63 protein-coding genes and 4 pseudogenes are annotated in these 55,700 nt (G+C 54.2%); 63 read left to right on the top strand and 4 right to left on the bottom strand.

Features of this window, described 5'->3' with window-relative positions; translation table 11 throughout:
* Positions 1-118 precede the first annotated feature (118 nt).
* Together KOSB73_RS24020 and KOSB73_RS24015 are read left to right on the top strand one after the other, a co-directional pair.
* Entirely contained in the window at positions 119-364 is a 246-nt protein-coding gene (locus tag KOSB73_RS24020) for a DNA polymerase III subunit theta (protein ID WP_032693976.1), read from the top strand.
* A gap of 28 nt (positions 365-392) precedes the next feature.
* Complete coding sequence (locus KOSB73_RS24015; RefSeq protein WP_032693977.1) at positions 393-710, top strand: hypothetical protein; 318 nt, start codon at positions 393-395, stop codon at positions 708-710.
* A gap of 87 nt (positions 711-797) precedes the next feature.
* On the opposite strand, the pseudogene KOSB73_RS31535 reads toward KOSB73_RS24015, so the two are convergent.
* Positions 798-995: pseudogene (locus KOSB73_RS31535) on the bottom strand (hypothetical protein); the annotation flags it as partial.
* Between the two features lie 444 nt (positions 996-1,439).
* Here KOSB73_RS31535 and KOSB73_RS24005 point away from each other — a divergent pair.
* Genes KOSB73_RS24005 through KOSB73_RS23995 form a run of 3 tightly spaced genes read left to right on the top strand, consistent with a single transcriptional unit; the run spans position 1,440 to position 3,715 of the window.
* Entirely contained in the window at positions 1,440-1,670 is a 231-nt protein-coding gene (locus tag KOSB73_RS24005; protein ID WP_032693979.1) for a CCDC81 family HU domain 1-containing protein, read from the top strand.
* A gap of 50 nt (positions 1,671-1,720) precedes the next feature.
* Positions 1,721-3,103, top strand: a complete 1,383-nt coding sequence (locus tag KOSB73_RS24000) for a DUF3560 domain-containing protein (protein WP_075809043.1) — start codon at positions 1,721-1,723, stop codon at positions 3,101-3,103.
* Between the two features lie 48 nt (positions 3,104-3,151).
* A complete protein-coding gene (locus tag KOSB73_RS23995; protein ID WP_032700843.1) occupies positions 3,152-3,715 on the top strand; it encodes a class I SAM-dependent methyltransferase in 564 nt (187 codons plus the stop codon).
* Positions 3,716-3,988: 273 nt separating this feature from the next.
* Here KOSB73_RS23995 and KOSB73_RS23990 read toward each other — a convergent pair.
* A pseudogene (locus tag KOSB73_RS23990) lies at positions 3,989-4,232 on the bottom strand (hypothetical protein); the annotation flags it as partial.
* Positions 4,233-4,548: 316 nt separating this feature from the next.
* Between KOSB73_RS23990 and ssb the strand changes: the two are divergent.
* From ssb to KOSB73_RS23915, 13 genes and pseudogenes are all read left to right on the top strand, one after another.
* Complete coding sequence (gene ssb / locus KOSB73_RS23980) at positions 4,549-5,097, top strand: single-stranded DNA-binding protein (RefSeq protein WP_032732060.1); 549 nt, start codon at positions 4,549-4,551, stop codon at positions 5,095-5,097.
* Between the two features lie 48 nt (positions 5,098-5,145).
* Positions 5,146-5,379, top strand: coding sequence for a DUF905 domain-containing protein (locus KOSB73_RS23975; protein WP_009654057.1), 234 nt, complete (start codon positions 5,146-5,148; stop codon positions 5,377-5,379).
* Positions 5,380-5,446: 67 nt separating this feature from the next.
* Positions 5,447-7,504 (top strand): ParB/RepB/Spo0J family partition protein, encoded by a 2,058-nt coding sequence (locus KOSB73_RS23970; RefSeq protein ID WP_032744120.1) that lies wholly within the window; start codon positions 5,447-5,449, stop codon positions 7,502-7,504.
* Between the two features lie 43 nt (positions 7,505-7,547).
* Positions 7,548-7,979, top strand: coding sequence for a conjugation system SOS inhibitor PsiB (gene psiB / locus KOSB73_RS23965; RefSeq protein ID WP_004118968.1), 432 nt, complete (start codon positions 7,548-7,550; stop codon positions 7,977-7,979).
* A complete protein-coding gene (locus KOSB73_RS23960) occupies positions 7,976-8,704 on the top strand; it encodes a plasmid SOS inhibition protein A (protein ID WP_004118966.1) in 729 nt (242 codons plus the stop codon). The genes psiB and KOSB73_RS23960 overlap by 4 nt, the downstream gene beginning before the upstream one ends.
* Positions 8,701-8,899 (top strand): annotated as a pseudogene (locus KOSB73_RS31530) (theronine dehydrogenase); the annotation flags it as partial. The gene KOSB73_RS23960 and the pseudogene KOSB73_RS31530, both read left to right, overlap by 4 nt.
* Before the next feature lie 208 nt (positions 8,900-9,107).
* Positions 9,108-9,437, top strand: a complete 330-nt coding sequence (locus KOSB73_RS23955; protein WP_004118963.1) for a type II toxin-antitoxin system RelE/ParE family toxin — start codon at positions 9,108-9,110, stop codon at positions 9,435-9,437.
* Positions 9,418-9,699: a helix-turn-helix domain-containing protein gene (locus tag KOSB73_RS23950; RefSeq protein ID WP_004118961.1), complete on the top strand. Its 282-nt coding sequence runs from the start codon at positions 9,418-9,420 to the stop codon at positions 9,697-9,699. Before KOSB73_RS23955 ends, KOSB73_RS23950 begins: the two co-directional genes overlap by 20 nt.
* A gap of 818 nt (positions 9,700-10,517) precedes the next feature.
* Positions 10,518-10,793 (top strand): hypothetical protein, encoded by a 276-nt coding sequence (locus KOSB73_RS23935; RefSeq protein ID WP_032700867.1) that lies wholly within the window; start codon positions 10,518-10,520, stop codon positions 10,791-10,793.
* Between the two features lie 56 nt (positions 10,794-10,849).
* Positions 10,850-11,008 carry a hypothetical protein gene (locus KOSB73_RS23930; protein WP_162180130.1) on the top strand — a complete coding sequence of 53 codons (159 nt, stop codon included), beginning with the start codon at positions 10,850-10,852 and terminating at the stop codon, positions 11,006-11,008.
* Positions 11,009-11,033: 25 nt separating this feature from the next.
* Complete coding sequence (locus KOSB73_RS23925) at positions 11,034-11,381, top strand: hypothetical protein (protein WP_032700835.1); 348 nt, start codon at positions 11,034-11,036, stop codon at positions 11,379-11,381.
* A 93-nt stretch (positions 11,382-11,474) separates the two neighbouring features.
* Complete coding sequence (locus tag KOSB73_RS23920; RefSeq protein WP_032700834.1) at positions 11,475-11,621, top strand: hypothetical protein; 147 nt, start codon at positions 11,475-11,477, stop codon at positions 11,619-11,621.
* 684 nt (positions 11,622-12,305) lie between these two features.
* On the top strand, positions 12,306-12,836 hold the full coding sequence (locus tag KOSB73_RS23915) for an antirestriction protein (protein WP_032716647.1): 531 nt from the start codon (positions 12,306-12,308) through the stop codon (positions 12,834-12,836).
* 37 nt (positions 12,837-12,873) lie between these two features.
* Here the strand turns inward: KOSB73_RS23915 and KOSB73_RS23910 are convergent, their stop codons facing one another.
* Entirely contained in the window at positions 12,874-13,353 is a 480-nt protein-coding gene (locus KOSB73_RS23910; protein WP_032732069.1) for a transglycosylase SLT domain-containing protein, read from the bottom strand.
* Positions 13,354-13,777: 424 nt separating this feature from the next.
* Here KOSB73_RS23910 and traM point away from each other — a divergent pair, with 424 nt between their 5' ends.
* The 39 genes and pseudogenes from traM to arsH all read left to right on the top strand — a co-directional run bounded on the left by traM (position 13,778) and on the right by arsH (position 50,058).
* Positions 13,778-14,164, top strand: coding sequence for a conjugal transfer relaxosome DNA-binding protein TraM (traM, locus tag KOSB73_RS23905; RefSeq protein ID WP_032744117.1), 387 nt, complete (start codon positions 13,778-13,780; stop codon positions 14,162-14,164).
* A gap of 188 nt (positions 14,165-14,352) precedes the next feature.
* Complete coding sequence (locus KOSB73_RS23900) at positions 14,353-15,027, top strand: hypothetical protein (RefSeq protein ID WP_077254474.1); 675 nt, start codon at positions 14,353-14,355, stop codon at positions 15,025-15,027.
* Positions 15,028-15,223: 196 nt separating this feature from the next.
* Positions 15,224-15,379, top strand: a complete 156-nt coding sequence (locus KOSB73_RS23895) for a TraY domain-containing protein (RefSeq protein WP_071995759.1) — start codon at positions 15,224-15,226, stop codon at positions 15,377-15,379.
* Between the two features lie 73 nt (positions 15,380-15,452).
* Positions 15,453-15,821 (top strand): type IV conjugative transfer system pilin TraA, encoded by a 369-nt coding sequence (gene traA, locus KOSB73_RS23890; protein ID WP_032744115.1) that lies wholly within the window; start codon positions 15,453-15,455, stop codon positions 15,819-15,821.
* A gap of 13 nt (positions 15,822-15,834) precedes the next feature.
* Positions 15,835-16,140 carry a type IV conjugative transfer system protein TraL gene (gene traL, locus KOSB73_RS23885; RefSeq protein WP_032744112.1) on the top strand — a complete coding sequence of 102 codons (306 nt, stop codon included), beginning with the start codon at positions 15,835-15,837 and terminating at the stop codon, positions 16,138-16,140.
* Positions 16,141-16,158: 18 nt separating this feature from the next.
* Positions 16,159-16,725 (top strand): type IV conjugative transfer system protein TraE, encoded by a 567-nt coding sequence (gene traE / locus KOSB73_RS23880; RefSeq protein WP_032744110.1) that lies wholly within the window; start codon positions 16,159-16,161, stop codon positions 16,723-16,725.
* Positions 16,712-17,446 carry a type-F conjugative transfer system secretin TraK gene (traK, locus tag KOSB73_RS23875; protein WP_032744107.1) on the top strand — a complete coding sequence of 245 codons (735 nt, stop codon included), beginning with the start codon at positions 16,712-16,714 and terminating at the stop codon, positions 17,444-17,446. The genes traE and traK overlap by 14 nt, the downstream gene beginning before the upstream one ends.
* Positions 17,446-18,870 carry an F-type conjugal transfer pilus assembly protein TraB gene (gene traB / locus KOSB73_RS23870; RefSeq protein WP_032744104.1) on the top strand — a complete coding sequence of 475 codons (1,425 nt, stop codon included), beginning with the start codon at positions 17,446-17,448 and terminating at the stop codon, positions 18,868-18,870. The genes traK and traB overlap by 1 nt, the downstream gene beginning before the upstream one ends.
* Positions 18,871-18,932: 62 nt before the next feature.
* Complete coding sequence (gene traV, locus KOSB73_RS23865; RefSeq protein ID WP_071995755.1) at positions 18,933-19,502, top strand: type IV conjugative transfer system lipoprotein TraV; 570 nt, start codon at positions 18,933-18,935, stop codon at positions 19,500-19,502.
* Positions 19,503-20,112: 610 nt separating this feature from the next.
* The gene (locus tag KOSB73_RS23850) at positions 20,113-20,364 is read left to right on the top strand and encodes a hypothetical protein (RefSeq protein WP_048252518.1); all 252 of its coding nucleotides are present in this window, start codon (positions 20,113-20,115) and stop codon (positions 20,362-20,364) included.
* Positions 20,364-20,768 (top strand): hypothetical protein, encoded by a 405-nt coding sequence (locus KOSB73_RS23845; RefSeq protein WP_032744097.1) that lies wholly within the window; start codon positions 20,364-20,366, stop codon positions 20,766-20,768. The genes KOSB73_RS23850 and KOSB73_RS23845 overlap by 1 nt, the downstream gene beginning before the upstream one ends.
* The gene (locus KOSB73_RS23840) at positions 20,765-21,109 is read left to right on the top strand and encodes a hypothetical protein (protein ID WP_032744094.1); all 345 of its coding nucleotides are present in this window, start codon (positions 20,765-20,767) and stop codon (positions 21,107-21,109) included. The genes KOSB73_RS23845 and KOSB73_RS23840 overlap by 4 nt, the downstream gene beginning before the upstream one ends.
* Positions 21,106-21,504 (top strand): hypothetical protein, encoded by a 399-nt coding sequence (locus tag KOSB73_RS23835; protein WP_227502459.1) that lies wholly within the window; start codon positions 21,106-21,108, stop codon positions 21,502-21,504. The genes KOSB73_RS23840 and KOSB73_RS23835 overlap by 4 nt, the downstream gene beginning before the upstream one ends.
* 84 nt (positions 21,505-21,588) lie before the next feature.
* Positions 21,589-24,228 carry a type IV secretion system protein TraC gene (traC, locus tag KOSB73_RS23830; protein ID WP_032744091.1) on the top strand — a complete coding sequence of 880 codons (2,640 nt, stop codon included), beginning with the start codon at positions 21,589-21,591 and terminating at the stop codon, positions 24,226-24,228.
* A complete protein-coding gene (trbI, locus tag KOSB73_RS23825; protein ID WP_032744089.1) occupies positions 24,228-24,617 on the top strand; it encodes a type-F conjugative transfer system protein TrbI in 390 nt (129 codons plus the stop codon). The genes traC and trbI overlap by 1 nt, the downstream gene beginning before the upstream one ends.
* Positions 24,614-25,249, top strand: a complete 636-nt coding sequence (gene traW, locus KOSB73_RS23820) for a type-F conjugative transfer system protein TraW (protein WP_032744087.1) — start codon at positions 24,614-24,616, stop codon at positions 25,247-25,249. The genes trbI and traW overlap by 4 nt, the downstream gene beginning before the upstream one ends.
* A gap of 205 nt (positions 25,250-25,454) precedes the next feature.
* Complete coding sequence (locus KOSB73_RS31185) at positions 25,455-25,685, top strand: hypothetical protein (RefSeq protein WP_227502458.1); 231 nt, start codon at positions 25,455-25,457, stop codon at positions 25,683-25,685.
* Entirely contained in the window at positions 25,682-26,671 is a 990-nt protein-coding gene (traU, locus tag KOSB73_RS23810; RefSeq protein ID WP_032744082.1) for a conjugal transfer pilus assembly protein TraU, read from the top strand. The genes KOSB73_RS31185 and traU overlap by 4 nt, the downstream gene beginning before the upstream one ends.
* A 12-nt stretch (positions 26,672-26,683) precedes the next feature.
* Entirely contained in the window at positions 26,684-27,313 is a 630-nt protein-coding gene (gene trbC / locus KOSB73_RS23805; RefSeq protein WP_032744080.1) for a type-F conjugative transfer system pilin assembly protein TrbC, read from the top strand.
* Positions 27,313-29,268, top strand: coding sequence for a type-F conjugative transfer system mating-pair stabilization protein TraN (traN, locus tag KOSB73_RS23800; RefSeq protein ID WP_032744076.1), 1,956 nt, complete (start codon positions 27,313-27,315; stop codon positions 29,266-29,268). Before trbC ends, traN begins: the two co-directional genes overlap by 1 nt.
* A gap of 114 nt (positions 29,269-29,382) precedes the next feature.
* Positions 29,383-29,994, top strand: coding sequence for a hypothetical protein (locus KOSB73_RS23795; RefSeq protein ID WP_032744074.1), 612 nt, complete (start codon positions 29,383-29,385; stop codon positions 29,992-29,994).
* Entirely contained in the window at positions 29,984-30,211 is a 228-nt protein-coding gene (trbE, locus tag KOSB73_RS23790; RefSeq protein ID WP_032744071.1) for a conjugal transfer protein TrbE, read from the top strand. Before KOSB73_RS23795 ends, trbE begins: the two co-directional genes overlap by 11 nt.
* Before the next feature lie 9 nt (positions 30,212-30,220).
* Positions 30,221-30,547, top strand: coding sequence for a hypothetical protein (locus KOSB73_RS23785; protein WP_032744069.1), 327 nt, complete (start codon positions 30,221-30,223; stop codon positions 30,545-30,547).
* 22 nt (positions 30,548-30,569) lie between these two features.
* Positions 30,570-31,322, top strand: coding sequence for a type-F conjugative transfer system pilin assembly protein TraF (gene traF / locus KOSB73_RS23780; protein WP_032744065.1), 753 nt, complete (start codon positions 30,570-30,572; stop codon positions 31,320-31,322).
* A gap of 10 nt (positions 31,323-31,332) precedes the next feature.
* Positions 31,333-31,569 (top strand): type-F conjugative transfer system pilin chaperone TraQ, encoded by a 237-nt coding sequence (traQ, locus tag KOSB73_RS23775; RefSeq protein WP_032744062.1) that lies wholly within the window; start codon positions 31,333-31,335, stop codon positions 31,567-31,569.
* Positions 31,544-32,110, top strand: a complete 567-nt coding sequence (trbB, locus tag KOSB73_RS23770) for a type-F conjugative transfer system pilin assembly thiol-disulfide isomerase TrbB (protein WP_032744059.1) — start codon at positions 31,544-31,546, stop codon at positions 32,108-32,110. The genes traQ and trbB overlap by 26 nt, the downstream gene beginning before the upstream one ends.
* Positions 32,103-32,531 carry a conjugal transfer protein TrbF gene (locus KOSB73_RS23765; RefSeq protein ID WP_032744057.1) on the top strand — a complete coding sequence of 143 codons (429 nt, stop codon included), beginning with the start codon at positions 32,103-32,105 and terminating at the stop codon, positions 32,529-32,531. The genes trbB and KOSB73_RS23765 overlap by 8 nt, the downstream gene beginning before the upstream one ends.
* On the top strand, positions 32,518-33,888 hold the full coding sequence (traH, locus tag KOSB73_RS23760) for a conjugal transfer pilus assembly protein TraH (protein WP_032744054.1): 1,371 nt from the start codon (positions 32,518-32,520) through the stop codon (positions 33,886-33,888). The genes KOSB73_RS23765 and traH overlap by 14 nt, the downstream gene beginning before the upstream one ends.
* Entirely contained in the window at positions 33,888-36,737 is a 2,850-nt protein-coding gene (gene traG, locus KOSB73_RS23755; RefSeq protein ID WP_032744052.1) for a conjugal transfer mating-pair stabilization protein TraG, read from the top strand. The genes traH and traG overlap by 1 nt, the downstream gene beginning before the upstream one ends.
* 5 nt (positions 36,738-36,742) lie before the next feature.
* Positions 36,743-37,270: a conjugal transfer protein TraS gene (locus KOSB73_RS23750; protein WP_032744049.1), complete on the top strand. Its 528-nt coding sequence runs from the start codon at positions 36,743-36,745 to the stop codon at positions 37,268-37,270.
* Between the two features lie 193 nt (positions 37,271-37,463).
* Positions 37,464-38,195, top strand: a complete 732-nt coding sequence (gene traT, locus KOSB73_RS23745; RefSeq protein ID WP_032744047.1) for a conjugal transfer complement resistance protein TraT — start codon at positions 37,464-37,466, stop codon at positions 38,193-38,195.
* A gap of 194 nt (positions 38,196-38,389) precedes the next feature.
* Positions 38,390-40,687 carry a type IV conjugative transfer system coupling protein TraD gene (traD, locus tag KOSB73_RS23740; protein WP_032744044.1) on the top strand — a complete coding sequence of 766 codons (2,298 nt, stop codon included), beginning with the start codon at positions 38,390-38,392 and terminating at the stop codon, positions 40,685-40,687.
* A complete protein-coding gene (gene traI / locus KOSB73_RS23735; RefSeq protein WP_032744041.1) occupies positions 40,687-45,948 on the top strand; it encodes a conjugative transfer relaxase/helicase TraI in 5,262 nt (1,753 codons plus the stop codon). Before traD ends, traI begins: the two co-directional genes overlap by 1 nt.
* Positions 45,949-46,040: 92 nt before the next feature.
* Positions 46,041-46,766, top strand: coding sequence for a type-F conjugative transfer system pilin acetylase TraX (gene traX, locus KOSB73_RS23730; protein ID WP_032700803.1), 726 nt, complete (start codon positions 46,041-46,043; stop codon positions 46,764-46,766).
* Between the two features lie 141 nt (positions 46,767-46,907).
* Positions 46,908-47,495 carry a fertility inhibition protein FinO gene (locus KOSB73_RS23725; protein ID WP_032716672.1) on the top strand — a complete coding sequence of 196 codons (588 nt, stop codon included), beginning with the start codon at positions 46,908-46,910 and terminating at the stop codon, positions 47,493-47,495.
* A gap of 111 nt (positions 47,496-47,606) precedes the next feature.
* The gene (locus tag KOSB73_RS23720) at positions 47,607-48,392 is read left to right on the top strand and encodes a DsbA family protein (RefSeq protein ID WP_032700801.1); all 786 of its coding nucleotides are present in this window, start codon (positions 47,607-47,609) and stop codon (positions 48,390-48,392) included.
* 39 nt (positions 48,393-48,431) lie between these two features.
* Positions 48,432-48,767: pseudogene (locus KOSB73_RS23715) on the top strand (hypothetical protein); the annotation flags it as partial.
* A gap of 239 nt (positions 48,768-49,006) precedes the next feature.
* Positions 49,007-49,339 carry an ArsR/SmtB family transcription factor gene (locus KOSB73_RS23710; protein WP_001549890.1) on the top strand — a complete coding sequence of 111 codons (333 nt, stop codon included), beginning with the start codon at positions 49,007-49,009 and terminating at the stop codon, positions 49,337-49,339.
* 5 nt (positions 49,340-49,344) lie between these two features.
* Positions 49,345-50,058, top strand: a complete 714-nt coding sequence (arsH, locus tag KOSB73_RS23705; protein ID WP_025801347.1) for an arsenical resistance protein ArsH — start codon at positions 49,345-49,347, stop codon at positions 50,056-50,058.
* Positions 50,059-50,181: 123 nt separating this feature from the next.
* Here the strand turns inward: arsH and KOSB73_RS23700 are convergent, their stop codons facing one another.
* Positions 50,182-53,148, bottom strand: a complete 2,967-nt coding sequence (locus KOSB73_RS23700) for a Tn3-like element ISPa38 family transposase (RefSeq protein WP_003100881.1) — start codon at positions 53,146-53,148, stop codon at positions 50,182-50,184.
* Positions 53,149-53,306: 158 nt separating this feature from the next.
* On the opposite strand from KOSB73_RS23700, the gene KOSB73_RS23695 reads away from it, so the two are divergent.
* The 6 genes from KOSB73_RS23695 to KOSB73_RS23670 all read left to right on the top strand — a co-directional run.
* Positions 53,307-53,597: a nucleotidyltransferase family protein gene (locus tag KOSB73_RS23695; protein WP_001247892.1), complete on the top strand. Its 291-nt coding sequence runs from the start codon at positions 53,307-53,309 to the stop codon at positions 53,595-53,597.
* Positions 53,594-53,995, top strand: coding sequence for a HepT-like ribonuclease domain-containing protein (locus KOSB73_RS23690; protein WP_001293886.1), 402 nt, complete (start codon positions 53,594-53,596; stop codon positions 53,993-53,995). The genes KOSB73_RS23695 and KOSB73_RS23690 overlap by 4 nt, the downstream gene beginning before the upstream one ends.
* The gene (locus KOSB73_RS23685) at positions 53,985-54,341 is read left to right on the top strand and encodes a cupin domain-containing protein (protein WP_000215515.1); all 357 of its coding nucleotides are present in this window, start codon (positions 53,985-53,987) and stop codon (positions 54,339-54,341) included. Before KOSB73_RS23690 ends, KOSB73_RS23685 begins: the two co-directional genes overlap by 11 nt.
* Before the next feature lie 254 nt (positions 54,342-54,595).
* Positions 54,596-54,922, top strand: coding sequence for a hypothetical protein (locus tag KOSB73_RS23680; RefSeq protein WP_003100858.1), 327 nt, complete (start codon positions 54,596-54,598; stop codon positions 54,920-54,922).
* A complete protein-coding gene (locus KOSB73_RS23675; RefSeq protein ID WP_003100856.1) occupies positions 54,919-55,419 on the top strand; it encodes a hypothetical protein in 501 nt (166 codons plus the stop codon). Before KOSB73_RS23680 ends, KOSB73_RS23675 begins: the two co-directional genes overlap by 4 nt.
* On the top strand, positions 55,416-55,700 hold a 285-nt coding region (locus tag KOSB73_RS23670; protein ID WP_098141088.1), incomplete at its 3' end, for a hypothetical protein. The genes KOSB73_RS23675 and KOSB73_RS23670, both read left to right, overlap by 4 nt.

Here is a 55,700-nt window from a genome sequence, read left to right as displayed (position 1 = left end):
GAGAGGCGTTTCGCCGCGCCCGCGGCGCCGCACACGCTCTCTCCGTTACTGGTCGATAGGTTCGACGAAAGGGCGTGCTATCTGGTAAATCGTTCTGTAACCATGAGGGCTGAAACATATGTCAAAATGGAATATTGCCTCATTCTCAAAAGACGAACAGGACAAAGTCTCCGTCGATAAAGCGGCCGCTGCCGTCGCATGGCAGGAGCGTATGAACAAGCCTGTTGTGCACGAACTCGTTGAGCGCGAACAGCCTGAGCATCTCCGGGAATATATTCGGGAGAGATTGCGTGTTCACAGGCTGAACAGCCAGCAGCTGCCGCGCGCAAATGCACCTGAATACCAGAAGCCGGAAGAAGGCTAAGGAGAGTGGTACAGTGAAAGGAAAAAGTATGCGTATGTCAGTCATGTTTGCTGTTGTTGCTCTGTTTACCGGTATTAACCTTTTGTATAACCCGATTCAGCCGCTGCTCGCATTATGGGGGGCAATCCTGGCCGTTGCTTTCATCCTGATGAACGTAGTGGCGGATAAGATGCGTCTCTGGAGTGGCGTTGCGTGGATTATCGTTGCCGGCGTCATCATGACGATGATGCTGAAGGGGAAAGAACCGGGGGACGAATTAAGAGTGGTGATTAACGTTTTTGCTTTCCTGAGTTCAGCCTGGTACAGCGTTGCGCTGTACAGAAAAGAAAAACATTTCCGTTCCTGACGCTCCCGCTTTCGCTACGGGCGTCCGGGCGGGCTGTCATGCTTCGCACAGAGCCAGCTGCGCCGTCTCTGCCCGGCCCTTCGGGCAGCGGGTTTCCATCCCATGACGCAACATCAACAGCCGGCTTGCTGCCTCCGTTCCGGAGGCGCCGCCCTGTCGCGCCGTGGCCTGCGCTCCCTGCACCCCGTCGAAAAACAACGGCCGCCGGGCTGTAAGGCGCACCGCCGTTTCGCGTGCCGCGCTCCGACGTTGCGGCGGGTCCCTGCTCTGTTCCGCTCCTGGTGCATCACCCGGTTAAGCCCCTTTCGCCTGGGCTGAGACAACCACAACCCGCCTGGCTGTCCAGGGGCGGCTTCTCCTTTCGCAATAAATTTTCCCCGGTCATTCCGCTTCGCGCCATTAGACCGAAAAAAATTTCCCGCTCACCCCGGACATCTGCACCGGGCCGTGCTCGTTGACGCCCTTGCGGCGAAGGTTCTCAAACGGGTGAAGTTTATACCATCGGGAATATCGCAGCCGGTTCCCGCAAACGTCAAAACCGCGGCTCCCGAAACTCAACGGGTGATGTTCTTTAAAAATCAGGAAAAAATGATGCTGGTAAAGGAGGCAGGAGAAGCAGACAGCAAACCGCAGAAATGAAAAAAGCAGGGGAACCCTGCTTAATCCACGCCGTACAAATCGCGCCAACGGTTTCTACGGCTTCATTAACTACCAGAAGGAGTTAACGTAATGATCGTTACCATTGTTTCACCTTCCACAGAGGCTGTAAAGCCCCGTCGGCATCCGCGCATTTTCCGCGCCGATATCCCCGCGCCGGAGATTGACCCTGCGTTAAAAGCCTTTGGCCGTCATATCGCCAGAAGTCACCGCAAAGGGCGCGGCGTTCATATCCCCGCGATGAAAAACGCCGCTTTCGGGCAGGTGCTCCGCACGCTCGAACTGAAACGCGCATTTAACTGATGAGGTGAGCCGCCCCGGGAGGGGCGGCAACCGCAGGAAGGAGAAAAATCATGACTCAGGCTTCAGCTCAGGCACTCAGTGCCGAAACCATCCCGCAGACCGATGCGGAAGAATATATCGGCCAGGTGTACCGCGGGACCTATTCCCCGGATGATAACAAGCTGCGGCTTTATGCCTCGCTGCGCCTCGATGAGGAGACGTATAAAAGGGTGCATGATGCAGGGTTCCGCTGGGCGCCGAAACAGGGGCTGTTTGTTGCGCCCGCCTGGACGCCGGGTCGCGAGGATGTATTACTGTCCCTCGCCGGCGATATCGAGGACGAAGACAGCACGCTTTTTGACCGTCAGGAGCAACGTGCGGAACGGTTTAACGACTACAGCGATAAACGCGCCGGTGAATCTGAGCGACAGCTTGCGCATGTTGATGCGCTGGCGTCGGCTATTCCGTTCGGCCAGCCCATTCTGGTTGGCCATCACAGCGAACGTCGGGCGCGTCGTGATGCGCAACGCATCGAAAACGGCATGAAGCGCGCGGTGATGTTGTTTGAACGCGCGGAATACTGGGAAGAACGCGCGCAGGCCTCATTACGCCACGCGAAATACAAGGAGCGTCCGGATGTACGTTATCGCCGCATCAAAAAGCTCGAGGCGGAATTACGCAAGGCAGAAAAGAACATCGCCGGGGCGCAGAAATTTTTGACGATGTGGCGTGGCGAAACGCTCGATCTGAAAATGGCGCGGCTTATCAGTAACTATGACCATATTTCGGCCTGTTTCTCGCTCGACAAATACCCCCGTCCGGCAGAGAAAAGCCAGTATGAGGGCTCGATGTCTCTCCATTCTGCCCTGTCTGAGGACATCATTACTTTTGAACAGGCGCGGGATATTGCGATCCGCTGCCATGAACGCACAATCCGCCATCAGCAACGCTGGGTTCATCATTATCGCAACCGTCTGAGCTATGAGCGCGCCATGCTGGATGAAAGCGGCGGTGTGGTCACCCGGACACAGGAATTTGAGCCTGGCGGGCAGGTGCTGAGCCGGGGCGAGTGGTTAACCATCATCCGCATCAACAAAAGCAATGGTCAGGTTAGTTCGGTGGAAACTCCCTGTTACCGTTTTCTGGGCTACGGCGGCACCATGAAACTGACCCCGGACCGCATCACTGACTATAAAGCTCCCTCAGCCGAAGAGGTCAGCACCGCGAAACAGGCCGCAAAACGTCCCCCGATCGTCAACTATCCGGGGGAGGGATCCCGGGAGATGACCAAAGCCGAATGGGCCAGAATGCCGGGGGACTATAAGGCTGTCCGGGGTGTGGCCGAAACTGAGACGCACGGCGCGTACCGCTTTCGCCGCTGCATGACGCACGGCTGTACGCTGGTGAATGTCTATATCACTGACATGAAAACCGTTGAAATTCCGAAAAAATGACAGGCAGACTCCCCGGCAGGTTGCCGGGGAGATCAGGGAGGTTGACTTATGCACAGAGAACTCAGGGCGCGTATTCAGACGATGCGGGCCAGGCTGGATGACCGGATGCCTGTGACAGAAATCCGGGCCAGTTCACAGCTGTTTGTCTCGCCCGATCCGCTCTGTCGTCGGCTGGTCAGTCTGGCGGAGGTGGTGGACTCTGATCATGTTCTGGAGCCCAGCGCCGGAACGGGCGCCATTCTACGGGCGGTCAGGGAAGGCGCGCCACGGGCACAGTGTGACGCCGTGGAGCTGAACGCGGATTTGGTCTGCCATCTCCGGGATCATTTCCCGGGCGTCAGCGTCTGGCTGGGTGATTTTCTGGAATACCGGCCGGAAAAGCACTACAGCAAAATTATCATGAATCCACCGTTTAACCATGCGCAGGATATCCGGCATATACAGCGGGCAGTGACGCTGCTGGCACCCGGCGGCGTGGTCACTGCGGTCTGTCTGAACGGGCCGCGACAACAATCCATACTGAAGCCGCTTGCTGATGTCTGGGAGCCATTGCCGCGAGGCACATTCACGTATACCGACGTTTCAACTGTTCTGCTCAGGATAGCTGCCTGAAAGCCGGTTAGCCCGGCGGGGGAGTGTGCCCCCGTCTGGCCGCGACGGAAAAGGCCGCACGCCTGCGGCGCAGGAGGACCGGGCCGCGCTGACGCGCCGCCGGCTCTCCCTCTCCGCGTTCATCCTGTCCCTCTCTTCCTTCTGGTATTCTGGTTTACTGTTGTTCCTTTTTTCCTGTTCCGGATGAGCCGCTGATGGAGCGTGGTCATCCATCTGTTTCTGCCGGCTTTTCTTTTTGCTCTTCGTTTATTTCAGGTCCTGCAGTGGGCGTCCGGGCGGGCTGTCGTGAACGGAGCCAGCCAGGCTGTCTCCGCCCTGTCGGGCTTCCATCCCATGACGCAACGTCAACGGCAGGCTTGCAGCCTCCGTTCCGGAGGCGCCGCCCTGTCGCGCCGTGCCCTGCGCTCCCTGCACCCCGGCCAGTGACCGCCGGGCTGTAAGGGGCACCGCCGTTTCGCGTGCCGCGCCCCGACGTTGCGGCGGGTCCCTGCTCATTTCCTCTCCTGTGCCTTTTCACCGTTTAAGTCCCTTTCGCCGGGGCTGAGACAAGCACAACCCGCCTGGCTGTCCAGGGCCGGCGTGGCCTTTCGCAATAAATTTTTTCCGGCCATTTCGCTTCTCTCCATTAGACCGGAAAAAATTTCCCGCTCACCCCGGACAGCTGCACCGGGCCGTGCTCGTTGACGCCCTTGCGGCGAAGGTTCTCAAACGGGTGAAGGTCATACCTCCGGGAACAAAACAGCAGGTTCCCGCAAACGTCAAAACCGCGGCTTCCGGTAACTCAACGGATGATGGGGTTTTAAAAGCAAAACAACGGAGTAAGGAGAGTCATCATGGCAGCACGAGGCATCAATAAAGTCATTCTGGTTGGTCATCTGGGGCAGGACCCGGACGTGCGTTATATACCCAACGGGAGCGCGGTGGCCAACCTGACGCTGGCCACATCGGAAACATGGCGTGACAAACAGAGCGGGGAACTGCGCGAAAACACCGAATGGCACCGTGTGGTCATGTTCGGCAAGCTCGCGGAAGTGGCGGGGGAATACTTGCGTAAAGGCGCTCAGGTCTACATCGAGGGCCAGCTGCGCACCCGCAACTGGCAGGATGAGGCCGGAATCACACGCTATGTCACCGAGGTGCTGGTCGGGCAGAACGGCACGATGCAGATGCTGGGTGGGCGTCGTGAGGGCAGTTCGTCAGAGAGCGCCGTACCTCATCAGCCCGCACAGCCGCAGACTCCGGTACAACCTGCTGAACCCCCTGTGGCATCCCCGAAAGCGAAGGGCGGTAAAAAAGGCCGTCAGAGTGCCGCGCCGTCCCAGCAACCCCCGCAGCCGTCCCCGGATGATTACCCGCCGATGGATGACGATGCCCCGTTCTGATAACCCGTTTCAGGCCGGCCCTGCCCAGGTGGGGCCGAAAGGAGAGAGATGAGTATTTACGATAACGGTCCGTTACCGGATGACACCTTCACCAGAGCACAGGCTGAAGCGGTGGCGGCACAGTTTGAAAATGTCGCCATTGAAGACGATCAGGGTTCGCATTTTCGCCTGGTCGTTCGTCAGAACGGCGAAATGGTGTGGCGCGCATGGAATTTTGAAGCGGATGCCGGGAAATGGCTCAACCGTTATATCGAACGTTATGGCATCCGTAACACGCAATAAGCAGTAAGAGGTGCCGGACAGGGGGGCTGTCCGGCAGACAGTCATCAATATCAGAGAGGTATCAATTATGTCTGCAACAGAGTCTAAGGTAAAAACTGCACCAAAAACCAGCAAAAAATCGGTGAAACCTGCCGAAGCCGCCGCCCTGAAAGCGGCTCTCGATGCCGCGCCGATTGAGTATGTCCCGGTGACGGCACTGGTAAAATCTCCCCTGAACGTCAGGACCATCCCTTATCCGGTGGAGAAAGTACGCTCAATGGCAGACTCCATTGAAGCGCTTGGCCTGTTGCAGAATCTGGTCGTTCATTCTCTTCATGACGGGCAGTGTGGTGTGGCTGCAGGTGGTCGTCGCCTGAAAGCTCTGCAGCTCCTGCAGAGTGAAAACCGTATCGATGCCGGATATCAGGTGATGGTGAAAAAGGTACCTGATGAACTGGCTGTTGCGGCATCAATGGCAGAAAACGAACAGCAGATGGCAATGCATCCGTCTGAACAGATCGCCGGGTTCCGCACGCTGGCAGCACAGGGGAAAACCCCCGCGCAGATTGGTGACTTGCTGGGGTTCGGTACCCGTCATGTTCAGCGTATGTTGAAGCTGACCGAACTGGCTCCCGACATTCTGGAGGCGCTGGCGAAGGATGAAATCACCACCGAACACTGCCAGTCACTGGCGCTCGAAAGCGATCAGAAACGCCAGGTGGAAGTGCTGGAATCCGCCCGCAAACGGTCCTGGAATAATGAAGTATCAGTGTCCTCGATCCGTAACCTCATTACCTCAGAAGAGGTCTCCACAAACGGCGACAAATTCCGCTTTGTGGGAGAGGCCGCATTCAGTCCGGAAGAAATCCGGGTTGATCTCTTCAGCAGCGAAAACGGCGGCTATGTCAAAAGTGCTTCTCTCGATACCGCCCTGCTGGAAAAACTGCAGAGTATCGCGGAACACCTTCGCGAAGCAGAAGGCTGGTCATGGTGCGATGGCCGCCTTGAACCGATTTCTCACTACGGGAAGGATACTAAAATCTGGCGTCTGCATGCTGTCCCGCCTGTGGCATATACCGAAGCCGAATCGGAACGACTTGCCTTCCTTGCACAACGCGAAGAAGAACTCGAAGTACAAAATACCGGGGATGACGGGGAGCGTGTTGCAGGTGAACTCAATGAGGTCTGGCATGAACAGCAGACCATTGAGTTTCGCGCTGAACACCGGACATGGCCCGATGAAATGAAGCAATCCGCCGGAGTGGTGGTTTCCTGGACTGGTCAGGAGGTGAAAGTACAGCGCGGTGTGGTGCTGTGCGCCGATGAAAAAATAAAGGAGAAGGATGCATCCACCGATCAGGCTCCTGAAAAAGTCGATCCGCTGGACGCCGTCGGTGTCCCGTTGCTGACCCGCCTTTCTTCTGAACGCACACTGGCGGTTCAGGCGGCCCTGTTGCAGCAGCCGCAGAAAGCCATCGCGCTGATGGTCTGGAAACTGTGTAATTCGGTTTTCCATACCACGACGTCCGTCAAAGAGCCGTTCTGCATTAGCGTGAGTGTGTCGCATTACGCGCTGACCCGTGAAGCACCTGACGGTGAAAACAGCGTTGCGTTTCAGGCAATCCAGGCTGAAAAAGAACGCCTTGAAGCCCTGCTGCCGGAAAACTGGCGAAAGGATATGACCACCTTCTTTACGCTCGATGGCGCAACCCTGATGGCGTTGATGGCTTTCTGCACCGCCTGTTCTATTGATGGTGTACAGGGCAAGGATGAGTTTGGTCGTAAACACCAGAGTTCGCTGGATGGGGTGGAAAACGCCATCCAGTTTGACCTTCGCGACTGGTGGAAACCGACGGCTGATAACCTTTTCTCGCACATGAAGCAGCCACACATTGTACAGGCACTCTCTCAGGCCGGACTGACTGGCGCAGCACAGGACGCCGCGAAAATGAAGAAAAAGGATGCCTCTGAACATGCAGAGCACTTCCTGTCAAAAACCCGGTGGGTTCCGGAATGGATGACCAGTGCCGACAACCAGAAACAGCCTGCCGCAAAGTCTGAACTCAGTCTGGCAACGAGTCAGAGCGATACAGACGCTGATGTCGACCACGTCACCGACCATAACAACCCGGCCTGCGCCGCCTGATAACGGAGACGCCGCCCTGGGGGGCGGCGGTAAGGAGAAACCTATGCACACGATCATTACCACCGATGTCCTGAAAACCATGTTCGCCGGAGAGCTGGAAGACTACCGCGCCGCCGGTGAAGATTTTCGCCGTGAACTCACCCATGCCGTGATGCGGGATCTGTCCTGTCCGGAGAGCTGGGACGTCAACGGAGAGTACAAAAGTGAATTCGGCGGATTCTTTCCGGTACAGATCCGTTTTTCCCCCTCTCACGGTCATTTTGATGTGGCGGTCTGCAGTCCGGGAGAGCTGAGTACGCGCTGGATGGTCGTTTTTGTGACCCGTGGCGGCCAGCCGTTCTCCGTTGTTCGTAGCATGGAAACATTTAACCCGGAGTTGATCTCCCACACGCTGGCACTGATAGCGTGTCTCGATACTGACGGCTATTCCTTTGCCAGTATCATCAGCACCCTGGCTCAGGAGGGCGAACTGTGATCCCCTCATCCCATGCCATTGTGACCCTGAAACCTGCACGCCAGGCTGCTTTGCAGGCCATCATGTTCGTGGAAGACGCCCGGTTTCGGGGCGCTCGTTTGCCCTCGATGCCCCATGTCCGCACGTTCCTGCGCATGCTGACCGGTTGCAGTCGAATTAACAGCGCCGTCGCCCGGAGTATTCCCGGCCTGCACCGTGATCCGAAAGACCGGCTGAATAATCTGAAGCAGGTGGAAGAGGCACTGGATACGCTGATTGCCAGTCAGGGGGAATGCTGCCCGCTGCCGCTGACAACCGATGTTCAGGCTGAACTTTTTCCGGAAGTGATTCACACCCGAACCGATCGGCGGATGCAGCGTGAAAATATTGCGTTCACCCGGAGAGTTCGGCGTGAAGGCAAAGAGATAGCACATACCTGGTTGCTGCGACAGAACCTGCTGGGGCAGGCTATCACGGAGCTTAACTTTCAGTCACCGGAGACCGTTAACACCTGGTACCGCCAGTGGGCTGACGAGTTTGACGCGCGGGATCTGGAGCCTGCCTTCTGGAACTGGCGATCGCGGTTTGCCTCGCTGGTCTCCCTGGACTGGCTGCGGGATGCCGGGGAGCCGCTGTATGGTGTCATGCATGAAATCAGCTTCATTGTGAGAGAGACACCGGAGTCTGTGCGTCAGGCAGAACGCTGGCAGGTCCCGAACAAGCTGACACACCGGAGCCGCGGATGAAGTGGCGCTATTCCCCGCGCTGGAAACTGGACCGGACCGCATAAACTGGTCTCCGACGTCGTGGAAGCCGGGAAACCTGCTCCCTAATCGATCATGTCGCGCTGGGTGGCGGGCGCAGGATATGCGGTGTGCGTGGGTTTTCTCTTTGGGAGGCAGAGCGTGCCGCTTAGATTGGTGCCCGGACAAAGGCAAGCAGAACAAATCCACCCCTGGATTATCGAAATACTGGCCTTGTCCGGGCAATCCATCGTAGCCATTTGAAAAGCCACAGGCACGTAAAAATTCTTTCAGTCCGTGATAATGACCAGGCCGCTAAGATAACTGCCAGAAAATTAGCTTATAGGTTAACTTTACTTTGATTAAAATTAGCCTGTAGGTTAATATACAGGAAACGGGAGGTCACATGTTTAGCGTCGTTTATCATCCGGATGCCAGGGAAGAAGCCACAGCATTACCCGTAAAAATCAGGGTGAAGTTTGACCGTCTCATCGGCAAACTGGAATATGATGCCCGGTTGCTGCGGGAACCAGACACCAGGCCTCTGGGCGATGGACTTTTCGAGATCCGCACGATGGGGACGGACATCGCCAGGGGCATATGGGTATACCACAAAGGCAATACCATCATTATGCTGCGGGTTTTCATCAAAAAGTCACAGAAAACGCCAGCGAAAGAAATCGATCTCGCCAAAAAGCGTTTAGCGGAGGTACTCAATGAAACTGGTAAGCCATAAAGAACTGCATAGCGAGTGGATGCAGGACGATGAATATCGCGCTGCATGGCAGGAAGAAGAACGCAAGGAGAAGCTCAGAGAGCTGCTGGCAGAATGGCGTAAGCATGACAACCTGACAAAAGCGCAGGTTGCTGAACGCATGGGGGTTACACCTCCGGTTATTTCCCGCCTGGAAAACAACATCACCAAAGCCAGCATTGACACGCTGACCCGATACGCTCATGCCTGCGGTATCAAGAAGCCTGTCATTGCACTGTACTGAGCAACCGGCCGGGGCTGGCCTTTTGTTTCTGTCAGCCCCAGCATTTTGTCTTATAGCAATTATGCGCATGTGTTGTATCGATTCTCACAGACAGGGCATGACAGAAGGTGGCGTAAATAACCAGAAGGGCAGGGGATAACCTGCCCGACTTCGGGAAAAGGCTGCTCACCTGCGGTGCCGGATAATACCGGCTGCGCTACGCGCCGCCCGTATTATTACGGCGCGGGCTTATCTCATCATGATTAATTATTCATCCCTGTTATATCTCATCCGGCATGCTGCTTTTTATCCCTTCCGGTATTTATCCTTACAGGCGAACCCAATGAATTCCGATCCGGGCGTCGTCCCTTTAGGGACACGGCTGTCGTGAACAGAGCCAGCAGGCTGTCTCTGCCCTGCGGGCTTCCATCCTGACGCAAATTCAAATTCACGCTTGCTGCATCCTTGTCAGGATGCGCCGCTTTCACCGTGCCGGCGATAAAGCTGCCGTCACTTTTATGGCGCCACGCCGTTCCGACGTGTCGGGTGTGTTCATCCTGTCCCCCCGGTGAGGCCATCCCCCGTGTGTCCTCACGCGGAGGGCTGGTCGTAGCACCGCCGTGTCGTCGCACAAGGGGTAAATAAACTCCGCCAAAAACTTTTTGCCAGGGACCGCAAAAACTTTTTGTCTCCGCCCCTTGTTCTCCTCCTTACAGCGTTGCTCCTTTGCCCTGTGCCGCGAGAGAACTCACCAGGGAGATGGACAACCATCACCACAGGAGAAAACCAGAATGCACACACGAAACGTCAAAACCGCCGCTCAAGAATCTTCCAGAAAGATGGGGGGAAAAGCCGTGTCATACACGATCCTCGTTGCTGATAAGCCAAAAAACTCAGAGGAAGAGTGGGACGTCATGGAATTCAGCAGCCTTGTTGCGCTGAAAAAATATCGCAGAAGCCACCCGGAAAAAATGAGCTTCAGCTATGGCTATGCCCTCAGCCGTGGCGTGGATAAGCAGTTCTGTCATATCAACGTGGCTGAAGCGGATCATTTCAAACAGTTTGTGCGCCTGATTGAGCGTGCAGGCTTCAATATCCAGGACAACCAGCTATGAACACACAAAACAACAACGTCAACACCGCCGCTTTTGAATCTACCGAAAGATGGGTTATGGCCTGCCCGGAACCGATCGCAGCAAAGGTACTGGCATTTCACGGAAAGAGCGCCAGCTATGCCTTTAATGTCCTGGCTGATTTGAAAGCTGCCGGTGCGTCATATGCACGTCGAAACATTATCGCAGATATGTTCCGGCGTTTAGGCGTGAAGTAACCAATTGAACCAGAAGGAGAAAACTATGTACTTACACCTCACCGAATCTTCAGCCCGTCCGGGAATGCAGGTGACTGCCGAAGCCGAGCATGAATACTGGCTCAGTCGCCAGAAAGCGGCGGTGAAAGCGCCCGCTGAAATCGACGTTCACGCCTTCCATGATGCGCTGGGCCTGATGTACCCGCTCAACTGGTCAACGAGTGAGAACGGCGGCTGGGAGACGTTCATGCTGCAGGAAATGGTCTGCGGTGACGTGGCAGAGATTTATGCCCGCTATGGAGCCAGATATTTCCGGCTGCGGGATGTGTGCAACCTGAGCCATGCGCAGATTAAAACGCGTATAAAGGAGGGATTTAACCTGTTCCAGAAATGAAAAAAGCAGGCTTTCGCCTGCTCATTCCGCGCCGGATACGTACCCGCAAAAGTTTGCATCCGGCATATGTAAAACCAACATGGAGATTAAACCATGCAATTTGACCCGCAAATCGTCGCACAGGCAAACGCGTTTGTAAATGCTTTACGCAGCGGGAAGCGTGCCCACGTCCCCGCTATGCGCCTGGAATACTGGCAACAGTTTTTGACCGTGGTCTACAGCGGCCTCGGTCTGGCGTGATGTGAAACCTGCCGCTCCGTAAGGGGTGGCTTTTTCAGGAGGTAAAATAAGGAGGCCGCGTAAATAACCGGAAGGGCAGGGGATAACCTGCCCGACTGCAGGAAAAGGCCGCGCACCTGCGGTGCAGAATAATACCGGCTGCGCTACGCGCCGCCCGTATTACTCCGGCGCGGCGTTATCTCATCAATATTCTTTATTCATCCCTGTTACATCTCTTCCTGCATGCTGCTGTTTATCTCTTCCGAAATTTATCTCTGGTGAGAGATTAAATAAATACTGACCCGGGCGTCGTCCCTGTCGGGACACGGCTGTCGTGAACAGAGCCAGCAGGCTGTCTCTGCCCTGCGGGCTTCCATCCTGACGCAAATTCAAAATCTCGCTTGCTGCATCCCTATCAGGATGCGCCGCTCTCACCGTGGCGATAAATACCCGCCATTCTTTGGCCTGAACGTGAATCCAATAAAGACCGGATTGACGTTCAGGGTTGTGTGCATTCTCAATTCTGCGCGATATCGCCCGACATCATCTTTCGCGGAGGGCGGCTTTTAGCATCGCCCGTGGCGTAAATAAAGGGTATATAAACGCTTCGCGCCCCTTTATTTACTCCCCGTCAGCTGCAAATTGCCCTTTGCCGCTCAGTGATGAAGTCGAACGATTTAATAAAACGCGAAGGAGACAACCAGCATGCACACAATACACGTCAACACCGCCACTCGTGAATCAGACGAACAATTTAAAACAGATAAATATCTGCGCTGTGCAGTGACCGATAACAAGGCGTGTCTGGATTTTATCCAGGCGCTCTTTTTTACCCCGTCTGCGGATAATATGGCAGATAACTGGTTACGCCAGCACTCCGATTACGACGGTGGTTTCTGGTCTTACTGGATTATTCCGCAGGGTGTCGGTGGGAATATTGCACCAAACCGTATCCAGTTCATCACCACCCAGACCAGATATATTGCGCCGGAAGGTGAGCAACGTTACAGGATGAACATCCCTGAGAATTATTTTGAGAATGAATTCAGCGCCGATGCAGCAGGAATTATTGCCACGCTGATGGTGATGAACAGTCTGTCCTGGCAGGTGTCAGAAATGGGGCCGGAATATGCACGGATCTGTCATCATCTTGTGTCCCGGCAGGATGCGTTGAGGAATTATGTCAACATTATCCAGCATCCCGAACGTCATTTAATCTGGCGTGCGATTGGTTAGTCGTGTAATGAAAGTAAAGGCCTCACGAATGAGGCCTTTACTTTTTAACAGCATGGGGTTGTCCTGCATTTTTATTGGTTTTGATGGCCCGGTAGATAACCTCAATCTTCCTCGCATATGCCAGTCGTCGCATGGCCTGCCTGTCCGTTCTGCGGAACCCGGCGTTGTAGGCACCGACCGCCTCCCAGCTTATACCCCATTTCTGAAACGCCAGTGCCAGATAATATGCGCCGGTGTAAATATTCAGGCAGGCATCTGTCAGAAGATTTTGCGGTTTAATTCCGTACTGCGACAGTTGCATATGGTGCTGCGAATCGATTTGCATCAGTCCGGCACCGTAGCCTGTTCCCGGATTTTTTCCGATGGCACCCACCACCCATTTTGACTCCTGCCATGAAATAGCCCGGAGCAGATCCGGATCTATTCGATAATCCCGTCCTGCCATATCAAAACAATCCGCTGCCATTGACGAACTGGAAAATAAAAAAAGAGTGAATGCCAGTGCCATTCCTTTCATGGTTATCCCTCCGGGGCCAGATGCCGGAATTACGTTAACCCATCCCAGATGCAGACTCAACAAATATGCACTCCTCACCACAAAATCACCACACCCCACGCAAAATTAAAATTTTGCAGATTTGTATTTTAGAACAGTGACATAACTTTCGTTATGTTATTTTATGTAATATAACACTGTATAATCACGAGTCGTAAGCAAGTCGTGTATAAGTTACAGGTAAGTCTGTGACGACTTATACACAACTCACGCATTTATTTTCATGTACTTATGATGACTTAACTCTAGGGTTGAGTCGTTATATACATCGTAAGACAACATACCTAGAGTCCAGACTTAAGTTTAGAGTTGTAATGAGATAAAACTCGCGTTATCTTCTGCTCATAATATCTCACCTGTTGCAAGTTTTAATAAAGGAACTGATATGGCCAGGGTCCAAGCGTATGCCAGCGATGAAGTAGCTGAGAAAATTAATGCAATTGTTGAAAAGCGCAAGGCTGAAGGGGCGAAAGATAAAGATGTAAGCTTTTCAAGTGTAGCTTCAATGCTTCTTGAATTAGGGTTGCGAGTTTATGAGGCACAAATGGAACGAAAGGACTCTGGTTTCAACCAGACTGAGTTCAATAAAATGTTGCTTGAAAATGTGATAAAAACCCAGTTTTCTATTTCTAAAGTTTTGGCTATGGAATCGCTCAGCCCACATATACTGGGTGACGAGCGTTTTGATTTCAAGTCAATGGTTGTGAACATCAGAGATGATGCAAAAGAGGTGGTGGAACGATTCTTCCCAGCTCTGGATGAAGATGAATAAAATAATAGAGTTTGTATCTTTATTTAAAGGATAAAAAAGAATAAAGATCTAGGCTTAGTAAGTGACAAGGACTGTCAGGGATTATAAAATGGAATTAGTGCAGTGATTAAAATTTGTTGTAGCGTTAGCGCCTGGGGCTTTCCCCCCCAGACGCCAACTATCCATAGTGTCCTTTCGAGGAGGCGCCTATGTGTGCGAAGGATCGTAGTCAAATTGCAGTATGCAGTCAAACAGAATCCATTCAATACTTTGTCGAAATGCTTAACATTTCGTCGAGTCCTTCTTTTGTTCGTGACTCCCACGGTAAACTTGTTCACACCAACTCACGCTTTGATCAAGTTTTTTTAACAAACAATGAACGCAATTCATGGTTTGCATCTATTCCAGTAGATACAGGAATGGAGTTGGTTCGTTCTGAATTAAGAGCTCTAACATCAAGAGTTGCTTGTCTTGTAAGTAATGTTCAAATTAATAATGAAGTTTGGACGGTATTTATAGAGTGTATGACTTTTAATGATGACTTATTTAGTAAATGGGTGTTCATAAAAGACTCTGATAGTATTGTTGATCAACTTGGCAGATATAAGGCTTTTTCTGTTCGTATGGATCGCTATATTGAAAAAATATCAAGAGCGGCTAGTTCTGAGTGGGCTATTATAAATCTATACTCAGCAGGGTTAACCCATTCAACTATTTCTAAAATTACTGGTGTGGAAGAGCAAACTTCAAAAAATGCCGTGAGTAAAATGAAGAGAGAGTTAAATTTCCCTGACAGAGATTATATTATATTATCGTCAATATATTCTCTAAATTATAGCAAGATAATTCATAATGTGATTAGTGTGTTAAAGTTGGATTGTTAGTATATTGTTAAACTAATAGTACGAATGGTACTTTTGATTTGTAAAAATACTTTACTCAAAATTGCTCCTCAATTGGTTTACTTTTGGTCTTGTCAATGTAAACTTTCTTAAAGTTTATTAACGTGGGGTTTGGGAGGGGCGATTGGAAACAAAGGTCAGGAGTAATGCGCGGCCTGCGCCAGGAAAAAATGTGCTTCTGAGACTGGATGATGAAACAAACCGACGGCTAATCAAAGCAAAAGACAGAAGCCGTAGAAGTAAAACGTCTGAAGCTTATTTTCGGTTGAAAGATCATCTGGAAAGATTTCCCGATTTTTATAATTCAGAAATCAATAAGCCAGGAGGTAAATAGAGAAAAAACTTAAATTATGCGAGTCCACATATCTGCTTTTTGAACTAATCATTCTTTATTAAAGGGAATAAATATGAATGCTGTATTAAGTGTTAAGGGAAATGCTTTCTCTGAAGAAACCAAACCGTCTTTTCTGTCACGCGTTTTCAATAAAAAGACAGCGCTGAAAGTGACCAAGGCTACGCTGCCGTTGGCAGTTCTGGCGTCGTTCTTCCCGGACGTTGCTATGGCCACCACTACCGCAACCGACCTGATGAAATCCGGTGATACCACCGTTAAAGGTACCTTCGGTAAATCATCCAGCGTGGTCAAATGGGTTGTTCTGGCAGAAGTTATCGCGGGCGGCATCATGTACATGATGACCAAAAATGTGAAGTTCCTGTTCGGCTTCGCCATCATTTCGACCTTTATTACCGTCGGTATGTCGGTCGCAGGTTACTAACAGGATAAAGGTGATGACGGGAGACGAATTAAAGAAATACCGTTTCCCGGAAACGCTGACAAACCAGTCCCGCTGGTTTGGTTTATACCTCGATGAACTTATCCCGGCCGTCATTTGCCTCGGCTGGGGTTTTTGGACCAGTAAGTTCCTCTTTGGTATAGCTGCAGCGGTACTGGTTTTCTGGGGTATTAAGAAACTCAAAAAAGGGCGGGGCAGTACCTGGTTGCGCGACCTTATTTACTGGTATCTGCCGACATCCCTTCTTAAAGGATTTTTTCACGATATCCCGGACTCCTGTTTCCGGCAGTGGATTAAATAAAACAGTGGGGAATAACACATGGAACATGGCGCCCGACTCAGCACCTCGCGTGTCATTGCGCTGGGATATATCTGTATGGGGACAGTCCTTCTTCTCAGTCTGTCTACCAATATCATTCTGGGGATTAATAACTACCGCCTTCAGAACGAACAGAAGGTGGCGGTGACTCCCATGCTGTTCAATGCGCCTTTCGCTGTTTCTCAGAATCAGGCGGACGCTTCTTATCTTGAACAACTGGGCATGAGCTTTATTGCATTACGTCTGAATGTCACGCCGGAAACGGTCGACGCCCAGCATCAACAACTGCTCCGGTATGTATTACCTGCCTCACAGAACAGTCTTAAGGTCCAGCTGGCTGAAGATGCGAAGCGGATAAAAGACAATAACGTGAACTCCACTTTTTATATGACGTCTGTTCGTGCGTATCCGGCAGAAAATCGGGTGGATTACCGTGGAGAACTGAAAACCTGGATAGGGGATTCTGCGCCCTACAGTGAAATTAAAAGTTACGTCCTGCAGTTTAATCGTGTTGATGGTGTCAGCTGGCTGGCGCGTTTTGGAGAAATAAATAATGAAAAAAATTAACCCGTTATTTATCTCCGGTTGCCTGTTTTTTTCGCTACCTGCGATATCGGCTACCCTCAGCGGTACGCTGGCTCCGACTGTTGTACCCCTGGCCAACGGCGGACAGGCAAACATCGCTGTCAGCAACACAGACCCAAACCTCTTCACGGTACCAGGAGACCGGATCACCGCCATTAACAGTCTGGATGGCGGGCTGACGAACCAGGAGCAGACCGACAGTGGCGGGGCGATCCTTGCTACGGTCAGCAAGAAACCATTCACGTTTATTGTGGAAACAGAGCGCGGCCTCAACTTTTCTGTCCGTGCGGTGCCGCGTGCCGGAGTGGGCCGGACTATCCAGCTGGTATCCGAGCTCACTGGCACGCCCGGGCCGGCTAAATCATGGGAGGAATCCAACCCGTATGAAAGCGTTCTTGTTTCGCTGAACCGCGCTGTTCGCCAGGGTCAGATCCCTGATGAATACCAGTCCATCCCTGTCACATCAGAAGTGTTATCCGTGCCTGCCGGCCTTCGCGCCACGGCGGCCCGGGTCTGGACCGGTCACCATCTTAAAGTTGTTCTGTACAACGTTGAAAATGTAACGCTGTCGGCGCGAAACATCCGGGAAAGCGATTTCTGGCAGGCGGGAACGCGCGCCATCATGCTCAGTGGCTCCGCGAGCCAGCTGGTTGGCGGTGGTCGCATGCAGGTCTGGGTTACCACGGCAGAGGAGTCACGTTGATGGCCAACTTTAATACGCTAATCAAACGTAAACAGTATCTCTGGCTGGTCCTCATTCTTGTCAGTGGTGCATGTGCGATTGCTGGCGGGATGTATCTGTCCGATCTGAATCTGAGTTCAGAAGAAGAAGCCCCCGTACAGGGTGAACCGGCGCCGGACATGACCGGGGTGGTGGACAGTCAGTTCAACAGTAAGGTGGAGCAACATGCGACCACGGAAATGCAGGCCACTGCAGCAGATCTGAATAAGCGCTTTGGCGCTCTGCAGGGAGAAGTGGATTTACTCAGTAAAGCGCGCAGCGCAGACCAGATCCGTATCGACAAACTCAGCAATGAAAATGTGGCCATGCAGGAGCAACTGAAGACGCTGGGCGTGAAACCGGCCGTGTCTGGCGGCGAGCCTGCGCCGTCGCCACCCTCGCCGCCGCCGGGACCGGAAGGGGAGCCGCAGCCGACAAATTTCCCTGCGCAGTCTGGTGGTGCAGTCCCTCCGCCAACAGCGTTCTATCCTGGCAATGGCACCGTGCAGGCTCCACAGGTTAGCTATCAGTCCGTACCGGTACCGAACCAGATACAGCGCAAAACGTTCAGCTATGACCGCGGTAAGAAAACAAAGTCACTGCCCTACATTCCGTCAGGCAGCTTTGCCAAAAGCAAGCTGATCGAAGGTGCTGATGCCAACGCTTCCGTTACCGGGAATGAATCAACCGTACCGATGTCGCTGAGAATTATTGGGCATGTGGAAATGCCGAACAGCAAAACCTATGACCTGACCGGTTGCTTTGTCGGCCTCGAAGCCTGGGGGGACGTATCGAGTGAGCGCGCCATCGTTCGCACCCGCAATATCAGCTGTATCAAAGGCGACAAAACTATCGACCAACCCATTCAGGGTCATGTGTCCTTTATGGGCAAAAACGGCATAAAAGGGGAAGTGGTGATGCGTAACGGAAAAATCCTCGGCTGGGCCTGGGGGGCTGGGTTTATTGACGGGATTGGTCAGGGGATTGAGCGAGCTTCGCAGCCAGCGGTCGGTCTGGGTGCCACAGCCTCCGTTGGCGCCGGTGATGTCCTGAAAATGGGGATTGGCGGCGGATCATCGAAAGCGGCACAGACGTTAGGCGATTACTACATCAAACGCGCTGAGCAGTATCACGCGGTGATCCCGATCGGCGCGGGCAACGAAGTCACCATAGTGTTTCAGGACGGTTTCCAGCTGAAAACGATTGAGGAGATTGAAGCGGAGAAGAATGGCCAACAGCAGGAGCAGAACCAGCAGCAACCCGAACAACCTGAGAGCAGGTCACAGCAATCCGGCGGGAACCTGAATGGTTTTAATACCGATGAGATGCTGAAGAAACTGGGCAAGCTGGACCCGCATCAGTTCTCGCCGGGAGCAATGTCGAGGGGCGAAAACTCAGGTCAGTAAGTCAGGGTATGAACAAGGGTTAATCACCATAAATAACCCACCGGGAATATAAAGGGGAATATATGAAGGAATTAATGCTGTTAATTCCTCTGGGCAGCGCTTTGCTCTTAACCGGGTGCGCGGGCACAGAGTCTGATTTTGAATGTAATGCCACAACATCCGATACCTGTATGACGATGGAGCAGGCGAATGAGAAAGCAAAAGCCCTGGAGGAAAACGCATCAGCAAAGCCGGCTGCGGCAGGGTTGCCACGACTGGCTGACGGAAATTTCAGGACGTCTTCGCCAAACTCATACCCGCTGCCGCCTCAGACAGTCATTAATCCGGTGCGAAATACTGCGCCAGCTGTGACGGTGAGCAATAAATCCGGGTTCCTGAATACGGTACCGGTCAATCATGATGACGTCCTGAGAACCCGGACTGCTCCGGTATATATCAGGCCGGTTAGTGTTGGTACCTATACCTCTCCGTCTACGGTACCCGGTAATTATCCAAGGCCGCTAAGAAAGGGCGAGCAAACAGCGTCATTATGGATAGCGCCTTACGTTGATTCCGGGGATGTTTATCACCAGCCCACAACGGTTGTATTTGTTGTTACACCATCGGCGTGGGGCCAGCCGCGTATTAATTAATCGTCAGCGCCATAAATGGCGCTGTATTCCTCATTTTATGACTGGCTTTAAAACGAGTGCCCTGTGCGTTGAAAGGGATGGGCGGTAGCGTGCATAAATATTTTATGCTGAGAGGGGAAATGAAACCCATTTATCTGTTTATAGCCCTTATGTTGATGCTACCTGCTGGATTAGTTTTGTTGTCAGTGCTCGGAGCTGTGAAAGAAGGAAATCAGACATCTGATTTTACGGCGATTATATGGGTCTGTTTAATTATGGTGTTTACAGGCGTGGTTATGGTATTTAAATGGTTAGACAGTTAAATGATTAGACAGAGGTGATAAAAATCATGTGGGATGACAGGGTTATAAATTTTTTTTGTTTGCTTATAGTTGTATTGGCAAGCGTGATGTTTTTATTTAAATTAACGCAACCCAGCAATGATGATTTAATTAAGGACGGTAAATACTGGTCGACTGACTGCACCTTAAAGGAAGTTGACATTCCCACCGGCTTTTTAACCAGTAACATTAACCGCCTGGACTGTTCCGGGGTCGTTGTTAATGTGGTGACAGACAAGTATGACCGCGCAGTAACCGCTTATAACAAATCTAAATAGTAGAGGTGTAAGATGGTTAATTTTAAAGACTTTGAGCACGACAGAGATGAAAAAGATCGGAAGTATTGGGATTATGGCGAAAGTCAGGCCCTTGTTAATATGAATGAATGGATTGGAAATAATAATATTGAAGTAGTCGCCGTTGAAACTATGGTCACTGTTCGGGGTAATATGGCCAGTACTGTTAGCATGTTTAATGCATTTAGACTCTGGTATAAAGAACCTTTGAATGATGCGATGGATACACTGAAAGGAGGTCGGTAATGAGAACCTACTATCTGGAAGGTAATAATATTGCCTGGCTTAATGGTGTGTGGTTATTGCTTATCTTTATCGGGGTTGTCGGGGCACTGGCCATGTTTGTTATCCCTGAAAAAATTAATCTTCGAGTCTGCAGAGCTAATACGTTTTTCTTTAGTGCGCTTATGGCAGTGCTTGCGTTTGGCATGCTTATTGGCTTCTCAAGTCGGTCATTCACAAAGGATGAACTTGAAGCCGGGAGACACTGGAAGAATGACTGCAAACTGCTGGAGGTGAACATTCCAACAGGCACGTTTACTGATACTGTAAACAAACTGGATTGTGCGGGTGTCACTATCAATGTCCCTAAACCTGAATATGACGTTTATATCCGGCAGTGGAAATTGTATGAGGCTAAAAATAAATGAGTGCACGCCAGCTAAAACTTATCATTTCTCTTTGTGTTATTGTTTTTGTAGGCAGCATATTTTCCCCTATTTACGAAAACTATCTTGATAGTCAGCCTGCCACGCCGGAGCAACTACATACGATTATTCGCGAAACACCCTGTGCGGGTAAAGTATTGCTGCTGGCCCTTGACGTTAACGATGGTAATTCGTCTGAGCCGTTAACTCTCGGTTACGCAAACGAACTCGCGTCAGGGTGTAAAGAAAAAGAAATGCTAATGGAAAGCAAAAAAATCCGTGAGGGTGAAATGACTACATTCCGCGAAAAACAACTGAAAGCTCTGAACGGTATCAATAAATGAAAGGGGTGATGACAATGGGGTTTGTTACAAAATACGGGTCTTTGTTTGTCCCTGTTATCTACTGGCTTGTTTATCTGGCAGCCAGGTTTATTTATAACGGACTGGCGGGAGAGTACACGCCTGATTTCATTCAGAGCATTAGTCATGATGGTGTGTTTATTATCTGTAGCTTACTGGTGTTCTATCTTGCTTGTTTACGAATTAAAGACAGTGGTAGTGAAATCTCAGCAGTACTCTTTTGGTCTGTTGTTGGTTTTCATGTGGCCGCGTTAGTTATTACGTTTCTTATCTGTTTATGGAAGGGGGCGCTTTTGTGGGACGTTATTTTCTTCTGGCAACTGGGGGCCTCCATGTTATTGCTGTTTTTTATGCCTGCTTACCTTCTCCTGCGGTGATTAAACCGTTAATGCTGATATTTTCACGATAATCTGTTTTCTACTTTAGATGGTTAATTAACACCCTCATTAAGGAACGCTCGCATGAGTAATAACCTGATGGATACCGTTGCTCAGGCCGTGAATTCGCTGGTGTCTGCGTTTAAATTGCCCGACGAATCTGCCAAAGCCAACGACATGCTGGGCAGCATGAATTTCCCACAGTTCAGCCGGGTTTTGCCCTATAAGGATTATGACTCTGCGACCGGACTGTTTATTAATGCCAAAACCGTCGGTTTTATGTTTGAGGCCCGACCTTTACCGGGCGCTAACGCACATATCGTGGCCTCGCTGGAAAACCTGCTGAGAACCAAAATTCCCCGCGGTGTTCCGGTGACCATTAATCTTATCTCGAGCAAGCTGGTCGGGGACGATATTGAGTATGGATTACGGGAGTTCAGCTGGAGCGGTAAAGAGGCCAAAAAGTTTAATGCCATTACCCGCGCCTATTATCTTCGGGCGGCTGAAACACAGTTCTCCCTGCCTCCGGGGATGGATTTACCCCTGACTCTGCGTAACTACCGTGTCTTTATCTCCTGCTGTGTACCCCGAAAGAAACATTCGAAAGCACAGATCGTCGAGCTGGAGAACCAGGTAAAAATCATCCGGGCTTCCCTGCAGGGTGCGCAAATTCCAACGCGGATACTGGATGCCCAGGGCCTGGTCGATATCGTGCGTGAACAGGTGAACCCTGATCCGGGTGAAATGTACCGTAAGCCTTACAAACTGGACCCGTACCAGGACCTGAATTATCAGTGTGTGGATGACAGTTTTGATATGCAGGTCACTGCAAACCACCTGAAGATTGGTCTGCTGGACCGGAACGGTAAAGAGAAAGTCACCCGTGTTACCAATTATCATCTGGCCCGCGATCCGGAAATCGCCTTCCTCTGGACCAGTGCGGACAACTACGCCAACCTGTTGAACCCGGAGCTCTCCATCTCCTGCCCGTTTGTCATCACGCTGACGTTAATGGTGGAGGACCAGGTGAAGACCCAGAACGAGGCCAACCTGAAGTACCTCGATCTGGAGAAAAAAAGCAAAACCTCTTATGCGAAATACTTCCCGTCAGTGGAAAAAGAGGTTCAGGAGTGGGGGGACATCCGCCAGCGGCTGGCAACCAATCAGTCCTCTCTGGTGAGTTACTTCTTTAATATCACGGCCTACACCGACGATAACGCCGAAGCCTCTCTGGCGACCGAGCAGCAGATCCTCAACAGCTATCGTAAAGGCGGCTTTGAGCTGCTGCCCGCACGTTACCACCATCTGCGAAATTATCTGGCCATGCTGCCGTTTAAATCCGGTGAGGGGCTTTTCAAAGAGCTTCAGGCTGCAGGTGTCGTCAAGCGGGCAGAAACCTTCAATGTGGCCAACCTGCTGCCGGTTGTTGCTGACAGTCCGTTAGCGCCTGCCGGATTACTGGCGCCCACCTATCGCAACCAGCTGGCGTTCATCGACCTGTTCTATGAGGGGATGAACAACACCAACTTCAATATGGCGGTCTGCGGGACCTCCGGGGCGGGTAAAACCGGCCTTATTCAGCCACTGATCCGCAGCGTACTGGACTCTGGCGGTTTTGCCTGGGTATTCGACATGGGCGACGGCTATAAGTCCTTATGCGAGAACATGGGCGGGGTTTACCTCGACGGTGACTCACTGAAATTCAACCCGTTTGCCAACATTCTGGATGACGCCAATTTTGACCTGTCGGCTGAGCGTATCCGCGACCAGATGTCGGTGATGGCGAGCCCGAACGGCAACCTGGATGAGGTGCATGAAGGTCTGCTGCTGCAGGCGGTGCAGGCGGCCTGGCTGAGCAAGCGTAATAAGGCCCGTATCGATGATGTGGTCGATTTTCTCAAAACCGCGAAAGAGAGTCCGGATTATGCCGAGTCACCGACCATCCGCAGCCGCCTGGATGAAATGATTATTCTGCTTGACCAGTACACGGTCGGCGGGATTTACGGTGATTACTTCAACTCCGATGAACCGTCATTGCACGATGATGCCCGGATGGTGGTCCTCGAGCTCGGCGGTCTTGAATCGCGGCCTTCACTGCTGGTTGCGGTGATGTTCTCGCTGATTATCTATATCGAAAACCGGATGTACCAGTCCCCGCGCAGCCTGAAAAAGCTCAACGTGATTGATGAAGGCTGGCGACTGCTGGACTTCAAAAACGAAAAAGTCGGCACCTTTATTGAGAAGGGGTACCGTACCGCGCGCCGCCACCTGGGGTCATATATCACCATCACGCAAAATATCGTGGATTTCGACTCACCCACCGCATCCAGTGCGGCGCGGGCGGCCTGGGGTAACTCCTCATACAAAGTCATCCTTAAGCAGTCTGCCAAAGAGTTTGCCAAATATAACCAGCTCTACCCGGATCAGTTTACGCAAATGCAGCGGGACATGATTAACAGCTTTGGGTCAGCCAAAGACCAGTGGTTCAGCTCCTTCATGCTGCAGGTGGAGGCACATACATCCTGGCATCGTCTGTTCGTCGATCCCCTCAGCCGCGCAATGTACTCCTCAAGCGGGGCCGATTTCGAGTACATCAAAGGTCGCAAAAAGCAGGGAACGGACATTCACGACGCGGTGTACGAGCTGGCCAGCCGGAATTTCCCGGCAGAAATGTCTGACCTGGAAGCCCGCATTGCCCATGACAACATAAGGAACGTAGCCTGATGGACAACAACTCTGAGCAGCAAAGAACGACATTCTTCACTTTACGACGGAGTCTGACCGTTATCGCCCTCGTGGGCACCATTCTGGCGACCAATGTCTTTATCACGCGTCTGGTGCTGGCACATACCGCGCCACGGGTGGTGGCCTTCGATATGAAGAAGACGCTGGACAGTTTTATGGACAGCGTCAGTCAGAAGCCGCTGTCAGAGGCGCAGTCAAAAGCGCTCTCAGACCGCTTTAACGCAGCGCTGGAGCAGAGCCTGGCCGACTATCAGAAAACGAATCATGTCCTGATCCTGGTTTCACCGGCCGTGGTTCAGGGCGCACCCGATGTCACCCGTAAAATCCAGACCGACATTGCCACCCGAATGAAGGGGGCGCGGGAATGAAACGCACCGGTATTGCCGTGCTGGCGTTTTGCCTGATTTCCCCGGGCGTGCCGGCGGCTGACCTGGGAACCTGGGGTGATCTGTGGCCGGTTCAGGAGCAGGACATGCTGACGCTCATTACTCAGCGTCTCGAGGCGCTACAGAAGTCGGGGAAATGGGCGCAGGAAATGGAAGCGTTCAAAGGACGCGTGATTGAGAACAGCCAGCGACCGGCGCCGGTTGAGGGAGTAGGGAAAGCGGATAAGTATGAACAGCGCTGGTTCGACCCCAGTATCCGGCTGACTGAGGACCTGAAAGATCACAACGGGCGGGTGTTCGCGCGCAAAGGCGACGTTCTGAATCCGCTGAAAACGGTCCCCTTTATGCAGACGCTGTACTTTATCGACGGTGACGATCCGGACCAGGTCGCCTGGATGAAACGGCAGGTCCCCGACACCCTGATAAGCAAAATTATTCTGGTGAAAGGGAGCGTGCCGGATACGTCAGTGGCGCTCGATGCCCGAATTTATTTTGACCAGAACGGTGTGCTTTCAAAACGGTTCGGCCTGACCAGGGTGCCGGCGCGCATTACCCCGGCGCCCTCGGGTGAGCGGCTAAATATTGAGACCTTCCCGTCTGTCCCGCAGCCATGAACAAGCGTGGCATGACCAGCAAAAGAGATGAATTATGACGTTGATATTAGCCGTAACAACGATGCTCCTGGCGCTCTTGACTGGGCTGATGTGGTCAGTCATGCGTAAGCAGGACACCGTTATACAGAGTCTCGCGACGAGAGAAAGCTACCTGGTATGTGAGGCCGATCGACTCCGGACAGACAACGAGAAATTGTATCGCTGGATGAGAGTCAACGGGGAGTTCGTTATCGATGAAATGACCCTTGAACTCGATGTGTTGCCCACCGTTCGCCAGACGAACCGCGATTCGTATCGCCGCCAGCTTTACCTGTTTAACTGCCTGTCCCTGATTGTATGGAACGGGATGGAGGGGGCGGAAGACGCGACCCGGGAAAAGGTCCGCAACAAAACCGATGCGCTCCGTCTTGTCCTCAGGGAGAACATTAACGAATGAAAGCCGCTGTGTTTTTCCTCATCTACGTTGCGTTCTCAACATTCTCTGGCCGCGCGGCCGCAGACCCGTCCTGCGAAGGCCGCTTTGTTAACCCGATTTCCGATGTGTGCTGGCAGTGTATTTTCCCGATGTCTATCGGGAGTGCCTCTGTGGCCGCCGGCGGCGGCCCGGACACGGTGAATCCGGCCAGCCCTATTCAAACGTGCCCCATGCCGCCACCGATTTTTTACCGTATTGGGATGGCGATAGGTTACTGGGAGCCGATGGCCCTGACGGATGTCAGCCGCTCTCCGGGGTGCATGGTGAATATGGGCGGGTTTAGCCTCAACCTGGGAAAAACCGGGATGGGGACCGCGAAAAAGGACGACAAGCAGGTCAACGGGGCCTTCTATCACGTGCACTGGTACAAATATCCGCTGACCAGCTGGCTCAGCATTATCACGTCGGCGGGTTGCCTGCAGGGCGGAGATATGGATATCGCCTACCTCTCTGAAATTGACCCGACCTGGGTGGACAGCAGCCTGACCACCATTCTGAACCCCGAGGCCGTTTTGTTTGCGAACCCGATTGCCCAGGGGGCCTGCGCCGCTGATGCCATTGCCAGCGCATTCAACAAGCCGCTGGACATCCTCTTCTGGTGTGCAGGCTCTCAGGGCTCGATGTATCCCTTCAGCGGGTGGGTCAGCAACGAATCCAGCCCGCTGCAGTCATCGCTGCTGCTGAGTGAACGCATGGCCTACAAGCTCCACCGGCAGGGACAGATCCTGGAGACCGTCGGGGCCGATGTCGCGGTCTGTTACGAATACCCGTCACCGATTATTCCCAAGGAGCGCTGGCGGTACCAGATGGTGAATATGTACCCCGACAGCGCGCAGTGCCATCCCCTGGGGCGAACGGTCACGCGCTGGGAGGTCGGGAAAAACCCGCCAGTAACCCGAAAGAACTTCGGCTATCTGATGTGGCGAAAACGTAACTGTGTCTACTGAAAGGAGTCTACTGTGAAATTACTGAACATACTGACGGTGATGCTGTTACTGACCCGTACCGTCGCCGCGGCAGAGGGCGCAGTTTCGTCAGACCCGATGGCGGCGGATCGTCAGTGGCTTAAGCAGCAGGAGGATTTCAGCGAGCAGTTGCGCCGGCATCCAGATAAGGCGTTGCAGCAGGATCTTGAAGCACAAATCAGCCGTAACCCCCTTACCCGTTCAGATCAGCAGTTCATCGATAATCTGGCCAGTCAGCAGCGGGAGTCGACCCGGGATAAGCCGGCGGAAGGTGCCGTGTATTTCATCTCCTTCTCAATACCGGACGAGGGGTTAAAACGGATGCTGCATGAAACCCACCGCTACGGTATTCCCGCCATGCTCCGGGGGCTCGTCAATAACGATATGAAAGCCACCACTGATGCAGTGATGGGATTGGTTAAAGCGGGGATCACCGAAGGGGTGCAAATCGACCCGACGCTCTATTCACAGTACAACATCCGCAGTGTTCCCGCGCTGGTTGTGCGCTGCAAAGCCGGTTTTGACGTCATACAGGGCAATATTCGCCTGAAGCAGGCCCTGGAAAAGGTGGTTGAGAAAGGGGATTGTGCAGAGACTGCCCGAAAACTGCTGGGAGGTGCCTGATGAAATCACTTCCCCTGATCCTGATGCTCCATATGTTCGTGCTCGGGACATTTATCTGGTTTACGGTTCCTGCCTGTGCTGACAGCACGTCCGATTACAAAGCGGGCGCTGATTATGCAAAACAAATACAGGGAAGCGGGACTGACGCGCTGAAGAATTTCAACGGGGCTGACACGCTGCCAGGGTATACCAGCAAACCGGCGCAGACGAAATATTACGGCGGCGTCTCCGCCAGCGGTGACAGTAACCTGAAAAGCGATTCCGCAGCGGAATGGGCCAGCAGTGATGTGGGGAACAGCATCACGGAGTCGTTTACTAACCGTCCCCCGGACAGTATTTCGGCCGACGCGCCATTCATTCAGGCGGCGAAAGAGACCGAGTCCAGAGCGGATTCGATTGTGGGGAATACCGGTCAGGCCTGTACGGCACAGGTGGTTAATCGTAGCGAGTTCACGAACCATACGTGCGAGCGGGATTTGCAGGTGGAGAACTTCTGCACGCGGGAGGCGACGCTGAAAGACAACGCCACGACGCAAAAGGTCAGTCGTACCTACCAGCAGGCTGTCCCGATGAATTTCACCCGAAACAGCACCCGATGGAGCGGGACGCTGACCATCCCGTCGACAGGGCGGCTGCTCAGCGTGTCTGTTGACGGTGAACCTCTGCCGGTTCCCTGGATTTATGAATGTGACAACGAAGGAAAGGTCAGAGACAGTTGCAAGCTTGCAGTCAGTGAAAACATCAGCCTCTTTGATAAAACATTCCCTGTCGATGTGATGACCTGGCCTAATACGATGTCGATATGTTCCGGTGGTCAGAACACACACTGTAGTTACCATTACTACGATGGTACCGGGAAAATTCACCAGTCTTTCAGCATGGACCGGAACGTTGTTGCAGGGCAGACCTTTGCGGTAACGAAAACGTCGAAAACCCAACCATCAGTAAATGTTAAATCCATTCAGGTGACGGTCATACTGGTCATGGAAGAGACGGAAACCGTATTTGCACCAGAGGTGGTCTGGGTTGAAAGCTGTCCGTTCAGCAAGGACGAGGGCACGAAAACAGGCGAAGAATGTATCAGCCCGGGCGGGACGAAAACCCTCAACCTGGGCGGGAAGGCGTATTCCTTCACAGAAGCATGCTGGAAATACAAAGACACCTGGCTGACTCAGCCGGCGGATAACGGCTCCTGTGAAAACCTGATGAGTAATGCAGCCTGCACGCTCTCATCACGCCAGTGTGCATTCAGCGCGGAAGACGGGACCTGTTTGCACGAGTATGCGACCTATTCCTGTGAAACCCGGACCAGCGGTAAGCAGATGATCTGCGGCGGGGATGTGTTCTGCCTCGATGGCGAGTGTGATAAAGCGGTCAGCGGCACGAACAACGGCTTTGGACAGGCGGTTTCTGAGCTCGCGGCGCTGGCGGCGGCAGGAGAGGATGTTGCTAAGTTGAACGGCGTGGATGTGAAGGCGTTCACCGGTAAAGCGAAGTACTGCAAAAAATTCGCGGCCGGATTCAGTAACTGCTGCAAAGACAGTGGGTGGGGGCAGGACGTTGGCCTGGCACGCTGCAGAAGCGAAGAGAAGGCACTGGCCAAAGCAAAAACAAACAAGCTGACGGTTAGCGTGGGGGAGTTTTGCTCTAAGAAGGTATTGGGGATCTGCCTGGAGAAGAAACGCAGCTACTGCCAGTTTGACTCCAAGCTGGCTCAGATCGTTCAGGAACAGGGCCGCAACGGACAACTGCATATTAGTTTCGGGGGCGCCAGCAGCCCGAACTGCCGGGGGATCACGATGGCTGAACTCCAGGGCATTAACTTCAACCGGCTGGATTTTGCGAACTTCATGGAGGACCTGATACATAATCAGAAAATACCGGATAACAGTGAGCTGACTGATAAAACAAAACAACGCATAAAAGAACTTCTCACGCAGTCTTCAGCAAAATGATTTCTGAATAATTAAATTTAAAGGTGATAACAGAGTGTATGGGGATGGGGGCACTGTCGCTTGTTTTCTATGTCATCGCGTTATCCCGTATTGAAAATAATAAGGATGGTTTAAATGAACAGACTGGTTAGGCCCACCATTTTTTTGTTTTTTATTCTAATAATGCCATTTTCAAACGCCGCAAGCAGAGAGGAACTCGAGAAGCTGTATTCAATGCAGATGCCCGGCACTGTCATTCAGTGTAAGAGAACAGATGAAACGTTTTTTACAAAAATAAGAATGATTTCCCGGTATACGGTTACGGAGCAAAGTGAAAATAAAACAAAAATGGATGGGTGGGTTGCCATGTACGCCACCGGTCTGAAAGCGTTACGATTTGAAGCTGAATTTAAAGCTACCCGGACAATGCTGGATACTCGTGATATGTGGGAGGTCGACCCCGACTCACTGGTTATGAAAGTATCAGGTGAGGATGCAAAACGCTTTAAAAATAAGGGAGGGGTTGATTTTTTCAGGGATAATAGCAGGTTAAACTATGACGATCACTCTGATATTCGATTTACTACCTACCCCGATTATATTATCGGGGAGGATGACCCCGGATTCTTTACATCAAAAGGCGCAGAGGAATGTACCACTCGCTTTGCTGACAGTTTTCCCGCGGGGAAAGCCGGGCTGAAGGTGAAGGAGCATAACAGTAATAAGGAACACAACCATGAAAATTAACTATCATAAATATCCTGCCGTCGATTTTGTAGTGAGATTACTGCTGACAATAATTATTATCTCCCCTGTGCTGTATTTTTCATGGGATGCCGTCAAAGGGACATCGGGCAGTGATTATATTGAGAGTGTGGTTTTTATCCTTATAGTCGGCTTTTTCTGGTTGATGAGTCACCTGTTTATTTCTGCTTTTGTAGGGATTTTGCAAAAAAGAAAATAAGGGGCAGGGATGAAAGAGAGCAAATCATACGGGCTGGTGATCGTGTTTGTCGGCGTGTTTGTCGTTTTTCTGATCAGCATCATGTCTTACAGCCTGTGGCGGGATAAACAGATTAATGCGTTTCTGGCCACCAACCGGGCCTGGGGTATTCAGTGTGACAGAAGCTCGCAGGCTGCATGGGTTATCAGGAACGGTGAACGTACGGCATTAGAAATGAATAATATGACACTGTACTGCCACGGTTTCCGGTTTGAGGGACGCACTGACCCTGAAACGAAAACGGTCAGTCTCGATAAATACATCGTCTACCAACATATTTCACGCCAGCCGAATTAATTCAGTCAAAAAGGTATTCATTATGGGAAAACTACATGCCGCCATACTGGCGGGGTGCCTTTGTTGCACCCTGATGCCGGCCTGGGCGAAAGATGCGGGCTGGCAGTGGTATAACGAGCAGCTAAAAAAAACAGACCCGGAAACGCCTGCCACGCCTCCGCCACCGCCGGCAAAGCAGGACATCCTGGAGAAGCTGGCGCAGCTGCAGACGGCCACAAAGCGTTCGCTGTATGAGGCTATTCTTTACCCCTCATCTGACAATTTCGTGAAGTATTTCCGGCTCCAGAACTACTGGACGCAGCAGGCAGGCCTGTTCTCGATGAGCGCGAAGAAAGCCATGCTGGAAAACCCCGAGCTGGACTACAACCTGCAGTACAGCCACTACAACGGAACCGTGAAAAACCAGCTGGCTGCCGACTACGCCGAACAGCGCAAGGCAATCTCCTCCCTGGCCCAGCACTATGGCGTGATGTTTTTCTACCGCGGCCGGGAGGCCATCGACGGGCAACTGGTCCAGGTCATCAAAAACTTCCGCGAAACCTACGGACTGAGCGTGATACCAGTCTCCGTCGACGGTGTGGTGAATCCCATGCTCCCCGACAGCCGGCTGGACCAGGGGCAGGCACAACAGCTCGGAGTGAAGTTCTTTCCCGCGATGATGCTGGTCAATCCCAAAAGCGGGCAGGTTAAACCCCTCAGTTACGGCTTTATCAGCCAGGACGACCTGGCGAAACAGTTCCTCTATGTCTCCAGCGACTTTAAACCCAATTTTTAAGGAGTGTGTCATGCGAAAGATTCGGTTCCCCGATTTAGATATAACGGGAATGTGGGTACTGGCTGTAGGCGTGTTTTTCCACCTGATTGCCAGGCTCGTCAGAAAACAGCCTGAGCTGGCCATTCAGGCCGGGGAAGTTCTGGGGCTGGGTATGGTGATATTTGGTGGATACCGAATTCTGAATGCCCTGATTGCTGAAGCAGAAAAACAGGAGAAGGCCCGTGAAAAGCAAACTGAAGACAATTAGGGCGGGTATCACCACGGCTGCTCTGCTGCTGGCACTTTCTCCCGTGACCTGGGCCGGTACGCTCGATGAAGTGAAATCTCTCTGGGACCCGCAGGGCATAACAGGTTCGGCGCCGGCGTCGCCCGCTGGCGCGCCCACGTCCGCGAAGCCGGTCTCTCAGGCCCGTTGGTACCGGCTCAGCAACGGCAAACAGGTCAATCTTAGCGACTGGAAAGTGGTGTTGTTTATGCAGGGGCACTGCCCGTACTGCCATAAGTTTGACCCGGTTCTGAAGCAGCTGTCCGGACAATACGGATTCTCGGTGTTCTCTTACACGATCGACGGACAGGGGGACGAGGCGTTCCCTGAAGCCTTGCCGGTACCGCCTGACGTGATGCAGACTTTTTTCCCCAATATCCCGGTAGCTACCCCGACCACGTTTCTGGTGAATGTGAATACGCTGGCGGCGTATCCGATTCTGCAGGGCGCCACCGATGCTCAGGGATTTATGGCCAGAATGGATACGGTATTTCAAATGATGGGGGCACCTGATAATGGATAGTCTCAACAAAATATATTCTTCGTTACCCGTACTGGAAAGAAATAAACGCCTGAAGCTATCACGGCAAAAGAGATTCGATATTTATTATTGTCTTGCTTTTATGTTTGGTTCAGCCGGATTAGTTCTGTGGTGGGGAAGTCATGCGTATTTCAGTGTGTTCACTGAGTTGTTAACCCCGTCGGAGAAGCTGGGGTCTGCAAAGAACTTCATGAATCTGTGGAATGTCCTGATGTATTTCGTTCCCTTTATTCTTTTCTCACTTTCCATTGGTTGTCTGGCAACGGCTTTGCTGGGAGTACTGATGGCCGAACTGGCTTTCTGGTTTGAATATGCCTTTGAAAAAAGCTTCCAGCGATATTTAAACCGCAACCTCCGACGGAAAAATAACATGAAAGAAGGAGGGCCTGATGTTCATCCGTAAACCATTATCAGTGCTTTGTGGAATGTTGCTAGGGGTGTCATTGACGGCGGCCGCAGATGTTAACGGCGACATGAACAACTTCTTCAATAAGCTGGGGTTCGCGTCCAATACCAGTCAGCCCCAGGTCTGGCAGGGGCAGGCGGCGGGTTACGCTTCCGGCGGTTCGCTTTATGCGAGGACGCAGGTGAAAACGATCCAGCTGGTCAGTATGACCCTGCCGGATATTAATGCCGGCTGTGGCGGCATCGATGCCTACCTCGGGTCGTTTTCTTTTATCAACAGCGAGCAGCTGCAGCGCTTCGGCAAACAAATCATGTCCAATGCTGCGGGCTACTTCTTTGACCTCGCGCTGCAGACCACTGTACCGGAAATCAAAACCGCAAAAGACTTCCTGCAGAAGATGGCCAGCGATATCAACAGCATGAACCTCAGCAGCTGCCAGGCGGCACAGGGGATCGTCGGGGGACTGTTTCCTCGTACCCAGGTAGCCCAGCAGAAGGTCTGCCAGGACATCGCCGGTGAGAGCAATATCTTTGCCGACTGGGCGGCTTCCCGTCAGGGGTGTTCGGTTGGCGGCCAGATGGACAAGGTGCAGGATAAGGCCAGCGACAAGGACAAAGAGCGGGTCATGAAAAACATCAACATCATGTGGAATGCCCTGTCCAAAAACCGGCTCTTCGACGATAACAAAGAGCTGAAAGAGTTTGTGATGACCCTGACCGGCACCTTGATTTTTGGGGAAAACAGTGAAATTACGCCGCTGCCGGCACGGACCACGGATCAGGACCTGATTAAGGCGATGATGGAGGGGGGAACAGCAAAAATTTACCACTGCAATGATTCCGATAAATGTCTCAAGGTGGTTGCGGATGCGACGGTCACTATAGCCGCAAACAAGGCGCTGAAGAACCAGATTTCCACGCTACTGAGCAGCATCCAGAACAAGGCTGTGGCGGATGAAAAACTAACGGAGCAGGAGAAGGGCTTTATCTCCAGCACCACCATCCCGGTCTTTAAATACCTGGTTGACCCGCAGATGCTCGGGGTCTCGAATACCCTGCTTTACCAGCTGACGGACTATATCGGCTACGACATCCTGCTGCAGTACATTCAGGAGCTGATCCAGCAGGCGAGGACGATGGTGGCCACCGGGAACTACCCGCAGTCAACGATGGATATGATCCTCGAAAACCTGAACCAGGCGAGTGTGCAGATTGCCGCTTTTCAGTCCCGGGTACAGGTGCAGCAGGACGCGCTGCTGGTCGTTGACCGGCAGATGAGCTACATGCGTCAACAGGTATCCGCCCGCATGATGACCCGCTACCAGAACAACTATCACTTTGGAGGAAGCCTCTGATGCTGGAAATCTACACGATAGCCGGCGGCGACTGGTTTCGGGGCAACCTGAATGCCATTGCCGCTTTCATGAGTACCGGTACCTGGTCCTCCATCGAGAAAATGTGTATCGCCTTTTCCGTGCTGATTGTCGCCAGCAGCTGGGTGAAAAAGCATAACGTTATGGATCTGGTCGGCTGGGTGTTTGCCCTGACGCTGGTCTCGATGCTGGTCGTCATTCGCAAACCAGTGCAGATTATCGACTACAGTAATGTCTCTCAGGTCTATCAGGTCGACAACGTCCCGATAGGCCTGGCTATTCCTGCCTCGCTGACAACACGCGTCGGGAATGCGCTGGTACAGAGCTATGAGATGATTTTCTCCCTGCCTGACAGCGTGACGTACAGCAAGACAGGGATGCTGTTTGGCAGTAATTTAATCGCTAAAAGCACCGACTTTTTATCGCAGAACCCGGAGATCACCACGTTGTTCTCCGACTATGTACAGAACTGCGTTATGGGCGACATTTTCCTCAACCATAAGTACTCGTTTGAGGAACTGCTGAATTCCTCTGATCCGTACACCATTATTTTCTCTAACCCCAGCCCGCTGCGCGGGGTATTTGATAAAAATAATCAATTTAAAACCTGTCAGGAAGCCTCCCGTGATTTGAAATCAGCCCTGGCGCTGGATTCTCAGACTGGCGGGAAAACCTGGAACTACTATGTGCGCCAGCTCTTTGGTGGCAAACCCAATCCGGACCTGCTGTTCAGCCAGATGATCGGTGACAGCTATAACTTCTTCTACAGCTCGGGGCAGAGCGCGGGACAGATAATCCGCCAGAATGTCACCATGAATGCACTGCGCAGCGGTATTCAGAGCTACGCGGCCCGCAGTGGCGATACGGCCAGCCTGGTGAACATCGCCAACACCTCTTCGCTGGAGAAACAACGCCTGGCACAGGCGACAATGGGCCACCAGGCATTACGCTCCCTGCCGTTGATGCAGACGGTCGTGATGGGGATCATGATTGGCCTGTTTCCGATCATGGTGATGGCCGCCATGTTCAACATGATGACAATGCAGGTCATCAAGGGTTACTTTTATGCGCTGATGTGGCTGCAGTCCTGGCCTCTGCTGTACGCCATTCTGAACAGTGCGATGGCGTATTATGCGAAGCAAAATGGAGTACCGGTGGTTCTGTCTGAACTCTCTCAGGTCCAGCTGAAAAACTCGGATATTGCAACAACCGCAGGCTATATCTCGATGATGATCCCTCCCTTAACCTGGGCCATGATTAAAAGTATGGGGGCAGGGTTTTCCAGCGCGTACAGTCATTTTGCCTCGTCGGGCCTCAGCTCGACGTCGCAGGCCTCTTCCAGCGTGGTAGACGGGAATTACTCGTTTTCGAATATGCAGACGGACAATGTCAGCGGAAACAGCTGGAACACCAACAGTTCAACGGCATTTGGACAGATGTCCCGGCAACTGGGGAACGGAGGCATGGGTACACAGACCCGGGATGGTTCTATGGTCTGGGACAGCAGCGGCGCAATGTCAAAACTGCCGGTGGATATTAATGTTGGCCGGCAGATAGCCAGTGCACAGCAGCAGATGGCACGGGAGTCGGATGTGCAGGCAGAGAGCTCTCTGCAGGGCTATAACAGCAGCGTGACCAGCGCCTGGAACAGCCTGAAGCAGTTTGGCACAAATATGGGGACCAGCGCGTCAACCACCACCGGCGCCGATAATACTGAGTCATCACAAGACTCGATGGCGAAGAGTAAAATGTGGAACGCGGTTGTTTCAAATGCAAAAGCCAACAACATCAGCAATGAAGAGTCTTTCCAGCAATTGATGGATGACTCCTCTAAACGAACTCAATCTTTTGATATACATGCATCTGGTAAATGGAGTTCCGGAGACCAGTTGTTTGGCAAGCTTGGTAAGTTGGGCACGGGGTTATCTGCTGAAGTTGGTGGAAAAGGAAGCGCTGGCTGGGGACATAGCTCAGGTGATACTGATAATGTCAGCTCTTCTGGGCGGGAATCACATGATAGCAGGCATGATACCAGTAGCCAGGCAGCGAAAGACTTTAAAGAGGCGTCCGATTACATTACAAGCCATAAAACCAGCACTTCTGGTAATACAACAGATAATAATGCCAGCTCCCGCGTGGACCAGTTCTCTACGTCACTTTCCAGTGCGAAAAACAGCTACGACCAATATACAAACAGCCGTACACGTAGCCATGAACTTAGTGAAATGGCGTCGCGTACCGAAAGTATGAGCGGCCAGATGAGTGAGAATCTGACGCAGCAGTTTGCTAACTTTGTTCAACAACGTTCTCCGCAGAATGCAGAAGCTATCCTCACCAATACCAGTTCACCTGAAGTAGCGGCACAGCGGGAATCACTGGCAAGGGAGTTTGTTAAAGAGCAGGTCGAGCCTAAAGTGGATGGTGCCTATCAGGAGGCGAGAGGGACAATTGGTCAGGGAATGCCTAATGTGTCAGGCGGTGGAGGCACGGGTTCCGTAGAAGCTGATTATAGCCAGCACAGTGGTAGTATTGATGGAATGACGCATAATGCCGGAATTAAGGATAATGTGGGTCAGACAGTAGATACGATGGTGTCTCAAAATAAACAGGCACACCAGGAAAGCCAGCAGGGAATTCAGCAGCAGGGTGATGGGGTCAAGAAACAGCAGACTGATCTGGAAAGTCACCATAAAACAGAAGGAAATAGATTCGAAAATGAATATAATGAAAGAAAGAGTAAGGTGAAATCTTTACCAGGCGCTGACGCTCCGGGTGAGTTAGCGGATAAGGCGGCTAAAATCCAAAAGGATTATCTTAATAGGGAAAGGTGAACTTGATGATAAACAATAAAGTCATCCTCCACGAGGTGGAGGAACTGAAAAATGTACTTTCACAAGGGGAAGCAGCGATACCGTCTTTTTGGGCATGTCTGTGGCCTGGATTAGTTATAGTTGCATGGAATGTTCTTTGCGCGATGATTAGCGTTAATCATAACTACCTTGCAGTAAAATATATTTTTTGGGTCGTGATTTTTCCAGGGGGGGTGGGGTTGATTCTTCTTCTTGGTATAGCTAGTGCTCGCTCCTTGTTTTTATCCGTGCCTAAATCCTTTAGGATACGTTCAAATATATATCGATTTTTTTCCAGAAAAATCATTATTTATGCATTTTTATATATGTTGACGATTCTTTTTCTTGCCTTTTTTAATCGTTTTTCTTATGACTCACCATTTCCTTTTGGTTTTATGGTCTTAATTACGTCGATTTTTTTTGGGGTTGTTATGAATCTGGACTTTGGAAGGTATCAGCTATCGTTACTCACATCTGCGATAAACTCTTTCAAGGCAGAGAAATTGGAAGGTTAGTTAGCCCATCAAAACTTACCTATCAATTATAGTGGTTTGTTAATAGGCTAAGAGTTTCTTTGGGTTATTATTGATTGTTCAAACCGTAATTAATCTACACCTTTCCCTTAAAATTCCTTTATAGTGAATGCGCATTCCGAAGCAATAAGAGAATGTGTATTCACTTATATTGATTATGTCACAAGGATTCAGGATGAAACTAAATAAAGTCATGGCTGTAATGGTCATCAGCTCAGCACTGGTGCTTTCTGGTTGTAGCGCAATGGGGACAGCAATTAAAAAGCGCAATCTGGATGTGAAAACACAGATGAGCGAAACAATCTGGCTGGAACCGTCAAATAATAAGACCGTTTATCTGCAAATCAAAAATACCTCTGATAAAGACATGAGCGGGCTCCAGTCGAAAATCACCAGTGCCGTCACAGCAAAAGGCTACCAGGTCGTCACTAATCCCGATACCGCGGGTTACTGGATTCAGGCAAATGTGCTGAAGGCCGATAAAATGGACCTGCGTGAAACCCAGGGCTGGCTAAGCCGCGGTTATGAAGGCGCAGCTACAGCGGCTGCGCTGGGGGCAGGGATCACCGCCTACAATTCCAGTTCAGCCGGCGCGACCCTCGGTGTCGGCCTGGCCGCAGGACTGGTAGGCATGGCGGCTGATGCGATGGTGGAAGACGTGAACTACACGATGATCACCGATGTTCAGATCTCCGAACGGGCCAAAACCCAGGTACAGACGGATAATGTCGCGGTATTACGCCAGGGTACCTCCGGTGCGAAAGTGCAAACCAGCACCGAAACCGGTAATCAGCATAAATACCAGACGCGCGTTGTCTCCAGTGCGAACAAAGTTAATCTCAAGTTCCCGGAAGCACAGCCTGTTCTGGAAGACCAGCTGGCTAAATCTATCGCGAATATTCTGTAAGTTTGCCACCTCACGGCCCGGGTATACCGGGCCAGACTGACATCGCCTCCCTGGCCTGTCAGGTTAATTCGACATTTAATCAGCTTATTCCTCCTCAGAACGGTGAGCAGTTGCACAATTTATTTGTGCATCTGTGAGGCGTTGCCGACCGTGGTCGGAACATTCCTTCGCTTTTGTATTTAAGGTCAAGAATTATGAGCTTTAATGCTAAGGACATGACTCAAGGCGGTCAGATTGCCAATATGCGCTTTCGCATGTTTGGCCAGATTGCCAATATTATATTCTATGTGCTTTTTATTATTTTCTGGGTGTTGTGCGGGTTGATACTGATGTACCGGCTCAGCTGGCAAACTTTCGTTAACGGCTGCGTCTACTGGTGGTGTACGACACTGGCGCCCATGCGCGATATTATTCGCTCCCAGCCGGTCTATACGATTAACTATTATGGGAAGTCGCTGGAATATAATTCGGAGCAAATCCTTGCCGATAAATATACCATCTGGTGCGGTGAGCAGCTCTGGACCAGCTTCGTTTGTGCCGCCATCGTGTCGTTGACCGTCTGTATTGTGACGTTCTTTGTCGCCAGCTGGGTACTGGGCCGCCAGGGGAAACAGCAAAGCGAAGATGAGAATACCGGAGGGCGCCAGCTTTCCGATAAACCAAAAGAAGTGGCCCGCCAGATGAAACGCGATGGGGTGGCCTCCGATATTAAAATTGGCGACCTGCCTATTCTGAAAAACTCCGAAATCCAGAACTTCTGTCTTCACGGTACGGTCGGCTCAGGCAAATCCGAAGTCATCCGCCGGCTGCTGAATTACGTACGTGCACGCGGTGATATGGCCATTATTTACGACCGCTCCTGTGAGTTCGTCAAAAGCTATTACGACCCGTCACTGGATAAAATTCTTAACCCACTGGATTCCCGCTGTGCAGCCTGGGATATATGGCGCGAATGCCTGACACTACCGGATTTTGATAACGTCTCTAATACACTTATTCCGATGGGCACTAAAGAGGACCCGTTCTGGCAGGGCTCCGGCCGCACCATATTTTCCGAAGGTGCGTACCTGATGCGCGAGGATAAAGACCGTAGCTACGAAAAGCTGGTTGATACCATGCTGTCCATCAAAATAGACAAACTGCGCGCGTACCTGAAAAACACGCCGGCCGCTAACCTGGTGGAGGAAAAGATTGAGAAAACGGCTATCTCCATTCGCGCCGTACTGACCAACTACGTCAAAGCCATTCGCTATCTGCAGGGGATCGAGAAAAACGGTGAGCCGTTCACTATCCGTGACTGGATGCGGGGCGTACGTGAGGACCAGCCCAACGGCTGGCTGTTTATCTCTTCCAACGCTGACACGCATGCGTCACTGAAGCCGGTTATCTCAATGTGGTTGTCTATCGCTATCCGCGGCCTGCTGGGGATGGGGGAGAACCGTAACCGGCGCGTGTGGATTTTTGCGGATGAGCTCCCCACGCTGCACAAGCTGCCGGACCTGGTCGAGATCCTGCCGGAAGCGCGTAAGTTCGGCGGCTGTTATGTGTTTGGTATCCAGTCTTATGCCCAGCTTGAAGATATTTACGGGGTGAAGCCCGCGGCGACGCTGTTCGACGTGATGAACACCCGTGCCTTTTTCCGCTCCCCAAGTAAAGAGATTGCTGAGTTTGCCGCCGGCGAAATCGGTGAGAAAGAAATCCTCAAGGCCAGCGAGCAGTACTCTTACGGTGCAGACCCGGTACGTGACGGCGTGTCGACCGGCAAGGAAAAAGAGCGGGAAACGCTGGTCAGTTACTCCGACATCCAGACGCTGCCTGACCTGTCCTGCTATGTCACCTTGCCGGGCCCGTATCCGGCGGTGAAGCTGGCTCTGAAATACAAATCCCGGCCGAAAATTGCCGAGGGATTTATTCTCCGTAACCTCGATACGCGGACGGACGCCAGACTGGATACCCTGCTGGAAGCTCGCGAAGCTGAAAGCAGTCATGCCCGGATGCTGTTTACGCCGGACGAAGCGACAGGGATGCCTGAAGGGGGAGAAACGGCGACGGATACTTCTGGTGCACCGGCGGAGGTTGCTCCGATCAAAGCGTCTCCTGCGGCGGAGAAGCAACCGGCTCAAAGTGTTCCTGTTAAGGCTCCGTCTGCATCCCAGCCTGTATCACCCGAACGCCACGTCACAACCGTCCCGCTTACTGTGACCCGACCGGCGGCGGCGACAACCGGCGCAGCGGCAGCGGCATCCACTTCCGGTGCGACTGCTGTGCCTGCGGGTGGGACGGAACAGGCACTGGAGCAACAGCCCGCAGAACAGGGTCAGAATATGCTGCCAGCCGGGGTGAATGATGCGGGTGAAATTGAAGACATGGATGCGTATGACGCCTGGCTGGCGACTGAGCAAACACAGCGTGATATGCAGCGACGCGAAGAGGTCAATATCAATCACAGCCGCAGCGAGCATGACGATATTGAGGTGGGAGGGAACTTCTGATGATGTCGATTGGTTCGGTAAAGTCCGCGGGGAGCGCCGGCAATTACTATACAGACAAGGATAACTATTACGTTATCGGGAGCATGGATGAGCGCTGGCAGGGAAAGGGGGCGGAGGCGCTGGGGCTGGACGGGAAGGTGGATAAGCAGGTATTCACGGACCTGCTGAAAGGAAAGTTGCCGGACGGCAGCGACCTGACCCGGATGCAGGATGGCGTGAACAAACACCGGCCAGGTTACGATCTGACCTTCTCCGCCCCCAAAAGCGTGTCTGTCATGGCCATGATCGGCGGGGATAAGCGCCTGATTGATGCCCACAATCAGGCCGTTACCGAAGCCGTAAAACAGATTGAAACGCTGGCTGCGACCCGGGTCATGACGGACGGAAAAAGTGAAACCGTGCTGACCGGTAACCTCATTGTGGCGAAATTCAACCACGATACGAACCGTAATCAGGAGCCCCAGTTGCATACCCATGCCGTGGTGATCAATGCCACGCAGAACGGGGATAAATGGCAGTCGCTGGGGACCGACACGGTCGGTAAAACCGGCTTCATTGAGAACGTGTATGCCAACCAGCTCGCTTTCGGAAAAATATACCGTGAAGTGCTGAAACCCCTGGTGGAAAAGCTCGGGTATGAAACCGAAGTCGTAGGCAAGCACGGCATGTGGGAAATGAAAGAGGTGCCGGTCGAGCCTTTTTCCACCCGCACCCAAGAGGTCAGGGAAGCAGCAGGGCCCGATGCGTCCCTGAAATCCCGGGATGTCGCCGCGCTCGATACCCGTAAATCCAAAGAAACCCTCGACCCGGCAGAGAAGATGGTCGAGTGGGTGAACACCCTCAAAGAAACCGGGTTCGACATGCGCGGTTACCGCGAGGATGCCGATAAGCGCGCGACAGAAATCGCCAGTGCGCCCGTCAGCCCGGTGAAAACGGACGCCCCTGATATCAGCGACGTGGTCACGAAAGCCATTGCCGGGCTCAGCGACCGGAAGGTGCAGTTCACCTATGCTGACCTGCTGGCCCGTACGGTCAGCCAGCTGGAAGCCAAACCCGGCGTGTTTGAGCAGGCGAGGACGGGTATCGATGCGGCGATTGAACGTGAGCAGCTGATCCCGCTCGACCGGGAGAAAGGCCTGTTCACCTCAAACATCCATGTCCTGGATGAATTGTCCGTTAAAGCGCTGAGCCAGGAGGTTCAGCGCCAGAATCATGTCTCCGTCACGCCGGATACCTCTGTTGTGCGTCAGTCGCCTTTCAGCGATGCCGTCAGTGTGCTGGCTCAGGACCTGCCGACAATGGGGATTGTCTCCGGCCAGGGCGGCGCGGCTGGCCAGCGTGAGCGGGTAGCTGAGTTAACCCTGATGGCACGGGAGCAAGGGCGGGACGTGCACATTGTTGCTGCTGACAACCGTTCGCGTGAGTTTCTGTCTGCGGATGCGCGTCTGGCGGGAGAAACGGTGACCGGGAAATCTGCCCTGCAGGACGGAACCGCGTTTATCCCGGGCGGGACGCTCATCGTGGACCAGGCGGAGAAGCTGAGCCTGAAAGAGACTATTTCTATGCTGGATGGCGCCATGCGGCATAACGTGCAGGTCCTGCTCTCCGACAGCGGGAAGCGCAGCGGCACCGGCAGCGCGCTGACGGTGCTGAAAGAGAGCGGGGTGAATACGTATCGCTGGCAGGGCGGAAAGCAGGCGACGGCGGACATCATCAGTGAGCCGGACAAAGGCGCACGTTACAGCCGCCTGGCGCAGGAGTTTTCCGTCAGCGTACGCGAAGGGCAGGAAAGCGTGGCGCAAATCAGCGGGACGCGTGAGCAGGGCGTACTCAACGGCATCATCCGCGACACCCTGAAAAACGAGGGCGTGCTGGGGACGAAGGAGATGGCCGTCACCGCCCTGACCCCGGTCTGGCTGGACAGTAAAAGCCGCGGCGTGCGGGACTATTACCGGGAAGGAATGGTGGTGGAGCGGTGGGACCCGAACGCCCGGAAGCATGACCGCTTTGTGATCGATCGGGTGACCGCCAGCAGCAATATGCTGACGCTCAGGGACAAAGAGGGGGAACGTCTGGATATGAAGGTTTCTGCCGTCGACAGCCAGTGGACGCTGTTTCGGGCCGATAAGCTACCGGTAGCGGAAGGTGAACGTCTGGCGGTGCTGGGGAAAATTCCTGAGACGCGGTTGAAAGGGGGCGAGGGTGTCACGGTACTGAAAGCGGAGGCCGGGCATCTGACAGTGCAGCGCCCCGGGCAGAAAACCACCCAGACCCTGGCTGTGGGCGCCGGACCGTTCGACGGTATCAAGGTCGGGCACGGTTGGGTGGAAAGCCCCGGCAGGTCGGTCAGCGAGACGGCGACCGTCTTTGCCTCGGTGACGCAGCGAGAGCTGGATAATGCCACGCTGAACCAGCTGGCGCAGAGCGGAAGCCATATCCGGCTTTACTCCGCACAGGATGCGGACCGCACTACAGAGAAGCTGGCGCGTCATACCGCCTTCAGCGTGGTCTCAGAGCAGCTGAAGGCCCGTTCCGGCGAGACAGAACTGGATGCGGCCATTGCGCAGCAAAAAGCAGGCCTTCACTCCCCGGCAGAACAGGCCATTCACCTTTCCATTCCCTTACTGGAAAGCAACAACCTGACCTTCACGCGTCCGCAGCTGCTGTCCACAGCAATGGAATTCGACGGGGGAGGTAAGGTCCCGATGGCGGATATTGACCGGTCCATTCAGGCGCAGATTAAGGCCGGCAGTCTGCTGAGTGTGCCGGTGGCGCCCGGTCACGGCAACGACCTGCTGATTTCCCGCCAGACCTGGGACGCAGAAAAGAGTGTGCTGACCCGGGTACTCGAAGGGAAAGCGGCGATGCAGCCGCTGATGGACCGCGTGCCGGCCAGCCTGATGACGGACCTGACCTCCGGACAACGTGCGGCGACCCGCATGATCCTGGAGACCTCTGACCGCTTCACGGTCGTTCAGGGCTATGCCGGGGTGGGGAAAACGACCCAGTTCCGGGCGGTGACGGGCGCCATCGACCTTCTGCCGGAAGAGACCCGCCCGCGCGTTATCGGTCTCGGTCCGACACACCGTGCGGTCGGGGAAATGCAGAGCGCCGGCGTGGATGCGCAGACCACCGCCTCGTTCCTGCACGACACGCAGCTCCTGCAGCGTAATGGCCAGACACCGGATTTCAGCAACACCCTGTTCCTGCTCGACGAGAGCTCGATGGTGGGGCTGGCCGACACGGCAAAAGCCCTGTCGCTGATAGCCGCCGGCGGCGGCCGGGCCGTTCTGAGCGGGGACACCGACCAGTTGCAGTCCATTGCACCCGGCCAGCCATTCAGACTGATGCAGCAGCGCAGCGCCGCGGATGTGGCCATCATGAAAGAAATCGTGCGCCAGGTACCGGAACTGCGACCGGCGGTCTACAGCCTCATTGACCGCGACGTGAACAGCGCGCTGGCAACAATTGAGCAGGTCACGCCGGAGCAAGTGCCGAGAAAAGAAGGCGCCTGGGCGCCGGGCAGTTCTGTGGTGGAATTCACGCGGGCACAGGAGAAGGCGATTCAGGAGGCACTGAAGAAAGGCGAAAGCGTGCCGGCAGGTCAGCCCGCGACGCTCTACGAGGCTCTGGTGAAGGACTACGCTGGTCGCACCCCGGAGGCACAGTCGCAGACGCTGGTGATCACCCATCTGAATAAGGACCGGCGGGCGCTGAACGGTCTGATCCATGACGCTCGGCGGGAGAACGGGGAAACCGGCAAAGAGGAAATCACCCTGCCGGTGCTGGTCACGAGTAACATCCGTGACGGTGAACTGCGCAGACTGTCGACCTGGACGGCTCACAAGGAGGCGGTGGCGCTGGTTGATAACGTATACCACCGTATCAGCAAAGTGGATAAGGATAATCAGCTGATCACCCTGACAGACAGTGAAGGAAAGGAGCGATTTATCTCACCCCGGGAGGCATCGGCAGAAGGCGTGACGCTCTATCGCCGGGAAGATATCACCGTGTCTGAGGGGGACCGAATGCGCTTCAGCAAAAGTGACCCGGAGCGCGGCTATGTGGCCAACAGCGTGTGGGAGGTAAAATCCGTCTCAGGTGACAGTGTCACGTTGTCGGACGGCAAAACCTCCCGGACACTGAACCCGAAGGCCGACGAGGCGCAACGCCATATTGATCTGGCGTATGCCATTACCGCTCACGGGGCCCAGGGGGCCAGTGAACCGTTTGCCATCGCGCTGGAGGGCGTGGCGGAGGGCCGAAAAGCGATGGCCAGCTTCGAATCCGCCTATGTCGGGTTATCGCGTATGAAACAGCATGTTCAGGTCTATACCGACAGCCGGGAGGGCTGGATAAAAGCAATTAATGCCTCGCCCTCGAAAGCGACGGCGCACGATATTCTTGCGCCGCGTAATGACCGGGCGGTACACACTGCGGAGCAGCTGTTCAGCCGTGCGCGACCGATGAATGAAACCGCGGCAGGCCGCGCGGCGCTGCAGCAGTCCGGCCTTGCGAAGGGGATATCGCCCGGAAAATTCATTTCGCCCGGAAAACAGTATCCGCAGCCCCACGTGGCGCTGCCGGTGTATGACAAGAACGGGAAAGAAGCCGGGATCTGGCTCAGTTCGCTGACGGACAGCGACGGCCGCCTGCAGGTGATGGGGGGCGAGGGACGGGTGATGGGCAATGAAGATGCCCGCTTTGTGGCGCTGCAGGGGAGCCGGAACGGCGAGAGCCTGCTGGCCGGGAATATGGGAGAGGGCGTCAGGGTCGCCCGCGATAACCCTGACAGCGGCGTGGTAGTGCGCCTTGCTGGCGATGACCGCCCCTGGAATCCGGGCGCCATCACCGGCGGACGCGTCTGGGCAGATCCGATACCGGTAGTTTCACCGGAGGCGGCAGGAACTGACATTCCGCTTCCGCCAGAAGTGCTGGCACAGCGGGCCGCGGAAGAGGCGCAGCGTCAGAATATGGAGAAACAGGCGGAACAGACTGCCCGGGAAGTGGCCGGGGACGGGCGTAAAGCCGGCGAATCTGAAGACCGGGTAAAAGAGGTCATCGGAGACGTCATTCGCGGTCTGGAGCGCGAAAAACCGGGTGAAGAGAAGATGACCCTGCCCGACGATCCACAGACCCGGAAACAGGAAGCGGCCGTTCAGCAGGTGGCTCAGGAGAGCCTTCAGCGGGAGCGCCTGCAGCAGATGGAGCGCGATATGGTTCGTGATCTCAATCGTGAGAAAACGCTCGGGGGCGACTGACGCGCCTGCGGCTTGTCTGCCCCGGCATCCTTCCCGATTAAAAATCGGGCACCCTGCCGGGGCGCGATGTAAGGGATAAAAAGGACATAAAGATGACAACACATGTAATGCGCCTCAGTGCCGCTGACCGCTGGCTGCAGGCACTCCTGACCTGGACGCCCGGGCAGACGGATATGATTAAAACGGTGGCCCTGGTCCTGATGGTCACCGACCATGCAGGCTTATTGCTGGCCCACAATAACGAGATCATGCGCCTGCTGGGGCGGGGATGTTTTCCGCTGTTCGGTCTGGTGTGGGGGGTGAACCTGGCGCGGCACGGCCAAATTCGCCAGTCGCAGCTGAACAGTCTGTGGGGCTGGGCGTTGGTCGCCCAGGTGTCTTTTATGCTGATTGGATATCCGTGGTACACGGGGAATATTCTGTTTGCCTTTGCGGTGACCGGCCAGGCCCTGCGGTGGTTCAGCCAGCCTTCCCGGCAATATGTTCTGCTGGCCATGACACTCCTGGCGGCGTGGATACCGCTGTCATCCGGCAGCTACGGTGCGGCCGGGGTGGGCATGCTTATCGCCGGCTGGTTTCTCTGTCGGGCAGAACGTGCTACGGAACGGCTGGGATACGGCGTGCTGTGGGCCATCATGGTGTTATTGATGAACCCGAACGACGTGAGTGAGTCGGTGGCCGGGTTGACCATTGCGCTGCTGGCATTGATGGTGTGTTCATCTGCCGGGGAACGTGTGAAACGTTTCTGGCCACGTCATTTCTTCGTGATGTTCTATGCCGTGCATCTGGCGGTGCTGGGTATCGTTGTCTCGATGTAAAAAAGCCCGGACATCAGTCCGGGCAGCAATTGCGCAGACATCTAATATTAGGATAAACGGGGCCTACGCCCTGAAAGGATGCGCTTTTGACCGTGTTCACGTATCTTATAGTCTGGTTCCTGTCAGATAAAAAACCTTGTTATGACTGAAGAAAAACGCCCTGTACTGAGTCTGAAAAGAAAGCCGGCAGCGGATACCGCGGCGACCGGGACCCCTGAGACGCCCGTAGTGGTACGGCGTAAAAAAGTGGTGGTGGTCACGACGCCTCCGGCCTGGAAGGTAAAGAAGGAGAAGCTGGAGCGGGCCAAAAAGGCTGACGAAGCCGCAGCACGTGAATCTGCGCCGGTGGTCAATGCGGTAAAGCCACCGCCTCCGGTCCGATATCTGCGCCTGCTGCCGCCGGAACAGGCCATCATGACTTTGAAGGCGTTCTGGCCACAGTTGTTCGACGGTAATGTGCCACGTCTGCTGGCGACGGGGATGCGTGATCATCTGTTTGCGGACATTACGCAACGCAACCTCCCGCTGTCGCATAAACAGGTGATTAAGTGCCTGAAAAGCCTGACGCGTTCAGAAGAGTATCTTTCCCTGATGCAGGCTGGCGCTCCCCGGTATGACCTGCAGGGAAATATTGTGGCGACCGTGACGCCAGAAGAAGAAAACTATGCCCGTGAACGGAGAGTGCGCCAGAGCCGCCTGAGTGCCCGAATACAGAGTCAGACGCTTTAATTCATTCTCTGCCACAAATAAATTTATCTGTAAATGCTGCTGCTAAAGAATTTAACCTCTTTAGCAGTCGGGCATTCTTTTATCTACACTGAAACTTTTAAAGGAATAAAAATGAAACGTAAAATATATTTGCTGCTTCCATTTATTTTCGCCACCTTTGTTAATAACAGCGTTGCTCAAGAGCCTGAGACAGAAAAGACTTTCTCCGTCATCCAGGAAAAAAGAATCGGAGAAATAGCGGCCGATTATTTGCGTGCTCATCCTGAAATACTGATTCAGATGAGCGAGAAACTTCAGCAGGAGCAGGAGGAAAAACAAAGCCGGGGGCTGACATCCGCTGCGCTGGCGCAGCAGGCGAAAATACTGGGCGATAAAACTATCCCGTCCTGGGGGCCTGCGGACGGGGATGTGATGGTGGTCGAATTCTTCGACTATCAGTGCATCTGGTGCAGCCGGTTTGCACCCGAGCTGGAGAAGGTCATAAAGAACAACACGAAGGTGCGCTATTTCTTTATGGAATGGCCGGTTTTCGGCAGTCGGTGGCCAGCGTCACTGCTGGCAGCGAAAACAGGTCTGCAGGTCTGGAAAGAGCAAGGAGCGGAGGCCTATCTTAAATATCACAATGGTCTGTACGGGACAGGCCTGAATGAAGGGAAGCTGACGAAGGGAGATATTGAAAAGACATCGGGGGGAATTTCATTTCAACCGCAGACCATTGAAGAGATTAACACCACGCTGAAGAATATTAATGATATTGCCACGGAGACAGGATTAACCGGAACACCCGGAATTATTGTGCTGCCGGTAAAAGGCGCGACGGCTGAAAACATCACAGTATTTACCGGAATGACCGAAGCAGAGAATATTCAGTCTGCAATCAATAAATCCCGTCATTAATATTTTATTAATCCAGTTTATTTTTAAAGGACTGAGTTTATGTTCCGATATTTTACCCTGCGCACTGAACAGCAATTATTCTGTTATTTGTACGGGGGCGCGCTGGCGCTCTTTCTGACACTCTTATACCCGTCTTTTCCCGCATGGGCAGGCCCCCTTCTGGTGATGCTGCCGGTTGCGCTGTTCTGGGCCGGTCTGGCGCTGTACACCCGTCATACCGACCAAATGAGAACGCTGGAGGTTTCACCGCTGGTCTGTATCCGTGATGGTGTTCAGGTGGTGGCCATGCTGCCGCACCACGAGAAAGCCCGGCTGGAATGGGAAATTCTCCAGGACGGTGAGGTGTATCAGGGGTCTGAGGTCCAACCATGCGAAAAACCACGTTAAGAAAGCAACCTTCTGAAAAGGCGACGTTTATCAGTTTTTTTTCCGGCCATAAAGGGGGCGGAAATTATTCCCTGCACGGGTATTCGCAAGGATTTCGGTAGTGCTCTGGCTCTGCCCCCCATAACCTGGCGGACAGAGCATGATTGGGAAAGCGGTACCCTCACGGCAGAAACGATTGACGCAGGCTATATTTCTATTATTCTGGAAATATAGATAAAGGAGGTATTATGGATTTAAACACTGCTGCAAACGCACTTCGAGAACTGGGCCACCCGACACGTCTCAGCATATACCGGGAGCTGGTCAGGGCGGGTCATGAAGGCCTGCCGGTTGGCGAACTGCAGAAGCACCTTGAGATTCCTGCCTCCACGCTCAGCCATCATCTTTCAGCGCTGATATCCGCTGGACTCATAAGCCAGGAACGGCAGAGTCGTACCCTGTTCTGCAGGCCCTGCTATGCGCAGCTTGAGCAATTGATGGCCTTTCTGACAGAAGAATGCTGCGCAGGCGGCAGCTGCAGTCTGTCACCCGCAAAGACTCCCGAAGAGACCCCATTGTGAACAACCTGACTGATGCCCTGAAAAATATCGATCCGGCCCTCCTGGACGCGCCGCTGACGGAAGATAAGCTGAAGGCCAGAGAGATAACGCATCCGCCCCGCATCCTGATGCTCTACGGCTCGCTGCGGGCGCGCTCTTACAGCCGGCTGACAACGGAAGAAGGTGCCCGGCTGCTGACGGCCATGGGCGCGGAGGTGAAAATTTTCAACCCGTCCGGCCTGCCACTGCCCGATGATGCGCCGGAGACGCACCCGAAAGTGGCTGAGCTGCGGGAGCTGGTTCTCTGGTCGGAAGGCATGGTCTGGTGCTCTCCGGAGCGTCACGGGGCCATGACCGGCATCATGAAGGCCCAGATTGACTGGATACCGCTGACGTCAGGCGCGGTCCGCCCGTCACAGGGAAAAACCCTGGCCGTCATGCAGGTCAGCGGCGGCTCACAGTCGTTCAACGCTGTAAATCAGATGCGTATTCTTGGACGCTGGATGCGGATGATCACCATCCCGAATCAGTCATCCGTGGCAAAAGCCTGGGCCGAGTTTGATGAGGATGGCCGCATGAAGCCTTCTTCGTATTATGACCGCATAGTGGACGTCATGGAGGAACTGATGAAGTTCACCCTGCTGACGCGCGGTCGCAGTGATTATCTCACCGACCGCTACAGCGAAAGGAAAGAGAGTGCCGCGCAGCTTTCTGAGCGGGTCAACCAGCGCAGCATATAAAAAAGCCGGCAGATGCCGGCTTTTTCCACACTGTTATGCCCGCAGCCTGGTAAAAAATCAGTGGCTGACGCGGTTCCCGTGCTCATCAATGGGGTCGTCTCAGAAAACGGAAAATAAAGCACGCTAAGCCGGTTGCAGCGGCCGTAGCGGCCTGAACTTGCCCGCGCCGATCTTGGCGCTGCTGCGCCAGAGGTAATCGCCGGTCAGGTTGATGTGCTCCCAGCCGAGCGGCGACAGGTACTGCAACAGGCCGTCATCGACGGCTTGACCGTGGCCACGCAAGGCGTTCGCGGCCCGCTCCAGATAGACCGTGTTCCATAGCACGATGGCCGCCGTCACCAGGTTGAGGCCGCTGGCCCGGTAGCGCTGCTGCTCGAAGCTGCGGTCGCGGATTTCCCCCAGGCGGTTGAAGAACACGGCGCGGGCCAGCGCGTTGCGCGCCTCGCCTTTGTTCAGCCCGGCATGCACGCGGCGGCGCAGCTCGACGCTTTGCAGCCAGTCCAGGATGAACAGTGTGCGCTCGATGCGTCCCAGCTCACGCAGGGCGACGGCCAGGCCGTTCTGGCGCGGGTAGCTGCCAAGCTTCCTGAGCATCAGCGAGGCCGTCGCCGTGCCCTGCTTGATCGAGGTGGCCATCCGCAGGATTTCATCCCAATGGGCGCGGACGTGCTTGATGTTGAGCGTGCCGCCGATCATCGGTTTCAACGCCTCGTAGGTGGCATCGCCCTTCGGGATGTAGAGCTTGGTGTCGCCCAGGTCACGAATGCGCGGGGCGAAGCGGAAGCCCAGCAGGTGCATCAACGCGAAGACGTGGTCCGTGAACCCTGCCGTGTCGGTGTAGTGCTCCTCGATCCGCAGGTCGGATTCGTGATACAGCAGGCCGTCGAGCACGTAGGTCGAGTCGCGCACGCCGACGTTCACGACCTTGGTGTGGAACGGCGCGTACTGGTCGGAGATATGGGTGTAGAACGTCCGCCCTGGGCTGCTGCCGTATTTCGGATTGATGTGGCCGGTGCTCTCGGCCTTGCTGCCGGTGCGGAAGTTCTGGCCGTCCGACGATGACGTGGTGCCGTCGCCCCAATGCTCGGCGAAGGGATGTCGGAACTGCGCGTTGACCAGCTCGGCCAGTGCCGCCCCGTAGGTTTCGTCGCGGATGTGCCAGGCTTGCAGCCAGGCCAGCTTGGCGTAGGTCGTGCCGGGGCACGATTCCGCCATCTTGGTCAGGCCCAGGTTGATCGCGTCGGCGAGGATCGTGGTCAGCAACAGGTTTTTGTCCTTGGCCAGGTCGCCTGACTTCAGGTGGGCGAAGTGCCGGGTGAAGCCCGTCCATTCGTCTACCTCCAGCAGCAATTCGGTGATCTTGACGTGCGGTAGGATCATCGCCGTCTGGTCGATCAGGGCCTGTGCGGTATCGGGCACCGCCGCATCGAGCGGCGTGATCTTCAGGCCCGACTCCGTGATGATGGCGTCCGGCAGCTCGTTGGCCAGCGCCATGCGGTTGACGGTGGCGAGCTGCGTTTCCAGCAGCGTCAGCCGGTCATGCAGGTACTGGTCGCAATCGGTGGCCACGGCCAGCGGCAATTCGCTGGCCTGCTTGAGGCTGGCGAATTTCGCGGGCGGCACCAGGTAGTCCTCGAAGTCCTTGAACTGGCGCGAGCCTTGCACCCAGATGTCGCCGGAGCGCAGCGCGTTCTTCAGCTCCGACAGCGCGCACAGTTCGTAGTAGCGCCGGTCGATGCCGGTGTCGGTCATCACCAGCTTCTGCCAGCGCGGCTTGATGAACTCGGTCGGCGCGTCGGTGGGCACCTTGCGGGCGTTGTCGCTGTTCATGCTGCGCAGCACCTCGATGGCGTCGAGTACGTCCTTGGCGGCGGGCGCGGCCCGCAACTTGAGCACGTCGAGAAATTCCGGCGCGTAGCGGCGCAGCGTGGCGTAGCTCTCGCCGATGCGGTGCAGGAAATCGAAGTCCTCGGGTTGCGCGAGCCGCTGCGCTTCGGTGACGCTCTCGGCGAAAGCATCCCAGGACATGACGGCCTCGATGGCGGCGAACGGATCGCGGCCCGCTTGCTTGGCCTCGATCAGCGCCTGGCCGATGCGCCCGAACAGCCGCACCTTGGCATTGATCGCCTTGCCGGATGCCTGGAACTGCTGCTGATGCTTGTTCTTGGCGGCATTGAACAGCTTGCCCAGGATGCGGTCATGCAGGTCGATGATTTCGTCGGTGACGGTGGCCATGCCCTCGATGGCGAGCGCCACCAGGGTCGCGTAACGCCGCTGCGGCTCGAACTTCGCCAGGTCGGCGGGCGTCATCTGGCCGCCCTCGCGGGCGATCTTGAGCAGCCGGTTCTGGTGAACCAGCCGCTCGATGCCGGAGGGCAGGTCGAGCGCCTGCCACGCCTTGAGGCGTTCGATGTGTTCCAGCATGTGCCGCGAGTTCGGTTTGACCGGGGATTGCCGCAGCCAGGCCAGCCACGTCGTCTTGCCGTTGTCGCGGCGCTTGAGCAGATCGTCGAGGCGACGGCGATGCACGTCCGTCAGCGGCTCAGCCAAGGCGTCGTAGAGACGCCGGTTGGCGCGGGTAATCGCTTCGGCGCTCGCCCGCTCGACGGCGTTGAGGGCGGGCACAATGACCGACTGCCGCCGCAGGTGCTCGATCAAGGCTCTGGCCAGCACGATGCCCTTGTCGGTTTGCATGGCCAGCTCGGTCAGCAACTGGACAGCCTGCCGGTAGTGGCCAATCGTGAACGGCTGGAAGCCGAACACCGTTTGCAGCTCGACCAGGTGCTCGCGTCGGGTCTGCTCACGCTGCCCGTACTCGTCCCAGCTTTCGATGCCGACCTTGAGCTGGTTGGCGACCAGTCTCAGCAATGGCGGGAACGGTGGCTCATCAGCGCCAAGGATGACGCCGGGAAAGCGCAGGTAGCAGAGCTGCACCGCGAAGCCCAGCCGATTGGCCGGGCCGCGCCGCTGCCGGATGATGGAGAGGTCGCTTTCGCTGAACGTGTAGTGACGGATCAACTCATCCTTGGTGTCCGGCAACGCCAGCAGGCTTTCGCGCTCGGCGGCGGAGAGGATCGAACGGCGGGGCATGCGGTTTCCTTCTTCTTGAAAACGTAGGTTTGTGACAAGCCCGCCAAGGCAACCGGCGCGGCACGGGAATCAAGGCATTGCGATTCTCGAAAATAGTTCTTGAAATTCTATTCTTGATTGCATATCATCTCAACGAGTTTCGATAAGAAAGGATGCGCATGCGACCGTCTGTTGTGCTTGACATGAAGCGAAGCGCAGTGCGTGAAGCGGTAGGCCGCTTTCGCGCCGCGAACCCGCGCGTCTTCGGCTCGGTGCTGCATGGCACCGACCGGGATGGCAGCGACCTCGACCTGTTGGTCGATGCGCTGCCCGGTGCCACGTTGTTGGACTTGGGCGATTTGGAAGAAGAACTGAAATCGCTGCTCGGCGTTGACGTCGATCTGCTGACTCCCGGCGACCTGCCGCCGAAGTTCCGGGCCAAGGTGCTCGCGGAGGCGCAACCGATATGAGCGAGAACCGCCTGCCCGATTACCTCGACCACATTCAGCAGGCCGCAACCGATGCGCGCAGCTTCGTGGAAGGGATGGCCAAGGACGACTTCTTGGCCGACAAGCGCACCCAGCAGGCCGTCATCATGAGCCTGATCGTCATCGGCGAGGCGGCCACAAAGGTGATGGATGGCTACGTCGAGTTCACCCAGGCGCATGCCGACGTGCCGTGGCGCAGCATGCGCAATATGCGTAATCGCATGGCTCACGGCTATTTCGACATCAACCTCGATGTGGTGTGGGAGACGGTACAGGAATGGCTGCCGGCGTTGCTCCAGCAATTGCCCGCCGTGCGTCAGGATGCCGACGATGAAGACCGTAACGACAACTGTGAAAGAGGAATCTCCGATGACTGTTGAATCGAGAATATTTTCTGTAGCCGAGTATGTTCAGCCGTCCGAAGGCGAGCCTATTCGTTCCGTTGTGCTTGAAACCCGAGACTCAATTATCGTGGTTTGGCATGTCCATCCCGGGCAGGAAATTGCGGCTCACATTCATCCTCACGGCCAAGACACGTGGACTGTTTTGTCGGGAATGGCTGATTACTTTCAGGGCAATGGGATTGTTCGTGCCCTCAGGGAAGGTGAGATAGCCGTGGCAAGACCGGGCCAAGTGCACGGGGCGCGAAATACAGGTACCGAGCCATTTGTGTTAGTCTCGGTTGTGGCATCAGCCAATGCCGGTTTCGTATTGGCTGAGCGATAGAGCCCAATCTCTGGAGTTGGTCCAATGAGCGGTCGGGGAGATAGGTAACAGACATGCAGCGGACACGGCTGCTAAACCAGGTCGCAAACCTCCTTGCGTCGCAGCGTGCCGCAAGCGACGCGATCAATCGAATGGGGTCGGCATGAGACTGAACACCATCCAGTTCCCGACCGCGTAGCCGCCTGTCCTGCCGATCAGGTCTTGACCATCGACGCCTGGGATCAGTCCTGAATGTTCTTGGAGACCACTACGTTATGAGCCGCAGCCGCCGCAAAACACCCATCGTCGGGCACACGACCTGCGGCAGCGAGCGCGAGGACAAGAAGCTCTGGCATCAGCGCTGGCGCACCCGTGAGCGCACGGCGCTGACCAGCGCGTCGCCCGAAGCCCTGAGCGCCCATCTGCCCCTGCTGGAAAACCAGGCCAGCAGCGTCTGGTCGATGGGCAAGGATGGCCGCTCCTACTGGCCCGTCAAGCGCCAGGCCGCCACGGCGGATCGCATCGCCAATCACAAGGGACGCAACCCGCAAGAACGCGCCTCCCTGAAAAAGCGCCTGCTGCGCAAGTGGATGAGCAAATGAAGCTCTCCTTCCATCAGCACATTGCGCTGTTCTGGATGATCGGTGCTCCGGGCGTCTTCGCGCCCGTGATCGAGAACGCCAAGCGGCCCGATGCCGGCGCCGTCATGGCGTGGGGTGTCGCGATCGTGGCGGTGATGATCCTCTTCACCCCTTTGCTGCTGCGCTGTCCACCATTCCGGCGCTGGTATGGCCGGACGGATGCGCTGTCGGAGCGGCAGCGCCAGGCGCTTGCCGAGCGCGGCCTGCGCCGCTACTACCAGACCGCTTTCGATGACGGCTACGTGCCCCGCGTGATGCCCTACGTGTGGCGCATCATCTGGACGGTCGGCGGGTTGATGGCTGTGACCGCCGTACTGCCTACCAACACCGGACGGCCAGCCTTCGATGCCTTGGTGGTCTTCTCGACCTGGTATCCGATAGGCGTGATGCTGCTGGTTTTCGCGTCGAGGCCCCTTGGCCGGTTGATTCGCCAAAGAGCACAGGAGCGGCGGAAATGAGCACGTCAACCATCGAGGCGCTGGCCAGCGCCTGGGCAAGGATTGCCGAGGAAGCGGAATTCCCCGCTGACTACGAGGGGACTGCCACACCACAAGCGCATCGGGCTAGCGAAGCTATTCAGGAGCAGATTCGGGAGCGCATCGTCGCCACCAACGACATGCGGCTGTTCAGCCTGCTGCACCTGCTGGGTCAGGCGTCGCTGCGCATGGAGCAAGCGCTGTGGCCGGAGGATTACGAGCGGATGACGCGCGAGGTTGAGGAAGCCCTGCGGCAAGCCACC

The organism is Klebsiella grimontii, from assembly GCF_900200035.1.
GTDB classification, from domain to species: domain Bacteria; phylum Pseudomonadota; class Gammaproteobacteria; order Enterobacterales; family Enterobacteriaceae; genus Klebsiella; species Klebsiella grimontii.
This window is presented reverse-complemented; position numbering and strand designations above follow the sequence as displayed.

Bases quoted from the DNA above. Each gene is read 5' to 3' on its own strand.
- KOSB73_RS24020 (WP_032693976.1), top strand. From the start codon at position 119: ATGTCAAAATGGAATATTGCCTCATTCTCAAAAGACGAACAGGACAAA.
- KOSB73_RS24015 (WP_032693977.1), top strand. From the start codon at position 393: ATGCGTATGTCAGTCATGTTTGCTGTTGTTGCTCTGTTTACCGGTATT.
- KOSB73_RS24005 (WP_032693979.1), top strand. From the start codon at position 1,440: ATGATCGTTACCATTGTTTCACCTTCCACAGAGGCTGTAAAGCCCCGT.
- KOSB73_RS24000 (WP_075809043.1), top strand. From the start codon at position 1,721: ATGACTCAGGCTTCAGCTCAGGCACTCAGTGCCGAAACCATCCCGCAG.
- KOSB73_RS23995 (WP_032700843.1), top strand. From the start codon at position 3,152: ATGCACAGAGAACTCAGGGCGCGTATTCAGACGATGCGGGCCAGGCTG.
- ssb (WP_032732060.1), top strand. From the start codon at position 4,549: ATGGCAGCACGAGGCATCAATAAAGTCATTCTGGTTGGTCATCTGGGG.
- KOSB73_RS23975 (WP_009654057.1), top strand. From the start codon at position 5,146: ATGAGTATTTACGATAACGGTCCGTTACCGGATGACACCTTCACCAGA.
- KOSB73_RS23970 (WP_032744120.1), top strand. From the start codon at position 5,447: ATGTCTGCAACAGAGTCTAAGGTAAAAACTGCACCAAAAACCAGCAAA.
- psiB (WP_004118968.1), top strand. From the start codon at position 7,548: ATGCACACGATCATTACCACCGATGTCCTGAAAACCATGTTCGCCGGA.
- KOSB73_RS23955 (WP_004118963.1), top strand. From the start codon at position 9,108: ATGTTTAGCGTCGTTTATCATCCGGATGCCAGGGAAGAAGCCACAGCA.
- KOSB73_RS23950 (WP_004118961.1), top strand. From the start codon at position 9,418: ATGAAACTGGTAAGCCATAAAGAACTGCATAGCGAGTGGATGCAGGAC.
- KOSB73_RS23935 (WP_032700867.1), top strand. From the start codon at position 10,518: ATGGGGGGAAAAGCCGTGTCATACACGATCCTCGTTGCTGATAAGCCA.
- KOSB73_RS23930 (WP_162180130.1), top strand. From the start codon at position 10,850: ATGGCCTGCCCGGAACCGATCGCAGCAAAGGTACTGGCATTTCACGGA.
- KOSB73_RS23925 (WP_032700835.1), top strand. From the start codon at position 11,034: ATGTACTTACACCTCACCGAATCTTCAGCCCGTCCGGGAATGCAGGTG.
- KOSB73_RS23920 (WP_032700834.1), top strand. From the start codon at position 11,475: ATGCAATTTGACCCGCAAATCGTCGCACAGGCAAACGCGTTTGTAAAT.
- KOSB73_RS23915 (WP_032716647.1), top strand. From the start codon at position 12,306: ATGCACACAATACACGTCAACACCGCCACTCGTGAATCAGACGAACAA.
- KOSB73_RS23910 (WP_032732069.1), bottom strand. From the start codon at position 13,353: ATGAAAGGAATGGCACTGGCATTCACTCTTTTTTTATTTTCCAGTTCG.
- traM (WP_032744117.1), top strand. From the start codon at position 13,778: ATGGCCAGGGTCCAAGCGTATGCCAGCGATGAAGTAGCTGAGAAAATT.
- KOSB73_RS23900 (WP_077254474.1), top strand. From the start codon at position 14,353: ATGTGTGCGAAGGATCGTAGTCAAATTGCAGTATGCAGTCAAACAGAA.
- traA (WP_032744115.1), top strand. From the start codon at position 15,453: ATGAATGCTGTATTAAGTGTTAAGGGAAATGCTTTCTCTGAAGAAACC.
- traL (WP_032744112.1), top strand. From the start codon at position 15,835: ATGACGGGAGACGAATTAAAGAAATACCGTTTCCCGGAAACGCTGACA.
- traE (WP_032744110.1), top strand. From the start codon at position 16,159: ATGGAACATGGCGCCCGACTCAGCACCTCGCGTGTCATTGCGCTGGGA.
- traK (WP_032744107.1), top strand. From the start codon at position 16,712: ATGAAAAAAATTAACCCGTTATTTATCTCCGGTTGCCTGTTTTTTTCG.
- traB (WP_032744104.1), top strand. From the start codon at position 17,446: ATGGCCAACTTTAATACGCTAATCAAACGTAAACAGTATCTCTGGCTG.
- traV (WP_071995755.1), top strand. From the start codon at position 18,933: ATGAAGGAATTAATGCTGTTAATTCCTCTGGGCAGCGCTTTGCTCTTA.
- KOSB73_RS23850 (WP_048252518.1), top strand. From the start codon at position 20,113: ATGGTTAATTTTAAAGACTTTGAGCACGACAGAGATGAAAAAGATCGG.
- KOSB73_RS23845 (WP_032744097.1), top strand. From the start codon at position 20,364: ATGAGAACCTACTATCTGGAAGGTAATAATATTGCCTGGCTTAATGGT.
- KOSB73_RS23840 (WP_032744094.1), top strand. From the start codon at position 20,765: ATGAGTGCACGCCAGCTAAAACTTATCATTTCTCTTTGTGTTATTGTT.
- KOSB73_RS23835 (WP_227502459.1), top strand. From the start codon at position 21,106: ATGAAAGGGGTGATGACAATGGGGTTTGTTACAAAATACGGGTCTTTG.
- traC (WP_032744091.1), top strand. From the start codon at position 21,589: ATGAGTAATAACCTGATGGATACCGTTGCTCAGGCCGTGAATTCGCTG.
- trbI (WP_032744089.1), top strand. From the start codon at position 24,228: ATGGACAACAACTCTGAGCAGCAAAGAACGACATTCTTCACTTTACGA.
- traW (WP_032744087.1), top strand. From the start codon at position 24,614: ATGAAACGCACCGGTATTGCCGTGCTGGCGTTTTGCCTGATTTCCCCG.
- KOSB73_RS31185 (WP_227502458.1), top strand. From the start codon at position 25,455: ATGAGAGTCAACGGGGAGTTCGTTATCGATGAAATGACCCTTGAACTC.
- traU (WP_032744082.1), top strand. From the start codon at position 25,682: ATGAAAGCCGCTGTGTTTTTCCTCATCTACGTTGCGTTCTCAACATTC.
- traN (WP_032744076.1), top strand. From the start codon at position 27,313: ATGAAATCACTTCCCCTGATCCTGATGCTCCATATGTTCGTGCTCGGG.
- KOSB73_RS23795 (WP_032744074.1), top strand. From the start codon at position 29,383: ATGAACAGACTGGTTAGGCCCACCATTTTTTTGTTTTTTATTCTAATA.
- trbE (WP_032744071.1), top strand. From the start codon at position 29,984: ATGAAAATTAACTATCATAAATATCCTGCCGTCGATTTTGTAGTGAGA.
- KOSB73_RS23785 (WP_032744069.1), top strand. From the start codon at position 30,221: ATGAAAGAGAGCAAATCATACGGGCTGGTGATCGTGTTTGTCGGCGTG.
- traF (WP_032744065.1), top strand. From the start codon at position 30,570: ATGGGAAAACTACATGCCGCCATACTGGCGGGGTGCCTTTGTTGCACC.
- traQ (WP_032744062.1), top strand. From the start codon at position 31,333: ATGCGAAAGATTCGGTTCCCCGATTTAGATATAACGGGAATGTGGGTA.
- KOSB73_RS23765 (WP_032744057.1), top strand. From the start codon at position 32,103: ATGGATAGTCTCAACAAAATATATTCTTCGTTACCCGTACTGGAAAGA.
- traH (WP_032744054.1), top strand. From the start codon at position 32,518: ATGTTCATCCGTAAACCATTATCAGTGCTTTGTGGAATGTTGCTAGGG.
- traG (WP_032744052.1), top strand. From the start codon at position 33,888: ATGCTGGAAATCTACACGATAGCCGGCGGCGACTGGTTTCGGGGCAAC.
- KOSB73_RS23750 (WP_032744049.1), top strand. From the start codon at position 36,743: ATGATAAACAATAAAGTCATCCTCCACGAGGTGGAGGAACTGAAAAAT.
- traT (WP_032744047.1), top strand. From the start codon at position 37,464: ATGAAACTAAATAAAGTCATGGCTGTAATGGTCATCAGCTCAGCACTG.
- traD (WP_032744044.1), top strand. From the start codon at position 38,390: ATGAGCTTTAATGCTAAGGACATGACTCAAGGCGGTCAGATTGCCAAT.
- traI (WP_032744041.1), top strand. From the start codon at position 40,687: ATGATGTCGATTGGTTCGGTAAAGTCCGCGGGGAGCGCCGGCAATTAC.
- traX (WP_032700803.1), top strand. From the start codon at position 46,041: ATGACAACACATGTAATGCGCCTCAGTGCCGCTGACCGCTGGCTGCAG.
- KOSB73_RS23725 (WP_032716672.1), top strand. From the start codon at position 46,908: ATGACTGAAGAAAAACGCCCTGTACTGAGTCTGAAAAGAAAGCCGGCA.
- KOSB73_RS23720 (WP_032700801.1), top strand. From the start codon at position 47,607: ATGAAACGTAAAATATATTTGCTGCTTCCATTTATTTTCGCCACCTTT.
- KOSB73_RS23710 (WP_001549890.1), top strand. From the start codon at position 49,007: ATGGATTTAAACACTGCTGCAAACGCACTTCGAGAACTGGGCCACCCG.
- KOSB73_RS23700 (WP_003100881.1), bottom strand. From the start codon at position 53,148: ATGCCCCGCCGTTCGATCCTCTCCGCCGCCGAGCGCGAAAGCCTGCTG.
- KOSB73_RS23695 (WP_001247892.1), top strand. From the start codon at position 53,307: ATGCGACCGTCTGTTGTGCTTGACATGAAGCGAAGCGCAGTGCGTGAA.
- KOSB73_RS23690 (WP_001293886.1), top strand. From the start codon at position 53,594: ATGAGCGAGAACCGCCTGCCCGATTACCTCGACCACATTCAGCAGGCC.
- KOSB73_RS23685 (WP_000215515.1), top strand. From the start codon at position 53,985: ATGACTGTTGAATCGAGAATATTTTCTGTAGCCGAGTATGTTCAGCCG.
- KOSB73_RS23680 (WP_003100858.1), top strand. From the start codon at position 54,596: ATGAGCCGCAGCCGCCGCAAAACACCCATCGTCGGGCACACGACCTGC.
- KOSB73_RS23675 (WP_003100856.1), top strand. From the start codon at position 54,919: ATGAAGCTCTCCTTCCATCAGCACATTGCGCTGTTCTGGATGATCGGT.